Source organism: Clostridium tagluense (assembly GCF_003865095.1).
In the GTDB taxonomy this organism is placed as follows: Bacteria; Bacillota; Clostridia; order Clostridiales; family Clostridiaceae; genus Clostridium_AD; species Clostridium_AD tagluense.
Map to the genome: position 1 here is coordinate 1 of NZ_BHYK01000033.1, position 45,826 is coordinate 45,826.

The window sequence follows — 45,826 nt, forward strand, 5'->3', positions numbered from 1 at the left end:
AGGCTTTATAACCTTAACTGAAAAATTTATGATTAGGTAATTCTTATTGAACCGCCGTGTACCGAACGGTACGCACGGTGGTGTGAGAGGTCGCTAAATAAATTAATTATTTAGCTCCTACTCGATTACAAAATTGAAAATGATGGTTTAAATAATAATTTTATCTAGTGTAATTATTATTTCCCGCGAGTGGCTAGAGCATACCAATGATCTCCATACTTGTAGCCTTTGGTTATATTACCACTTATTTTGTTATTATGATTTTTATTAGAAGTGGAGTATATACCACTTTTAGCTATAATTCCGTTACTTGAGCTAATTTTATTATTGGTGATTGTAATATATTGAGGATCAGCTACCCCATTCCAGTCAAGTAATATGGCATTACCTTTTTCGGGAGTATTAACATCATTTTTACCATTAGTATCAGCTATAATATTATCTGAAACGGTGCAATTTGAAGTACCTGCTATTATTGCTATGCCATTAGTTTGCGAAGACAATACATTATTACCTGTAACAGTTGATCCAGTTGTAGCAAAAAGGCATATTGCGCCCAAATTTCCACGACCTTTTATTGATTCTTCTACTGTATTGTTTTTAACAATGTTATTATCAGATTGCCATATTTCTATTTGATTAAATCTGTTATTTTTACAGGTATTATTTATAATAGAATTTGCGCTGGTAACTTTTTTGCTACCTCCATAAACTGTAACACCTTCCTGACCATTACCTTGGCAATTATTATTGGCTACTACAGAATTGGTTGTGCCTTTTCCAGTGGTTGAATTGTAAGCAAGTATTACACCTTGTCCTCCACTGTTATTCAAAATATTATTTGTTACGTAGATGTTTGTTCCATTTAGACAATAAACATGCCCACTTATTTGTTCAATGCTATAGCCACCAAAAACCTTAGGGTTATCAAAATTATTGTTATCTATTATAATATTAGAGCTATCATTATCTATTAAAACTCCATATTTGTGTATATCATAAAAATATGAATTCGTAAGGGAACAGTTACTTGCTCCATAAAAATTAATCCCTGCATAATCAATGTTATTTGTGAATCTGCAACCTATTATATTAACTCCATTTTTTTGAAAAACACTTAAAGCTGTAGAGCAATTTTGAAACTCTATACCCTCAAAACTGTTAAAATTGCCTGCGGAAAATAAAGTATTTTTGCCAGTGCCTTTAATTATAACATCATTAGAAGAAAGTAGTTTTATATTGTCTTTTAATTTAACAGTACTAGAAAATTTATATATACCTTTTGGTAATTGTATTACAGCGCCTTGTGAAAAAGAGTCTATCATTTTTTGAAATTGGATTGAGGTATCTGATACTCCTGTTATATCTAAATTATAATTTATAGCATTTATAATAGTAGGAATATTAGTTGTCATAGATACGTTAGAGGATTGTGATGTTAGATCAGCAGCATTTGTAGTAGTTAGAAAGTAACTAACATTTGATAAAGAAATTAATATTATTATTGCGGTTATACTTTTTTTGAAATTGTTTTTTAACATTTAAATCACTCCTTTTATTTCGGTGGCTAGGCTACCATACCTAAGTAAGGCCCTATGGCTTTGCGTCCTTACCTTTCGATAAGTTTGCTATTATCGGTAAAAGATTCATCTAGAAGATTTATCTAGAAGATTAAATAAAATATTACCATTAATATATATTATCGAAAACAATCTACTATCCTTTAGATTTTCTTAAATTAGTTATAAAAATGGGTGAAAACATGTTCATTTTGAAATTTTAAATTTGCCATAAATTTATGGGAGATATATAATTAATTGTGGTTATTTTAAAGTCTGAATAGCACTTTCCAAATTGATTATACTAATCATTATAGGAAGGTGAAAATATGAAGAAAATGAAACCATGGATGAAGATTGTTTTAAGTGTATTTGTTATTATTGTACTAGTTGGTGGAGCTGTATTTAGCTATACATTTTATCAACTTAGCAAAATGAATACTTCAAAAATATCAAAAACCGATGCAGATTTAGGTATCAAGCCTGAAGTATCTGTAAAAAAAGAAAATGAAAAGGGTATAATAAATATTGCACTTTTCGGTCTGGATAGAGAAGATAAAAACCAGCCAAGTCGGTCGGATTCTATAATAATACTCTCTATTGATAAAGTGCAGAAGAAAATAAAAATGTCTTCTATTATGAGAGATACATACGTAGAGATAAGTGGTCATGGTAAAACAAAGCTTGCACATGCATATGCTTACGGTGGACCCCAGCTTGCTATAAAAACTCTTAATGAAAATTTTAATTTAGACATTAGAGATTATGTTTCTGTGGATTTTATTGCCTTTGAAAAAATAATAGACGATATTGGCACAATAAATATAGATATTAAACAAGACGAAATTAGTGCAATAAACGATAAAATACTTGAAGCTTCTAAAATCGAAAAGAAAGCAGTTACTAAAATTACAAAATCGGGACTGCAGACTTTAAATGGACTTCAGGCTGTTGCGTATTCAAGGGTACGATATACTACTGGCGGGGATTTCCGGAGAACTGAAAGGCAAAGAAAGGTATTATCAGATGTGCTTACAAAAATTAAATCATTAGGGGTGACAGAATCTCTATCAGTTGCTACTAAGATTCTACCTTATACTGAAACAAACATGAATAATATGGAAATAATAAAAAATACTAAAGAAATGGTTACGTTTAATATAAATAGCTTGGAGCAGGAGAGATTTCCAGTAGATGGCTACTGCAGGGGAAAAACTATTGATGGAGTGTGGTATTTAGCTGCGGATATGTCGGCTACTATAGACCAAATCCACAAATTTATTTACAAAGATATAAAGCCGGTGCCTAAAGCCACATTGTAAATATGGCATAGGTGATAATTTAAATTATTTCTAGTTGTAAATAAAATATAAAGGAGAATGAATTATGAAGATATTAATTACAGGAGCTAATGGCCAGCTTGGACGAGAGCTTGCTAATCAATACAAAGATATAAGAGGTATTGACTTAATACTTGCAGGTAAATTAGATTTAGATATAACAAACCTACATAGTGTATATAGTTTTGTAAACCAAAAAAAACCAGATGTAATTATTAACTGTGCTGCATTTACTGCTGTTGACACCTGCGAATCACAAATAGATATGGCATATAAGATAAATGCTATAGGACCTAAAAACTTGGCTATAGCTGCAAATGAAATTGGGGCAGAAATTGTTCAAGTATCAACAGATTATGTTTTTGATGGTAATACTGATAAATCACTAACAGAGTTTGACCTCGTAAATCCACAAACTGTTTATGGGAAAACAAAGCTTGAGGGAGAAATATTAGTTAAAAGCCACAATCCTAAGCATTATATAGTTAGAACTGCATGGCTTTACGGAGAAGGGAATAATTTTGTAAGGACTATGATAAATTTAAGTAAAACTAATACAACAATAAAAGTAGTTAATGACCAAAAGGGAACACCTACAAGTACAGTGGATTTAGCTAGAGTTATAATAAAACTTATAGAAGATAAAAATTATGGATTGTTTCATTGCACCTGCAAAGGCGAATGTACCTGGTATGAATTCACTAAAGAAATATTTAGACTTAAGGGTATTTCTACAGAAGTTTTGCCTTGCACAACAGATGAATTTAAAAGACCAGCAAAAAGACCTAAATATTCAGTGCTTAGAAATTATATGATGGAACTCACTTGTGGGGATATAACTAGGACTTGGGAAGAAGCGATTGGTGAATATTTAAAATAATAAAGTCAGAAAGTAATCTGGTATAAAGTCATTTTTGATGGCTACTGCCAGGTGAAAATCATAGTAAAATAGTAAGCTAAATAGTATAATTGCATTGTGGGATTCTTATAACTTACAAACGAGCTTAAATAATTTTGAAACCATTTGAAAGGGGTTGAATATATTGGCTATTTTAGTTTGTGGCGGAGCTGGCTACATTGGAAGTCATATGGTAGCGGAGCTTTTAGAAAAAGGCGAAGAAGTTGTAATTCTAGATAATCTTGAAAAAGGACATAGGCAAGCATTACTTGGTGGCAAGTTTTATGAGGGAGATTTAAGAGATAGTAACCTATTAGATCTTGTTTTTAATGAAAATAAAATAGATGCAGTTATAGATTTTGCAGCAGACTCACTAGTGGGAGAGAGTGTAGTGGAGCCACTAAAGTATTTTGAAAACAATATAGGAAGTACTGTTAATTTACTAAAGGCTATGAGAGATCATAAAGTACGCCATATAGTATTTTCCTCAACAGCTGCAACTTATGGAGAACCGGAGAGTATACCTATCCTTGAAGAGGATAAGACAATACCAACTAATCCCTATGGAGAGTCAAAGCTTGCAGTAGAAAAGATATTAAAGTGGTGTGATAATGCCTATGGGATTACCTATACAGCTCTTAGATATTTTAATGCAGCAGGAGCTCATGTAAATGGAAAAATAGGAGAAGATCACTCACCAGAGTCTCATTTAATACCATTAATTCTTGAGGTAGCACTAGGAAAAAGAGAAAAAATCATGATTTTTGGGGATGACTATCCTACAGAAGATGGTACCTGCGTAAGAGATTATATACATGTAACAGATTTAGCAAATGCACATTTACTTGCCCTTAAAAGACTTAGAAATGGTGGTAAGAGTATAATTTGTAACTTAGGCAATGGGGAAGGTTTTTCTGTTAAAGAGGTTATAGAAGTTGCAAGAAAAGTTACAGGCCAGGTTATAAAAGCTGAAATTGCGCCAAGGCGTGCGGGAGATCCTGCTGTACTTATAGCTTCTAGTGATAGGGCAACAAGTGAGCTCGGTTGGAAACCTAAATATAATTCCATTGAAAACATCATAGAAACAGCTTGGGAATGGCATAAAAATAATCCTAATGGGTATGAAAAATAACTTATAAAATAAGGATGTGTTTATATGAAAGTTAAAAAAGCGATTATACCAGCAGCGGGACTTGGAACAAGGTTTCTTCCTGCAACAAAGGCACTACCTAAGGAAATGTTACCTATAGTTGATAAGCCTACAATGCAATATATTATAGAAGAAGCTGTGGCTTCAGGCATAGAAGAAATATTAATTATTACAGGAAGAAATAAAAAGTCTATTGAAGATCATTTTGATAAATCTGTAGAACTTGAGCTAGAGCTAGAAAATAAACATAAGGATGGCTTACTTGAACAAGTTAGAGATATATCAAACATGGTAAATATACATTTTATAAGACAAAAAGAGCCAAAGGGACTTGGCCATGCTATAAATTGTGCAAGAACATTTGTGGGTAATGAACCTTTTGCTGTTATGTTAGGTGATGATATAGTTGACGCGAAGATCCCTTGTTTAAAACAACTTATGGACTGTTTTGAAGAAAAGGGAGCAACAATTTTAGGGGTTCAAGAAGTGAAAAAAGAAAATGTAGATAAATATGGAATAGTTGATGGGGTTCAAATTAGCGATAGAGTATACAAAGTTAATAACCTTGTTGAAAAACCGCAAGTAGACGTGGCACCCTCAAATGTAGCTATACTTGGTAGATACATTATAACTCCAGAGATATTTGATATATTAGATAATACAAAGCCAGGTAAAGGTGGAGAAATTCAACTAACGGATGCTCTAAAGACTCTAATAGGACAGCAAGATATGTACGCTTATGTATTCGAAGGAAGAAGATATGACGTAGGTGATAAATTAGGATTTCTTGAGGCCACAGTTGAGTTTGCACTAAAAAGAGAAGAATTAAAAGTTCCTTTTATGGAATATCTTCAGACTTTAAAATGTAATGATGAGTTTAGTGACTTATATAAAAAAGTAGAAAAAAGAAGATTGTAGTTGTTAAAGAATGAAAATTTAGAATTGCAGCTTTAAAGATAATTAACGTAAATAAGATAGAATTTGCTCATGAGCAAATTCTATCTTATTTTTTTTGAATTTTAAGGAAAAAGAATTATATAGAAACTTTGTGCGAATGGCAATAAAGTTAAAAATCTTTAGTGTCATTAGGATTGTTATATGGCATTGGGGGGGTGGCCTTTCCAGCTGCTTTCATTAGGCTAGCATAAGAGACATACATAATAGTTAATATAAATCCAATAATTATAAATTTTATCATTAAGACTACATCCTCCCACATTAATAACAGTTAATAGATTTTTATTCATATAAAGGTATATATAGATTATATGTCTTAATGAAAAAAAACACAATGCATTATGGTGACAGGCCACTGGGATGTTAGATGATTGTTAATTTATGTTATTAGTATGATATTTTTTAAATATAAAAGAATTACTACATTTTTATAGGGTTTGAAAATTCCATATAGAGATAATCAGTGGTTTTGTAACAAAAAAGATTTTGGTTATAATTGGTGAGAATGTGAAATAGAATAGAGGATAGTCATTCTTATATTTTAAAAAGAAGAGGTGATATATATGCAACAATCAGAAGAAAATTCCATGGTTCAAGAGTTGGAGAATGCCAGAGAGTATGAGAAAAATATAGGATATTTTATTATCAAAAGAATAATTGATATTATGGGCGTTTTATGCGGAATTTTATTACTAAGTCCTGTGATGATTGTTGTTGCTATTTGGATTAAGTTAGATTCAGTAGGACCTGTTTTTTTTATACAGGAACGAGTTGGACAAGATGGTACTAGGTTTATGATGTATAAATTTAGATCTATGTGTTTAGATGCAGAATATCTTTTGAAAAAGCTTAAAGATAAAAACGAAATGTTAGGACCTATGTTTAAGATAAAAGATGATCCAAGAGTAACTAAAGTAGGGAGATTTATAAGAAAGACAAGTATAGACGAGTTACCTCAACTTTTTAATATATTAAAGGGAGAAATGTCACTTGTGGGACCAAGGCCAAGTCTGCCTAAAGAGGTAGAACAGTTTACCTCATTTCAAAAACAAAGATTAGTTGCAAAACCAGGCTTAACTTGTTATTGGCAGGTAAGAGGAAGAAGTGATGTGAGTTTTCAAGAGTGGATGGAAATGGATGTTCAGTATATAGAAGAACGAAATACATGGATAGATATAATACTTATATTCAAAACGGTGAGAGTGCTGTTTGGGGATGATGGCGCAAGGTAGTATTAGTTCAAAATTGAAAGTAAGGAGGTGTACTTAATGCTTTGTGCATTAATAATGGCAGGAGGTAAGGGTACTAGATTTTGGCCCTTGTCTACGGCAGAAAAGCCAAAACAGTTTCTGAAGCTTATTAGTGAAGATACAATGATTCAAATGACCGTGAAAAGATTAGAAAAACTTATTCCTATAGAGAGAATATTTATAGTAACAGGTAAAAGATATATAGATCTAGTTAGAGCGCAGTTACCTAACTTACCAAATAGAAACATTATTATAGAGCCTGTAGCAAAGAACACGGCACCTTGCATAGCGCTTTCAGCTTTTCATATTAACAAAATATACGGAGATGCTACTATAGCAGTATTACCCTCAGATCACCTTATTACTGATGAAGAAAATTTCTTACAAGTTTTAAATTCAGCACATGAATTTGTAGATAAAAACAAAGAAGCCATAGTAACTATAGGTGTAAAACCAGATAGACCAGAAATAGGATATGGCTATATAAATTATAGCCATATACATTGTTTAATAAATGGATATGAAGTTAGAAGTGTTAAAAAGTTTGTAGAAAAACCAGATTTACATAAGGCAAAGGAGTATTTAAAAGATGGAAATTACCTTTGGAATGGTGGAATGTTTATTTGGAAGGTGGCCAATATTTTAAGACTTACCAGTCAATATTTGAAAAATACTTTTGAAGTGTTAAGTGAAATAGTAGCGACCTGCGAAGCGGATTATCAAAGAGTATTAGAAGAAAAATACAATAATATTGATAGTATATCTGTAGATTTTGGAATTATGGAGAAAGCAAAAGACATATACGTTATTCCAGGAGAGTTTGGATGGGATGATGTGGGAAATTGGGAAGCTGCCCAGAGATACATGATGAAAGACTGTAATGATAATGTTTGTATGGGTAATGTTAAGAAATTTGATTGTAGCAATAACATTATTATTAGTAATGGTAAACCAATAGTTATCTCAGGGCTTCAAGGTATATTTGTGGTTGAAAGTGATGATATGATATTTGTTGGGAAAAAGGATGGAATGGATAGTATAAGAGATATCAAGATGAAAATTTGAAAAGCGAAGTTATAAACAATTAGGACGAGCTTATAAGTCATAATGAAAGAACAATACATGGAAGGAGATAATATGAAAATCTGTTTAGTTGGTTCAAGTGGAGGTCATTTGACGCATTTATGGTTACTTAAAGAGTATTGGATAAAGCATGATAGGTTTTGGGTAACATTTGATAAAGAGGACTCAACTTCATTACTTAAAGACGAGAAAAAATATTTTTGCTTTTTTCCAACCAATAGAAATATACTAAATCTTATACGTAACACTTATTTAGCTATAAAGGTATTAAAGAAGGAAAAACCAGATTTAATAATTTCCACTGGAGCTGCAGTAGCTGTACCTTTTTTCTATATAGGAAAATTATTTGGCGCAAAGCTTATATATATAGAAGTATACGATAGAATTGATTTGCCAACAATTACAGGTAAATTAGTCTATCCTATAACTGACAAGTTTATACTGCAATGGGAAGAACAAAAGAAGTTTTACTCTAGTGGGATAAACATAGGAGGGATTATATGATATTTGTTACAGTAGGAACCCATGAAGATTCTTTTGATAGATTAATTAAAGAAATAGACAGACTTAAAGGTGAAAAAATTATTTTGGAAGATGTAAAAATCCAGATAGGATATACTAAATATTTACCTAAATATTGTAGCTATGAGAGGGTTATTGGGTTTGAGAGGATGAATAAGCTAGCGAAGGAAGCTAGGATAATAATAACTCATGGAGGCCCGGGTAGCATGCTACTAGCTTTGCAGTATAATAAAATACCTATAGTAGTGCCAAGGCAAAAGAAATTTAATGAACATGTAGATGATCATCAAGTGTATTTTAGCAAAAGAATGAAGGCTGAAAATAGAGTGTTAACAGTTTTCGACATAGAATGTTTAGAAGATATTATAGTGAATTACAGTGAAATAGTAGCAAATAACGAGGTAGATGAAGTTAGTTGCACCAGTAACTTTGTAAGACGATTTAAAATAATTGCAGATGAGTTATTGATTTGAAAAAGGTAATATTAAATAGTAGTATTTTATATTTAACAAGAGAAATGGCATATGGTGGTGTAGAAAAGGTTGTAATGCAATTGTCATATTATTTTAAAAATGAATTTAAGAAGGTCGTAGTTTGCTCTTTAGGTGGAAATTATGAAAAAGATTTAAAAGAATTAGATGTGAAACATTATAAAATTGGAGACTTTGAGAATAAATCACTGGCTAATGTGATTAAAATTACATTTCAGCTATATAAAATAATAAAAGTTGAAAAAATTACTTTAGTTCATAGTCAACATAGAATGGGCACCTTTTATGCTAAAATATTATCAATTTTAACTGGAGTTAAAGTTGTTCATACTGCACATGTATTACAAGAAAATAAGAAAGGGTTAACAAAATATGTACTTAGAAATACAAATATTATTGCTGTTAGCAATGGAGTTAAAAATAATTTGTTAAACTATTTTAATGTAAAGGCTAAGGCAATAATAGTTATATATAACGGAGTTACTAATGAAAGCTTTGAGTACAGAGAAATTCGAGAGCTAAAGGAATGCAAGGCTGAAGGATATTTTTTAGTAGGGACTATTTGTAGATTAGCTGAGGAAAAGGGAATTAAATATTATATTGAAGCAGCACTACACTTGTTAAAAACAGATGCAAAAGTTAAATACGTTATCGTCGGTGAAGGAGATTTGAAGGAAGAGATTATTAATAGTATTGAAAAGCACAATTTAAGAAATATGTTTATTATTCTTGGGTTTAGAAAAGATGTATTAAATATAATTAATCAATTAGATTTAGTTATATTACCCTCATTGAGGGAGGGACTACCATTGCTTCCCATGGAGGTATTTTCTCAAAATAAAACAATTGTAGCTACTAATATAGACGGCACTAATGAAGTTATAACAAATAATGTTGATGGATTATTAGTTGAACCTAGAAATTCAAAGCAATTAGCTGATGCAATTTATCATTTGTATTCCAACTCTTTAGAACTTAATAATTTAGGCGAAAATGCATATAACACTTATTGTGAAAAATTTAAATTAGAAAATGTTATGGGAAAGTATAAAAATTATTATGAAGAGATTCTTAATAATTAGTTGTAGCCTTTTCTGTAGATATGGGTAGCAAAGGAGGAAATATGAAAGTATTATTTATTAGTGATGGTATGTCTTTGACTAATACAGGTATTGCCAGCGTGAGTACAAGAAACTATAACTTAGTTAAAAGCGCTGTAGGAGATCAAAATGTTGACTTGGTTGTCATAGGTAATAAACAGTCAGAACAATTTAAAGGTGCCATAAAAACTTATAATTCACCTTCTAATAAGCTATGTTCATTGATTAATTGTTTGAATTTATATTATCCTGTATTGAATGGATATATAGTTTCAGATATTAAAAAAACAATTAGACAGCATTCTTATGACGTTATATATATAGATAATTCAATGTATGGGAAACTGGCAAAAAAAATCAAAAAAGAATTTATCAATATAAAAGTAGTAATTTTTTATCATGATATAAAATATCAATTAGCAAAGCAGGATTTAAAGAATTCAGGATTCATATATTATCCTAAGTATATAGCAACTATATATAATGAAAGATTGAGTTCAATATATTCCGATAAAATTATAACCATAAATGAAAGAGATGCCGCGCAGTTAAATAAAATCTACAACAAACAGAGTGACTTAAATTTACCTGTTACTATGAAGGATAGGTTTAATGTGGAGATAGCTAATAAAAATAATAATAAAGAGGTACCTATAGCTTTATTTGTAGGGGTGGGGGATTACTTTCCTAATGTTAATGCAATGAACTGGTTTATTAGTAAAGTGTTATCGCAATTGGATTTAAAACTTATAGTAATAGGTAAAAATATGGAGAAACATAAAGAAAAGTTTGAAGGTATGTCTAGTAAAGTTAAAGTTGAAGGTACGGTTGTGGATATTGACAGTTATTATTATAAATGTGATTTTGTTATTGCTCCATTATTTGATGGTGCGGGGATGAAGGTAAAAGTTGCTGAGGCGTTTATGTTTGGAAAGACGGTTTTTGGCACCAAAGAGGCTTTTGAAGGCTACGATATAGATAAATATAGTGGTTCAGGTTTTTTATGTAACAATCCCATAGATTACATTAAAGCAATAAAAAATTATATTGGGAATAATAAAGATCATAATTATAATGATGTAGCTAGAAAGTTATACCTTGAAAACTTTATAGACAAGTTATATATTAATAAGCTAGTGGAGCTACTAAAGTAGTATAGAGTTAATAGAAAAAATAATATGGAAGTTTGCTATCGTAAATTTATGGAGAGGTAAGGCGGAATGAATAATTTTGAACCATTAATTTATATAATACTTTTAAATTATAATGGCTATAAAGACACAATAGAATGTGTAAGAAGTATAGAAAAAATAAATTATAAAAATTATAAAATAGTTATAGTTGATAATAATTCAAAGGATGGGTCGGAAGAAATATTAAAAGGGGAATTTAAAAAGTATAAAATAATTCAAACAAATAGTAATAAAGGGTTTGCAGGGGGCAATAATATTGGAATTAAGTACGCTATTCAAGAAGGTGCACAATATGTATTGCTATTAAATAATGATACTTTGGTGGAAGTTGAATTTTTAACTAATTTAATAGATGAAACCCTTAACGTAGAGGAGAAACCAGGTATATCGATTGGTAAAATTTATTACAACCATGGAATTAGGAGGATATGGTATGCTGGTGGCGGCATTAATTATTTTAAAGGGGAATCTTTTCAAATTGGATGTGGAGAAGCTGATAATGGTCAATATGATAGGGAAAAAAATGTAGATTTTGCCACAGGGTGTATGATGCTAATTGATAAAGAAGTAATAGAAAAAGTAGGATACTTATCAGAAGAATATTTTTTATATTATGAGGATACTGATTATTGTATGAAGGTAAGCAAAGCAGGCTACAAAATATTGTATTGTCCTAAGTCATTAATTTATCACAAGGTAAGTGGTTCAACGGGAGTCTTATCAGAAACTTATCAATTTTATATGTGCAGAAATAGGTATTTATTCATAAAAAGAAATTTTGGAGATAGATACAAGGCTATGGCTACCCTTTATACAAATATATATATGCTGCATTGTATACTTATTGGAAGATATAATTATAAGAATGTAGTTAAAGCTATAAAAAGTTATAATTTTTTAAAGAAAAGAAACCAGAAGAGGAGCATATGTAATTGAATATATTATATATATCTCATGAAATGGAATTAGGTGGCGCGACAATTGCATTATTAGAATTAATTGATGAAATGATATTAAAAGGTAATAATGTCTTTGTAACAGTTATAGCTAAAGAAGGAGCTTTTTATGAAGAGATAAGTAAAAGAGAGGTTAAGTTAATTATAGTTACCTATTATTTTTGGTTAAACAAGAAAATCAAAATAAGAAGTAAAGTGAAATTTTTATATGAAAATATTATTAACATTATTAATGCAAGAAAAATTTCTAGAATAATTAAGCAAAATAAAATAGATTTAATTCATACAAATACAAGTGTGGTTAACTTTGGATTGTTGCTAAGTAAGAATACTGGAATACCTCATATATTTCATGTAAGAGAGTTTGCTGAAAGAGGGTTGAATTTTAAATACTTTTTATCAAAAAAGAAATGTTTAAGTTTCATATACAAGTACTCAGAAAAAATAATAGTTATATCTAAAGCTTTGTATGATGAAAATCTTGAGAACTTTAGTAAAGATAAACTTACCCTAATATATGATGGAGTTTCTATTAGAAATTTAAAAAAGAAATCAGAAAACATAAAAACATTAAAGCCTTTTAATATTATGATTGTTGGTGAGGTAGCTCCTCATAAAAGAACAAAAGATGCTGTTCTAGCTGTGAATAATTTGATAAAAAAAGGTTATGATGAAATTATGCTTTTTATTGTTGGAAATGGTAATGAAGATTATATTCAAGAGATAAGAGGAGTTATTAAAGAAAATAATATTGAAGGAAATGTAATATTAATGGGTTTTAGAGTTGACATAGATGTCCTGAGAGCAGGTATTTGCCTTGAAGTAGTATGTTCAGGTAGCGAGGGTTTTGGAAGAGTTACCATAGAGGCTATGTTTAACGAAAACCCAGTGATAGGCGCTAATAACACAGCTACTGGGGAGCTTATAATAAATAATTTTAATGGATTATTATATGAAACAGGTGATTATATTGGGTTATCAGAAAAAATTAAATATTTTATTGATAATCCAAATGAAATTGAAAGAATGGGTGTTAATGGTCATTCCTATGCTATTGAAAGATTTACATCAAAAAGGAATGCAGAAGAAATATATAAACTATATAATGAAATTTTAAAATCATAGGAAAATATATTTCAGGTTAAGGGAGTGGGGAATACAATGTATCAAGATATATTAGTTAGAAAAAAATTAAAACTCAATTTATTTGAGCTTTTATTTATAATCTATAGTTTTTTTCAAATGTTCCTATTTACTTGGCTATGGAATAAAAATTTTTATCAATATATTTTTATGGTTTATATTATATATTTTATAATTGTTGTTGTAGATTCTAAGAAAAAGCATAATTCTAAGGTGAGGATCATAGGAGTTATATTTGTTTTAGTAAATATTACGGTTATTTACTTGAATATAAGTGAAAATGGCATATCTGCTCACTTGTTAAAGAATGTATTTAATGTATTTTCAAATATATTTATTATTATTTTTTTTGGGTTTATTATTAAGAATAAGAGAGAAGCATTAGAAAGGTTAATAATAAAAAATTTGTCAGTAGTGCTTAATTTATATTTTTTCATTAATGTTCCAATTATTATAAAACAAATAGGTAACACAGGCTTCATGATGAGATTTACAGATGGTAACCCGTTGTATTTTGATCAAATAACTGGATTAATAGGCGTAAATGGAACACACAGAATGACATTCTACTGGGTAGCATTAACGCTAATAAATATATATATTTATCAAAAATACAAAAAAAAATTTATACTCTGGATGACAATATCTGAAATAATCTTTATGGTAATAATATCTTCGTATTGTGATAATACAGCTTTTTATTATTTTTTTCCTATAATTATATTACAATTTTTCATAAAGGAGTTCTTGAAAATTAATATTAGAGGCTTTGTAAAATTTATCAGCATAATAGTAGTGGTTACCATATGTGGTGTATATATATACAACAATAATGAGCAAGTTAATGAATTTTATAATTCAAGGATTAAAGAAAAATATGAGCAGTATTCTGGAAAAAGTGGGGAGCAAGAAGATGAGGAAAGAGTAATTTTGTTTAAATACGCTTTGGACTATGGGAATGGATATAAGTTAGGTTCTGGTATAGGAAGTGCAACCTATGGAGACATTATGTTACCACCACATTTTGGTATGAATGAAATATCAATTATAACTTATCAAGGAGGACTTATTTATTTATTATCTATTATACTCTTGTACTCTTATTATTCTATTAGACTCCTTTATTTCTCTAATAAAATAAAACTAATTAGATTTTTTGCTTATTTAATAATGGTTATTAATTATACAGTCATGTCAATATATACTCAGGTATTTAGTACATTTGAGATGATATTTATGTTAGCAATAATTCTAAGCATTTTTAATTTTAAATATACTGAAAAGATTGAAGATAAGCATGAGAATTTAGATAAATATGATAGTTTATTAAATATTGAATAATTTAAATGTTGAAAGGATTGAAAAAATGAGGACACAAAACACTATAAGAAATACTGCTTATGGTTTAGTTGGGCAGTTGATTGGAACTATACTTAGTTTTGTAAATCGTACCGTATTTATTTATATATTAGGTGCTAATTATTTGGGGATAAACGGATTGTTTGGTAATATACTTTCTATGTTATCTTTAGCGGAACTAGGCGTAGGTAGTGCAATAATATATAGTATGTACAAGCCTTTGGCAGAAAAAGATGAAATTAAGATTAAGGCTATAATGGGCTTGTATGCAACTGCTTATCGTATTATCGGGTGTACAGTTGCAATAATAGGGCTTCTATTGCTTCCCTTTTTAAATTATTTAATTAAGGATAAACCTAATATACCAAATTTAAATATAATATACTTATTGTTTTTAGCTAATTCTGTTATCACATATTTTTTCGCTTATAAAAGTTCACTTATAATGGCAGACCAAAAAAATTATATTAATATCATAAATCAAGTTTGCTTCAATTTTGTTCAAAATATTATTCAAATCATCCTGCTCCTAGTTACAAGAAAATACTTGTTGTATTTAGGACTTCAGGTTATATTTAGTTTTTTAATGAATTTTTCAATTTCTAAAAAAGCTGATAAAATATATCCTTATTTAAAAACAGGCGAAAAAAAATATTTAGATAAGGAGATTAAAAAAAGTATATTTAAAAACACAGGTGCAATGATGTCTCATAAGATTGGTGGTGTAGTAGTTAGTAGTACAGATAACATTTTAATATCTACTTTTATCGGAGTATATTGGGTAGGGTTATATTCTAATTATGTTATGATTATTGCTATGATTAATGGGGTATTAGGACAGGTATTTACAGCTTTAACCGCCAGTATTGGTAATCTAAATGCTATAGAAAGTAATGAAAAATCTCATGAGGTATTCAATATATTATTTTTTATGAATTTTTGGTTATATGGGTTTTGTAGTATAGCATTGTTGGCGTTATTTAATCCTTTTATTAAAATGTGGATAGGCTATAAGTATATAATGGATGACTATATCGTAATTATGATTGTACTGAATTTTTTTGTGATGGGGATGAGACAAACGGTTTTAATGTATAACATTACTTTAGGATTGTTTTGGAATTATAGGTTTAAACCCTGGTTTGAGGCACTAATAAATATGGCGGCCTCTATTATATTGCTTAAAAAATTTGGTGTTGCGGGGGTATTTTTAGGGACATTTATAAGTACAATGACAACATCCTTTTGGGTAGAACCATATGTACTATATAAACGTGGGTTTGGAAGGCCAATTAGACCATATTTTATAAAGTATACAATCTATACATTAATTACAATTGGTGCAGCAATAATAACAATATTAGCCTGTTCTTTGTTTACTAAATATACGATTTTAAGTATAGTTGGCAGAGGATTATTTTGTCTGATCATTCCTAATGTAATATTTGCAAGTATATTTTTAAGAACTAATGAATTTAAACATTTACAGGGAGTAGTTAATGGGATGATGCACAAGTGAAGTGACTTTATAATGCTTCAAACCATTAACTACTGTGAGTTTATATTAGGCATAGTTTTTATTGAACTTTCTTTAGTCTTATAAATATATTTTGTTGGATAGAAAAAGAAATTTAATATATTTATCTTATATGCTATATATCCAGCAATGATAGGAATAGAAACACCTAGAATTAAGCCTAAAGCTGTATGCAATGCAAAATTATCTATTTTGAAAATTTTTGATAAAACTATACGAATACCTGCCATTGGTATTACATGTAGCAAATAAATATGAAAAGAATATTTTCCGATTATATTCAATATATTTCTAATAAAATTATTTATTGTAGATAAAAGACTTGTAACAAAAATTGCAAATAAAGATCCTGTTAGTGATAATGCTATTTCTAAAATACTGCTTATAAATTTATTATGGATATAAATGAATTTAGTATAAGCTAATATATTTAAAAAAATATATATAAGAGAAAATAATGCTAAAGCCAAATTGTTTGTTACAAGGGTTTTATTTTTTAAATATAACATTTTTCCTATATAAAAATAGAATGCATAATCACAAAAACTATCTATTAAAAAAATATTTGTTACTAGATAGGGTGATGCGAATTTTAATATAATGAGTATTGATAAGATAATATATTTATTTTTCAGCAATATTTCTAACAAAGGAATTATTAAGAATATAATTAATAATGTATACAAAAACCAAAATTGAAATAATGGGACAATTGGTATTCTTAGCAAATTTATTATGCTCACAGTACCATTAGTTTTTGAACTTAAAATAATATTAATCGTGGATTGTACTAGTGTAAATACAAAATATGGTATTCCTAGGTTTAAGATGTTATTGAAGGATATTTTTTTATATTTGCTGAAAGAATCGATTTGCTTGGTTTTGGCATATAGATACCCACTTAAAATAAAAAATAAGGGCATAGCAAAGCTATCCACAGTAAAGTCTATATATTTAAAACTTGAGTAGTTATACATATTAGCTGAAATAAAACCTCTAAACATATGGACAGTAACAACTAAAAGTATTGCAAAGGCTTTTGTACGAATAATCCATTCCTCTCTGGAATATTCCAATGGGACTACCTCCTTTAATTATAATTCACTAAATTTAAGCTGAAATATTTACAATCATAATATATTATGTAAATAAGAAAGGTTATATAACGGAATTAGTTAAATATTCACATATGATAGGTAAGTTTTATAAAACAAAAAACAAGCGAGGCTTTTTTAAATTAATCCCACATTTTTGAGCTTAAACGAACTGAATCAAATCCATCAATCCTCGCAACTATACTTTTATCATTATCTGAATCTATTCCGTATACTGCAGTTACTCCCGAACCATTTACCAAGGAAGCATTTTTATATATCTCATAAAATTTATAACCGTCTGTAGCATAAACTTGACCTTTTAATAAAGTGTCATCAGTTATATTACCTGTAAAAGCATTACCAACTATTGAAAATCCAAAATATGCCTTTGAATTTTCAAAATCTATAGCTGAAGTGCAGCCGATGGGAACTTCTGTATTTGTAGTTTTACCCCATCCCACCTGGAATAAAAAGGCGGTTTCAAAGTTTAAATTTTGTTTTGATTTGGTTCCTGTAGTTGGTCTATCATATCTTAGTACGGAAACTAGCCTTGAGTCTGATAGGAATAATACACAGTTTTTTAAAGGAATAATTTGTGTTGTTTGCGTAGGACCATATCCAATAGGCGATGATTTAGTCCAAGTTACTCCCATATCTTTGCTGAAAAATATCATTTGAGCACCAATGCCATCACCTATACACGTCCATAACATTGGCTTTCCAGCTGAATTTAATTCGTAGGGGTCTATAGCACAATCGTGAGTATGAAATTTTGTATTGCCATCTTCAATAAAACCTTCTTGTTTGTAAATATCAAAACATTCTTTTATTGTTACACCATAGTCTTCGCTAATATATGCCTTTGAAGCAGCTCCTATTGTGTTGCTATATTGAGTAAACATTACATAGTTCTTGTAAGTTTTCGCTCCAAATAAATCATGTGTTGGGGAGTTTAGCATATCAAATACTTTTTTAAAGGAAGCAAAGTTATTTGTTGATAAGAATATTTTACCATTTTTATCCCATACTAAAACATTACCATTATCGAGTATCAACATTTTATAAAGAGAAGTTGCGCCTATAACTGTGCCTACATTTGTGGAAAACTGGTCAACACCCCAATTATCAGAACGGTATATTATATTACCAACCGCGCAGTATGACTTGCTATCTTTAACTGCTAGCAATGTGCCTACTGAAGTAATGGTGTTTAGAACTTTTGGAGTAGGGGCTTTATTATTATAATCCCCTATAATTTGTGAGGGGTTTTCTTGTGAAGGGTTCTGAACATATACAGATGCAGTTAAATTACTTTTTCCATTCCAACCATTTATATTCATAAATTTAACATTTTGGAACCGCTTAGTTTTAATAGAGTAAGTTCCAGAAGTTGATATAAAATTTAATGAATTACCCGTATTTAAATTGATCAATTGCAATGGAGTAGTGGTATAAACCCCAGGGGAAATTTCACCGTACACGTATATAAGCGTATCATAAGATTTTGTCACTTTCAAAAATATTTCTTCATAATGTGAAGAATCAAAAATTACGGTTTTGTCCGAAGTGGGTGAATTGAAGATTGATACTACTGAGGGATTACTAGGACCAGCGCAACTAATTATAATATTTTGGGGATACAACTCTCCGTTAATCCCAGTACTATTTACAGTTATAGTGTGATTGCCTTTTGACAATGATGATATATCAAGAGCGTAACTAAAACCGCTTGTTGCACCACCAATATAGCCAGGGAAAGCAGTATTTACATCTGGTCTTTCTATTCCTAAAATTGCATCTCCATTGTATATATTATCAACATAGACTTGTACATTTTTAATTCCAGAAGGAGCAAGAGCCCAACCATTAATGGAAAGTGGAATTTCTGAAGTCGTTATAGTTAAACCATCTTCTGGAGTGTCTATGAATGCTCTTGAGGGTAAATTTACAGTTAGTATAATATCTTGTGACAATATAGCACCGTTAACCCCAGTACTATTTACAGTTATAGTGTGATTGCCTTTTGACAATGATGATATATCAAGAGCGTAACTAAAACCACTTGTTGCACCACCAATATAGCCAGGGAAAGCAGTATTTACATCTGGCCTTGGTATTCCTAAAATGGCATCGCCCTTGTATATATTATCAATGCATACTTGTACATTTTTAATTCCAGAAGGATCAAGTGCCCAGCCATCAATGGAAAGTGGAGTTTCAGAAGCGGTTATAGTTACCCTATCTGTTGGAGTGTCTATAAATAATTTTGGTGAAGAGGTTCTAGCTTCAACTATTACTGAAGTAGTAGTACTAGATAAACCAATAATTAAAAGAGTAACTATAAATACAAATTGCAAAAACTTTTTCATTGTTAACCTCCTTTTTAACATTGTTATTATTGATTATTTTACCATTTATAAAATAAATTTACAATTAAAAAATGAATATTTTGTATTGTATGGAGATAAAAATCACATGAAGTATTAACTTTAATATAATGATTATAAATCTAAAGAAAAATATTATTTGTTAAAGATAAAGATTAGTCTGGTATATGCATAATCTTAGGAGATGATAAAATGGATAATAAATTAAATTTACTAGAGGCTACGGATGATACACCGTCTAGAACTACAGTGTATTCAAGCTCTAAAATTAATTTGCTTCTCGCAGATAAGGAGAAAAAATCAAGTTATGATGCAAGAGACTATGGAGCAAAAGGTGATGGTATTACAGATGACACTTTATCAATAGAAAATGCAATTAATAGTGCGTTTATGAATGGCGGAGGTACGGTATATTTTCACTCTAATATCTATATTGCATCATCTATAATTCTTAAAGAAAAAGTTAGGCTTTTGGGTGATGGAGAATCTTCTGTGATTGTAATGAAAAACGACACTAATGATAACTTTATAAAAGTATTTGATGAATATACGGGTTGGTGTGGATTAGAATCGCTGAAGATTGATGGTAATAAAACGAATAACAAAAAAGGACATGCAGTTTATTTTGCTAGGTCAGTTTATGGTGATGACAGCCATTTATTTCTCAAAAACATTCATATTACAGAGGCTCCAGAAGATGGATTTAGAGTATATGGAGGGCAACACAGAGAGGGAAGATATATAAATGTTACTATAGATTACTGTGGAGGGTTTGGGTTTTATCATGATGGTTCAGACAATAATATGGTTTGTATAACAAGTTGGAGAAATGGATTAGCAGGATTTTATGAAAATGGAAGTGCAAACCGATGGCTCAGTTGTAAAACATTTCAATGTAATACAATAAACCGTTCATCTCATGATTCAGCAGGATGGCTTATATATAATGGCCAAAGGAATACTTTTACTGATTGTCAGGCACAGGAAAGTTATGGTCATGGTTGGTATTTGGAGGTTTGTAGGGATATGACATTGCAAGGATGCGTAGCAGATTCTAATGGGATAACTTCGTTAAATCAACAAACCACATCAGATCTTACTAAGAATGGTTTTGATATAAATGTTTGTTCAAATGTAGTATTAAACAGTTGTATGTGTACAGACTTTAGGCAAGATGATAGTGGTAAATATAAAACACAAAATATTGGTGTGCATTTGAGTTATTGTACTGACTGCATAATTAATATAACTTGTTCTAAACAACAGATTGATGTTAAAGAGGATCATGATGAGGGAGTATATGAAAACTTGAAAATTATTAATGGAATCCCAATAGAATATCTAAAAATAGGTGGTACCATAGCACAACGATTAGAAGGAACGGAGGATGCTATGATAGAAATTCATAGGGATAATTCGAAAAATTGGGCGTATGGACAAAATGGCTTAGATAAAAGCTTCCGAATTGATAGATATGACCCTGATACTGAATCATGGCAAGATTCACCAATAAATCTTCCTATAAGCGGTGGTGCTGTTTTGGGCGGATTATTATTAAAAGATAACTCAATAGTTAATGCTACAAATATAAATACTCCTGTAAGTATTGGAGGTGTAATGATTGTTACTAAAGCTGCAATTCCAACAACAGGTACTTGGACAAAAGGAGCTTTAGTCTATAATAGCAACCCTAAAGTTAATGGTTATATTGGATGGGTGTGTATTACAACAGGTACTCCAGGGGTTTGGAAAGGATTTGGATTGATTCAAACTTAGAAATTTATAATTAAATTACAATAGAAAAATAGATAGAGGGCGTAGTCTCTCTTTCTATACGTTATTTACTTTAGTAATAATAAAGGGATTTAAAGAATAAAATTATAGAAGGTTGTTTTATTTGATATAAAAAAGATAAACAGAAAGGGGGTGAGTGTATTATAAAAGTGGAATTTAAAGTATTTAAGGGTAAGTCGAAATTAGGTGAAACAGGTATTATAATATTAATTTTTATAATTATGTGGTTGCTGTCATTACCGATTCAAGTACAAGCAACCTCAGTAATATCAGTTAATAACAATAAGGTTATACAGGAAAAATTTCTTGGTGTAAATGCAGTTTATCATGGATTTGCATATATGCCAGAGGAAGAGAGCAAAGGGATGAATGACAATTATAGAAAAATAGAATTTAATAGAGTAGAAAATATGAATTTACATATAGCAAGGACTTGGTACAGACCTGATTTTGCTTGTGGAGATGACCTAATGAACAATTTTGATTGGAATTCAGTTAAGATGAAGGCATTTTATTCTTGGTGCCAAAAAATGAAAGATCGAAATGTAGATATTGCAATTAATCCTTGGTGGTCTAGTGGTACTAATGCTGATGTTTGGTGGGGAGGGCAAAGCTATCAGTGGAAAGTATACTTGCCTAGATTTTCTGAGTGGTTAAGTGAATCCATAAATCAATTAGTAAATGTTAGGGGTTTTACTAATATAAAATATGTTATTCTGCTAACTGAGGGGTCTCAGGGCTATTTGGATACAGAAAAACCTTCCGGATTTTTATCTCTATGGGACTGGCACAGGAATATTATTAAGGAAGTACATATAAAATTGGTGGAGGATAATAGAAGAAATCTTGTGAAAATAGTTGGGCCTAATAATGGTAATGGAGGTGAACACTTTGAGGAGGCGGTCCTGGGTTGTAGTAATGAAATAGATATTTTAAGTGGGCACAACTATGATTTACATGATTATAACGCTTGGTATGATGAAGCTAAGAAAATGGTTGATTATGCTAAAATTATAAATAAACCAATGTGGTTTGATGAATACGGGGAAACAGATAAAAATTTAAGATTCTCACCACTCTATGGAAATTATATTGCACAGGCAGTAGCTGGATTTATGAATGCGGGATGTGCTACATCAATGTTATGGCTATTATTTGACCAAGGTTATCCATATCCACTTGATAAAATCAGTAATAAGGATTCCTTTTATAATGGGATACATGAATGGGGAACTACTTATTGGCTGCCCGAGAGTATGGAACCTAGGCCAAGTTTCTATGCGTTTAGTATGATAAGTAAATTGATGGGAGGGGCTGGTACTAAAGTTTATGAAACAACGTGTAGTAGAGATGTGTATATTTCTGCTAGCAAGCAACTAGATCAAAATTGGAGTTTCCTTATTGTAAATGGTAGTAATTTAGAGAAGGATATAAGTGTGAATTTATCTATTGATATTAATAAAAGATTATACCGTTATTTATATGATCCTACATTAATACGGACAAATGTAGAATCAAAAATTATAAGTCATGATAAGATATTTAATAAAGTTCTGAATAACTTTACTGATACAATACCACCTAAGGCAGTGGTGATATATAGTAGCATTAATGATTCTCACAAGGGGTTATCAGTGCTTAATAATATAAACGATACATTTAAATTTGTTTTGAGTTGTATTATTGTTCTATCAGTCATTTTAATTGCTGTGGTTGTAAGTAAAATTAGACCCAGGAGTTAGCGCTAATATAGGCTGCATATCTTAATTTTTTTTATAAAGGAGTCTCGTTTCTATAATGAAGAAGGCATATATTAAAAGTAGACTTGACAAAGCAGACCTGTAATAATACAATACATATATGGAAAATAATAACAAAGCGGAGGAGCACCATGAGAGAAGAAAATGACATAGAATTTAATGATTATTTAAATATAATTAGGAAGAAGATTGTTGTTATATTATTTATAATAATTTGTCCAACGCTTATAGCTGGGTTATTAAGTTTTTATGTGATAAAGCCTGTATACGAGGCTAAAGCTACTGTCATTGTTGGAAAGGATAGTACGGATAAAATTACGCAAAGTGAAGTAATGATGTATCAAGATTTAATAAAAACCTACAGTGAAATTGGGAAATCAAGGGTAGTAGCTGAAAATGCCATTAAAAATCTAAAATCAGGGATAGTTGTTAAAGAATTTATGTTGGATTTGAGTATTACGCCTAAAATAGGTACACAAATAATAGAAATATCTTATAAAAGCAAAAATCCGGAAATAGCGGCGGAAGGAGCTAATGCTTTATCACAGGCATTTATTGAAGAATCCCAAAATCTTTTACCCTCAGGAATTGCAAAAATAATGGACAAGGCTCTAATTCCTGAATTACCTATTACACCTAAAAAAAAGTTTAATATTTCTATAGGATTTATAATAGGGCTAATATTGTCATTAGGGTTAGTTTTATTAATTAATTACTTAAATAACACAATTAAAAGTGAAGATGATGTACAACGATATTTAAATCTACCTATGGTGGGAATAATTCCTAAACAAAATAAAATGGTGAATCTTATTGTAGAAAGAGAGCCGAAATCTCCAGTTACAGAAGCATTTAAATCCATGCGAACGAATTTGTTGTTTTCCATGGAAAACAGAGGTATAAAGACCTTAATGGTTTGTAGCCCAGGGCCTAAAGATGGTAAAACTTCAGTTTCCACAAACATTGCGTCTACCATAGCACAGACCGGGAAAAGCATTTTACTTATTGATTGTGATCTTAGGAAACCTTGTATACACAGACACTTTAATATTACTAACAATGCAAAAGGTTTGGTGGATATAGTTTTACAAGAAAGAAAAATTGAGGAAATTTCAATAGGAATTGACGATAAATTTGATGTGTTAACTGCTGGAAAAGCTAATTATAATCCATCAGAGTTATTATCATCTCAGAAAATGAAGGACTTTATTAAGGACATGGAAAAAAAGTATGATTACGTAATATTAGATACTCCTCCAATAATTGCATTTGCTGATGCTCTTACCTTGGCCACTGAGAAAATCGGAGTAATATTAGTAATAGGTTCAGAGGAATCAACAATAGAAAACTGCAAAAAATCAAAACAACTATTATTAAATATCAACGCTACAATAATTGGAATTGTATTAAATAAAGTAGATAAAAGGTCATTTATAGGCTATGGATATGATTACTATTCTTATGATAAAGAAAAGAGCAGTAGATTAAGAAATAAGAGTGGGAGAAAAAAACGAAATAATAATGAGAAGCCTAATCCTATAAATATTTAGTAATAAAATCAAAACCTGTCGTTAAATATAACATAGGGAAAGAAAACAGGGCATAAACTAAAAAGGGGGGATGAAGATGGGATATGATATAAAGAGGGAATTAATTAATTTTAGCACTGATTATACTACTCATAATGAAAGATAAAAATAAAAGGAAACTATGGATTAAAATTGTTTTATGTGCATTTATTATTATCATACTAGTTGTGGGGGTAACCTTTAGTTACACCTATTATCAATTTAGTAAAGTAAATACTACAATAATATCAAAAAGTGATGGGGATTTAGGTATTATCATTGAGGCACCCTTAAAAATACATAAAAATTCAAGGGTTAAACTTGAAGTGCCGATGCAAAAGGAAGAGGTTAACGAAATAATAAATATTGCACTTTTTGGTATAGATAGAAGAGGTGTGAATGAACCAAGTCGTTCAGATTCTATAATGATACTTTCTATAGATAAAAAGCATAAAAAAATAAAAATGTCATCTATTATGAGAGATACCTATGTAGAAATAAAAAACCATGGTGGTACAAAGATTAATCATGCATATGCTTATGGGGGTGCACAGCTTGCCATAAGAACTATTAATGAAAATTTTAATTTAGATATTAGAGATTATGTTATGGTTGATTTTTTTAAACTTGAAAAAATAATAGATACTATTGGTGGAGTAACTATACAAGTTAATCAAGATGAAATTGAATTGCTAAACAGTTATATGATTGAAGTTGCTAATATTGAGAAAAGAGAAGTATGTGAAGTTACAAAATCGGGACTGCAGACTCTAAACGGACTTCAGGCTGTTGCATATTCACGGATACGTTATACTGTTGGTGGTGATTTTCGGAGAACAGAAAGACAAAGGATTGTATTATCAGCTATGATAACAAAAATTCAATCATTAGGAATAACAGAATTTCCATCTGTAGTTTCTAAGATTCTACCCTATACTGAAACAAGCATGAAGAGTATGGACATAATAAAGCTTGGTACAAAGGTGCTCACATCTAATATAACGACCTTGGAGCAGGCGAGATTCCCATTAGATGGATACTGCAAAGGAAAAATAATGGATGAGGTGTGGTATTTGATTGCTGATATGGATGCTACTGCAGACCAACTTCATAATTTTATTTACGAAGACATAAAACCAGTGCCTAAAGCCTCTCAGTTTTAAAAAGAAAGAAGAGAATATCCTAAATAGAGTAGACAAACTCCCTCAGTGGTAGTTTGTCTATTATTAACATTTATTTCACATGATTTACTTTATTGTAGATAATATTTTATCTACAATCTTTTTATATTCAACTTTGCTCCTAGCTCCAGTAATTATTTCACCAACTATATTGCCCTTTTTATCTACAAATATGGATACTGGATAACCTGTCATTTTAGAGATAAAATCTTCTTCTATTTTTTTATCTGGTATAAGGTTGGCATAGCTTATACCTTTTTTTTCTATTGTTGCAGTCGCATCATCTAAGCTTTCCTCACTTGTAGCATCGCCTATAATACCAATTATTCCGAAATTTTTGCTTTCCATTTCATCATTTAATTCCTGAAGTTCTGGCAATTCCTTTATGCATGGATTACACAAAGTTCCCCAAAAGTTTATCATTGTAAGGTTATTCCCATTAAAAATATCGCTGCTTTTGTATTTCCTACCATTTATACCTTTCAATGTGAAGCTAATAGTTTTCAATGCCATTATTGGATCTTCCTTTTTAACAACCACTACAGATTTAGTGCTTTCAGGTAAATTAACCTTTTTATTTATTTGAGAATAAATTATTAAGCTAAAAATAACAGTTGAAATTAAAGCTAATGATAATACTTTTTTAGTCATTTTTTCTACCTTTCCTTATAAATTTATATATTTATTTGAATGTACCTTTTAACTTCCTTTTTATAAACCCTCTTGAAATAGCATTTTTAGGGCAAGTTTTTATACATTCACCACATCGAATGCATTCTCTGCTATTTGGATTTTCATATACCTTTATATCTAACTTACATGCATTTGTACATTTATTGCAGGACACACATTTGTTTTTATCAACCTTAAATGAATAAAAACTAATAGGATTAAACAACGAATAAAATGCTCCTAATGGGCAAATATATCTGCAGAATACTCTATAAATACTCATAGATAAAAATATAATTATTATAAGTAATGATACCTTCCACGCAAATAAAAATCCTATTGCTCCTCTTAATTCTTTATTTGATAATACTAAAGGAATTCCACCCTCCAATGTACCTGCTGGACATATTAATTTACAAAAATATGGGTCACTATTTCCTAAATCATTAAGTAGAGCTGCTCCTAGCGGAAGTATTATAACAAATACTGCAAGTATTACATATTTAAGATACTTTAAAACATTGTTTATTTTGCTACTAACCTTTATCTTAGGAAAAGGTATTTTATGTAGCAATTCTTGAATTAAGCCAAATGGACATACCCACCCACAAATTAGCCTACCGAATAGTATTCCAAGTAGTGATGCGAAGCCCAAGACATAATAGGAAACATTGTACCGGATACTACCAATTACAGCCTGCATAGAGCCTATTGGGCAAGAACCAATAGCCCCAGGGCAAGAATAGCAGTTTAATCCTGGTACACATATTTTTTTAAAATTACCTTTATAAATAGTTCCATTTTTAAAACCTTTTAAATTACCATTTATGACTATGCTTGATACTACTTGAACTATACGTCTTCTAAAATCTTTAACCAATTCCTATACACTCCAAGCAAATATTTATTGCTTTCTTTAATATGGTGCTATATTCCCCCCTGTTTACTCCTAAAAAAATCAAGCATATACTGGCTATAAGAATTCCATATTGTTTTACTTTAAGATTCACACTATAACCCCCTTATAGAATCGAAAAACTAATATATAGTTATTTCACTTCTTTTAGAAGCTTTTCAATAATTTTTGTATATTCAGCTTTAGTTTTATCTCCAACTATTATATCACCAACAATATTTCCGTTACTATCAACAAAGAATGAAGTTGGATAACCTGATATATATCCAAGGGGGCCATCATATTTCATTACATCGTCTGGAATAACATTTGTGAATAGTACACCTTTTTCTGTAACAATTTTTTTAGCTTTTTCAGCTAAACTTTTATCTACAGCATCTTTTGTATATACATCAGAAGCAACACCAAGTACTCCAAATTTATTATTAGCTAATTCTTTACTTAAGGATTGAAGTGTAGGCATTTCATCAATACAATATCCACAATAAGTAGCCCATAGATTAACCATAGTTAACTTGTTTTTATTAAACACTTCACTAGAAACTTCAGTGCCATCTAAATCTTTTAATTTAAATTTAAAATTATTCGTTTCTTTAAATAAATCTGCTAGAGTTAAAGGTTTAAATGTGCTGATTGTGCTTTTTATAGCCATGGCATCATCATAAAGTTCTTTATAAATCACTTTCTCTCCATCTGGCAAGTCCTTGTCATTGAAATTGTTGTATCCAAAGTAGAAAACAAAATTTTCTTTTTCACCTAGTTTCTGTTGATTTTCACATTTTACATCTTTCTTAATTTGAACTTCTGATGGCAATTTATCTTTCTTATAAACTACTATAGAATAAAAATCTTTTCCCTTTGACAATATTTCACTAGTTTTAGCCTTGTTTTCTTTTTTATCTTTTATTTTTGAAGCTTCTTCATATTGTTTTATTAAATCTTTTGATATATAAGAAACTTTTTTTCCACCATATACTGGCTTAGTATTATCTTCATCGTCAGCATTAGGAATTCCATCTACTAATATGTTATCATCATACTTTGTCCATAGTACTGCATTAATTTTATATTCTACGCCTAGAGAATTCTTCTTTATATATCCTTGCTTTCTTCTTTCTTGCTGAGGTGTTAATATGGGTTGTACAACCTTATTTTGAAGTATTACTGGTTTCTTAGTTACTGGTTGTTTATTTTTCACTGTTACAAAAACTGCTGAGGATATTACTATCAAAGAAAGCACTAAGGCTATTGATATATTTTTTTTGTTCATAAACATGCCACCCCCAATAAATTTATTATATATAATCATATTTATGTTACGATATTTGCTATTATGATTAGGCATACATAAAAATAGCCAAACTACCCAGTGGTAGTTTGGCTATTTCAACTTATTCTATTAATTTTTTTAACCTTAAAAAGTCTTCTGCAACTTTTTTAGGGTCTTCTCCATTATCTGCTTTTAAATTAAGCTTTTGCATGTCTTCGTCTGTAACTTTCCCCTCCAGTTGTAGTAATACTCCTTTTAATTCTGGAAATTTTTTTAATGATTCTGAGCGAACTATAGGAACTGGATTGTAAGGTGGGAAGAAATTCTTATCATCTTTTAAAAGTGCAAGATCGAATTTTTGTAATAATCCATCCGTAGAGTTTGCATCTAAAACCTGTGTTTCATTTTTATCAAGGGCTGTATATCTAAGGCCGCCATCGATACCTTTTACATTTTTAAAATTAAGATTATATTTTTTTTGAAGCCCAGGATAACCATCTGATCTATTCGTAAATTCCATAGTAAAGCCAGCATTTAGTGTAGGACTTATTTTTGCTAAATCAGAAACAGTCTTTAAATTATTTTTTTTAGCAAGAGCTTTGTTTACTGCCATTATATAAGCATTATTAAAACCTATGGGTTTCATTAACTCTATACCATAATTTTTAGCAAAATCTTCTTTTACTACATTATAAGTTTTAGCTGGGTCACTAATAGAAGGTTTTTTTAGTATAGTTATGAGACCCGTACCAGTATATTCTACATAACAATCTAAATTTTTTGATTTCATAGCATTAAATATTACAGCAGTTCCTCCTAAATTGAATTTTCTTTCAACTTTATATTTTGTCTTATGTTCTATTAAAGAGGCCACCATATTTCCAAGTATTATTTGTTCATTATAATTTTTAGAACCTACTACTATTGTGTTTTTGCTTTTATTTAAACTTGAAACTAAGGATCCTACGATTAGTATAACAACTAATAGCATTGCCCCAATTCTAAATTTTTTGTTTTTAAATAGGGAATTAGTTTTGGAGGCTTTACTAGTAGTTCTTATACCTTCTGGAACTACTACGTTTTCTACCTTGCCTAAAATGAAATCTAGAAGAATAGCAAGTAGACAAGCAGGAATGGCTCCAGCTAGTATCATATTATTATTAACAGTTGAAACACCAGAATATACTAAGTATCCTAGACCACCAGCACCTATAAATGCTGCGATGGTCATAAGTCCTACTGCTGTAACTGAAGATACCCTAATACCTGACATTATAATAGGCATAGCTAGAGGGAAACGAACTTTGAGTAATACTTGAGTTTGGGTAAGTCCCATACCATCAGAAGCTTCAATAAGTGCAGGGCTTATATTAGTTAGTCCTGTATATGTATTTTTTACAATAGGTAGAAGAGAATACATAACTACCATTATAACTGCTGGTGTACTGCCAATGCCGACTAGGGGTATTAAAAATCCGAGTAGTGCTAAACTTGGTATAGATTGAACAATATTTGTAAAACCAATGACAGGACCTGAAAGTTTTCTAAACCTAACTATAAGTATTGCAAGGGGTATAGCAATTATTATAGACATTAAAATTGAAAATACAGTTAGCTGAACATGTTGCATAAGCAAATCTGATATTTCAGTTTTTCTTTCTATTACGAAATTTATAAAAGAAGTTATACTATTCATTGTCATCTACCTCCTCATCATCTATAAATTGATTACTTAATATAGATAAAAGACTGCTTTTGGTAATGAGGCCTGACAGCTTTAAGTTTTCATCTGTTACAGGAACAAAGCTTATGTCCTCTTTCTTTATAAGTTCTAATACATCAATTATAGAATCTTCATTATTTACGGTTATAATATCTTTTATCATTATATCTTTAAGCTTTTTAGTTTTATCTGGATTTTTTCTAATTTGTTTTAAAGTAACAAGTCCACATAAAAGATTAGCTTTATCTACCACAAGTAAACTATCTACATGACTAGATTTCATTATTTCGATTGCTTGTAGAATTGTTCGCTCTCCTACTGATTTTATAGGCATTTCTATCATAATATCTTTTGCCTTAATTAGTTCAGGCTGATTCCAGATTCTGTTTTTACCTACAAAGTCTCGTACAAAATCATTAATAGGGCTTTTTAATAGTTCCTCGGGAGTAGCAAATTGGACTACTGATCCAGCCTCTAGGATACAAATTTTATCCCCAAGTTTTAAGGCTTCATCCATATCATGAGTTACAAATATTATGGTTTTCTTGAAGTTTTGTTGTATATTAAATATCTCATCTTGGAGTTGAGTTTTTGTTATAGGGTCTAATGCACTAAAGGGTTCATCCATTAATATTACATCAGGATCCATTATAAGAGCCCTTGCCACACCAACTCTTTGTTGCTGGCCTCCACTAAGCTGCTTAGGGTATTTATTCATATAATCCTCAGGAGCGAGGCCTACTAAATTTAATAACTCAATAACTTTTTCATTTATCTTATCCTTGGGCATTTTTTCTATAGATGCTATTAAACTAATATTCTCACCTATAGTCAAATGAGGTAAAAGACCTGCTTGCTGTATAACATAGCCCATGTTACGTCTAAGCTTTATAGTGTTTTTAGTGTTGATATTATCTCCATTAATTAAAATTTCACCAGACGTGGGAGTTAGTAATTTATTTATCATTTTTAGTGTTGTAGTTTTTCCACAACCACTAGGTCCGATAAAAACAACTAATTCTCCTTTTTCTATAGTGATATTTATATCCTTTAATATTATTTTGCCGTTTATACTTTTGTTTACGTTTTTAAATTCTATCAAAATATAGCCTCCTTAAACTTTCAAAGTAACAACTTAAGCATATCATCAGGTTGTTGCTTTGTAAAGAATGCATGTTTGCATGAAAAAAGAGTAAATTTTAAGTGATGAACTGTGAAGCGCTCTAAGAGACTTAAAAAGAGCGTGATATACTAATTTAGCAGTATATAACACCCTCTATAATTTAATCCATTAAGTTTATAGACTTTAAAAAGTCTTCTGCAACTTTTCTGGATTGTTCTCCATTATCTACTCTATAGTTCAGATCTCTCATAGTTTTATCACTAATTTTATTCTCTAAGAGTGATAATACTTCCTTTAACTCAGGATATTTCTTCAATGTTTCTGCTCTTATTATAGGAACTGCATAGTAAGGTGGGAAAAAATTCTTATCATCTTTTAAAAGCTGAAGATCAAATTTTTTAAGTAACCCATCTGTAGCAAATGCATCTAAAACCTGTGTTTCACCTTTCTCAAGCGCAGTATATCTAAGTCCACCATCTATACCTTTTGAATTTTTAAAATTTAGGTTATATAATTTTTTAACTCCAAGATAACCATCTGGCCTATTTGCAAACTCCATAGTAAATCCTGAATTTAAAGTAGGACTTATTTTTGCTAAATCAGAAATAGTATTTAAATTATTTTTTTTAGCAAGATCCTTTTTTACTGCTATTACATAAGTGTTATTAAATCCTAAGGGGCTTAATACTTCCATATCATAATTTTTAGAAAAATCCGTTTTCATGACATTATAAACTTTAGTTGGATCCTTCATAGTAGGTTTCTTAAGTATACTTACAAGACCTGTTCCAGTATATTCTACATATACATCTACATTTTTTGATTGCATAGCGCTAAATACTACAGCAGTTCCTCCTAAATTTAATTTTCTTTCAACTTTAATTTCCGTTTTACTTTCTATTAAAGAGGCAACCATATCTCCAAGTATTAATTGTTCGTTAAAGTTTTTAGAGGCTACCACAATTGTGTTTTTACTTTTTCCAAAACTAGAAACTACGGAAGATACAATGATTATAAGAACTAATATTAAGACTCCAAATTTAAATTTTTTATTGCCTAAGATTGTATTACTTTTTCTTGCTTTAGTAGGAGTGGTTCTTATACCTCTAGGTATTACTATGTTTTCTACCCTACCTAAAATGAAGTCTAGAAAAATAGCAAGCAAACAAGCAGGAATAGCTCCAGCTAGTATCATATTATTACTAACAGTTGCAACACCAGAATATACTAAAAAGCCTAAACCCCCAGCGCCTATAAAAGCGGCTATGGTCATAAGTCCTACTGCTGTAACTGAAGATATTCTAACACCTGACATTATAATGGGCATGGCTAAGGGGAAACGAACTTTTAGAAGTACTTGAGTTTGAGTAAGTCCCATACCAGCAGCAGCTTCAATAAGTGAAGGATTTACGTTAGTAAGTCCCGTATATGTGCTTTTTACAATAGGTAGAAGAGAATACATAACTACCATAACAATTGCGGGTTTACTGCCGATACCAAGTATAGGAATTAAAAATCCAAGTAATGCTAAACTTGGTATAGATTGAACTATATTTGTAAATCCAATAATGGGGCCTGAAAGTTTTCTATATCTAACTATAAGTATTCCAAGGGGTATAGCTATTACCACTGCAAGCAAAATTGAAAATATAGTTAGTTGAATATGTTGTATGAATAAATGGGAAATTTCGGATTTTCTATCTATTACGAAATTTATAAAAGAATTTATACTATTCATTATCATCTACCTCCTCATCTATAAACTGATTACTTAATATAGACAAAAGGCTGCTTTTTGTAATAAGGCCTGACAGTTTTAAGTTTTCATCTATTACAGGTACAAAGCTTATATTTTCTTTCTTTATAATTTCTAATACATCTATTATAGAATCTTCGTTATTTACCGTTATAAGATTTTTTTCCATTATATCTTTAATCTTTTTACTTTTATCTGGATTTGATCTAATTTGTTTTAAGGTAACAAGACCACATAAAAGGTTAGATTTATCTACTACAAGTAGACTATCCACATGACTAGATTTCATTATTTCAATAGCTTGGAGTATTGTTCGCTCACCAACTGATTTTATAGGCATTTCTATCATAATATCTTGTGCCTTAATGAGTTCTGGCTGATTCCATATTCTATTTTTACCTACAAAGTCTCTAACAAAATCATTAATAGGATTTTTTAATATTTCCTCTGGAGTATCAAATTGAACTACACTTCCAGCATCTAGGATACAAATTTTATCCGCTAGTTTTAAAGCCTCATCCATATCATGAGTTACGAATATTATAGTTTTCTTGAAATTTTCTTGTATGTTGAATATTTCATCTTGAAGTTGAGTTTTTGTTATAGGGTCTAATGCACTAAAAGGTTCATCCATTAATATTACATCAGGATCCATTACAAGAGCCCTTGCGACACCTACTCTTTGTTGTTGGCCTCCACTAAGTTGCTTAGGATACTTATTTATATAATCATCAGGATTAAGTCCTACTAGATTTAATAATTCAACGATTTTATTCTTTATTTTATCCTTTGGCATTTTTTCGATAGAAGCTATGAGTCCAATATTTTCGCCTATAGTTAAATGAGGAAGAAGTCCTGCTTGTTGTATAACATATCCCATATTACGCCTAAGCTTTATAGTATTTTTTTCTCCGATTTTATCTCCATTAATTAAAATATCACCAGAGGTTGGAGTTAGTAATTTATTAATCATTTTTAGTGTTGTAGTTTTTCCACAACCACTAGGTCCGATAAAAACAACTAATTGTCCTTTTTCTATAGTAATGTTTATATCTTTTAATATAGCTTTACCATTTATAGATTTACTTACATTTTTAAATTGGATCAAAGTGTAGCCTCCTTAATTATTATAAAGTAACAACTTAAGCATAACATTGAGTTGTTACTTTGTAAAGAATGTATTAACACCTATAATCTAGTATTTAACAGTTGAAAACGATTTATACAAATACTTTTTAAATTTTGTAAAAGCTTTTCATAGGCGCAAAAAAAACCCCTCATCACATTGTTATAAAACCTTGTGATATAAGGGTTTAGGCACATTTAAATAAATTTTTATTTTTCATTAAGGAAGTCTTTAATCCGATAATAATTATTTTCGCTACAAATAACTATAAAAATATCATTATCTTTAAATATTGTAGTTGGACCAGGAGAAAGTATCAATTTATCATCACGCCGTATACCAATTATAGTTGCTCCTGTATTTTGCCAAAATTCAGCCTGCGATATAGTTTTATTTATTATACTCATTTCAGAATGTATTTGGAACTCAAAAGGTATAAATGGGTTACTATTTTTAAATCTGCTAGAATAATCTACTAGTTCATCAATGGAATGTTCTATGTTTTTATCTAACTCTTTTTTCTTTTCAAGTAAATCCACAATATTCTTTTTTATAGAACTTATAGAATCTATATCTTTAAATTTATCAATAAATTGCAAACAATTATCTACTGAGTTTATAACAATTCCGCTACCTTTTGTTACTTTTACTATATCCATTTGACTAAGAAGACTTACAGATCTTCTTACAGTTTCTGGTGACACATTATATTGACTTGCCAGCGAAGAACGACCGTGTAGCTTATCACCTATTGAAAGATCCCCGGATACTATCCTATTGGCAATATCTATAGCGATTTTTTGATAAATAGGTTTTAAAGTAGAGTTATTTGGCATTTTTGATTTTATCAAAAGTAAAATTTAAACTTTTGATAAATTCACCCCCTCAAACATATAATAGTTTTTCCAAATCAAGTATAGATTATAATAGTCATATTGTAAACAAAGAATAGTGCCACCCAGGTAACAAGTCGTTAAAATATAAAAATAAAGTAATTTATAAATGTAAATAATGATAAACTTATTATATTATAAAATGTAAAACAAATAAGATATTTGTTTTTTTTCTTACAGGTGCATTCATTTACGTAGAGCTTATATGAAATAACACTAGCTAAAGATGCAATGAGGGTTCCAAGGCCTCCTATATTAACCCCTAGCAGTAGCTCTCTCCAGTTTGAGGTGAAGTTATTAGAGCTACATCATTGGTTATTAACATAGAACTAAAAAAAGTAAGAAATATTAAAATAAATGAAATTTTTCTAGAATTGTTGAATTTAGAAAGTAATCCTATAGCTATTTTGTCCAATACTCTCATATCTTTAAATGCACCTACAACAATCATAAGATTAAATAAGGTAAATAATACTTTAAAATCAATATATTCTATTTTAGGGAAGGAAAAAAATGAAGTGATAATTGCCAATATTAGCGCTAAGGAAAAAACTACTTCATTTTTTAATATATTTAATATTTGTGTTGTGTTATGCTTAAAGGATATTGTGTTTAACATTTTTTTATCACTCACTTTATTTTTAGTATTTCAAACTAGAATAGTATAGCATTTTTGGATTTGAAATCCATTGGATATTAGCGGACGGATGATATAGAAATAACTTAGGAACAATTAAAAATAAAGGTAAGTATAGGAGAAGTTTATGAAAAATTTATTTGAAAGAAAAACAATAGCTAAGGTTTTACTATGTGTCATTTGGCTCTGTGTGATTTTTTATAATGGCACAAGGCAAGGAGAAATATCACAAAAAACTAGTAAAGAGGTTATAAAGGTAGCAAGTGAAGTTATGAAGATTCCAGCAGCTAGCATTGACGCAGCTGGTGTTAAATTTAGTGATATAAACTATTATGTAAGGAAAAATGCTCATTTTTTCCAGTATTTTATTCTGAGCATATTTTTATGTAGTGTAGTAAGGAAAATTAAATTATATAAGACAAGTGAAATATTTTTATTATTATTTCTTCTTTTACTTTTTCCCGTACTAGATGAGTTTATCCAAAAATATGTACCAGGTCGAACCTCAAATGTTCTTGATATAATAATCGATTTTAGCGGTGGAATTTTAGCAATGTTAATATATAATATTGGTTATAAAATCCGTAAAAACAAGGGGACAGTGAAGTATTAGCAATGTATATTATTGACTCAATATAGTCATAATAAGTAGGTACTAAAATTCGCTATGAGGAGATTTAAAAATGAAAAAAACATCTTTAAGAATAAAAATATTAAGTGGAATGTTATGCACAGGCTTAGTATTTTCTAGAGGGAGTCTTAGTTTTGCTACAGTAAAAGATAGTGGAAGTGTAAATGTCAGGCTTGCTTCAAGTATGGATGTTAAAGTTCCTATGGATAAGGAAAAGCTAAAGCTAAAGCAAGAAAGACAGGCAGAGATGATGGCTACACTAGAAACTGTAATTAAAGAGAGTGTAACAGGGAGTATTATTACACAAACTGAAGGAGATAAGGTCTTAGAATATGTAAACGCTAAATCACAGAAAAAATCGGTGGAAAACAAAACAGACAAAAAATGCAAAAGTGGAAAATGTGAAGGTGAAAGAGGCGGATTATTTAAAGATCTGGTAGCTGATGGTATTCTAACTAAGGAAAAATCTGATGCACTTAGAGAGAGAATGCACCTTAAAAACACAGAACTTAGAAATCAAGAAGATCAAGAGTAATAAAGTTAAACTACCAAAGTGTATTTAAATGCACTTTGGTAGTTTTTATTTTCTGTTAGCCTATAGAAGTTCTATACTAGGAAAGGTAAGAATAAAGTGGCAAGTCCTAGGAAAAAGAAGAAGCCTAGTACATCTGTTACGGTAGTAACAAATACGGCAGAGGCAAGGGCTGGGTCTATATCTAGCTTTTTAAGAACAACTGGTACTGCGAAACCTGATATGGTGGCTGCCATCATATTTAGCACCATAGATAAACCAATAACCACTCCAAAAACCACGTTTTTCTCCCAAAACCAGCCTAAGAGAGCTACCGCAATACCAACTGAAACACCAGTACATAGTCCTACGCCAAATTCTTTTAATAATATTTTTTTCGAATTTTTAGCATCTATTTCTCCAAGGGCAATGCTACGAATAATAATAGTTAGAGTTTGAGTACCTGCATTACCACCCATACCGGCAACTATGGGCATAAATGTGGCTAGGGCCACAACCTTTTGAATGGTGCCTTCAAAAAGACTAACGGTAGCTGCTGCCATTATGGCGGTTACTAGATTTACAAATAACCAGGGTAATCTACTACTGACAGATGCTTTAAGAGAACCAGTAACCTTTTCATCTTCTTGTAAACCTGCAAGTCGATATAAATCCTCAGTATGCTCATCACTAAGAATTCCCATTATATCATCTGCAGTTACTATTCCTAAAATCTGCATAGACTCATTGACTACGGGCATAGTTAAAAATCCGTATTTTTCAAATATGTGTCCAACTTCTTCTTGATCCATATCAACGGGTATGCTCATGGCATTACTGTTCATAATATCAGAGATTCTTACATCAAAACTGCTTACTACTATATCTCTTAAGGATATAACTCCTTTTAAAAGATGGTTTTCATCTGATACGTATATATAATAAGAAGTTTCTGCTTCTGGAGCTTCCTTTTGCAAATAAACTAAGGTATCACCTATAGTCATATTCTCTTTTACACTGATAAATTCAGTGGCCATAATACCTCCTGCACTTTCCGCAGGGTAGGTTAATAACTCTTTTACTCCATCAACATCTTCTTTATCCATTTTTATCATAATGTTTTTAGCTTCATCCTCTGAAACTGATTCTAATAAGTCTACCAATTCATCTGAGGACATTTCGTGTATAATTTTCTTTTGAATTATTTCGGAATGAATAGATAAAAGGTTGTATTTATCCTCATCCTCTGCTTCATCAATAATATCAGCAATGATATTTGGGGATAGATTTTGGAATAAATCTATAATATTTCCCTCATATTGGCTAATAGCTAGTAAAATATCTGTAGGATGGATAAATTGAATAAGTTTGTTTATTTCATCTATATTTCCATTTATTAAAAACTCTGTTAGTGCATCTCCATTTAATCCATGTGCCATACAAGCCTCCTAAATCTTATAAGAGGAAGAATGTATGGTTAAATTAAATCAATAGTATAAATGAATTCTTCCTCTATAATAATATTAAATTTTATATAATAAATATGATGACTGGGTCCTGAATCCATTTATACTACCTCCAATAAAAATGGCTTTTTAGTATATACTAAAAAGCTTACGTGTTTAATCTAATTTATTATATGATACCAGCTCTTTAAAGTCAATTGCATAGAAATGATTTTGCAAAAGGAGAGAATTACTACTAATAGATATGGTACTAGTAAAATAAAATTAGCTTTTATATTAATTTAAAAAAGGTTGTACAAGCTTTACAATAGCATGTACAACCTTTTTAATTTTTTGTAAATATTAGTTAGATAAAACTAATTGAACGCCATATTTGTCTTTAAAATCTTCGTCTTTATTGCAAGAATTTACAAAGAAGGAGCCTTTTAAAAAAGTAGTTATTGAAATTAATATAATAAAATTTTTAAATATTAAATTAATCTTCATAACATTTCTCCTTTCCGATAATACTATATTACTATAATACTATTTTGCTCTAAAATAAAATTAAAACACTATTGAATCATAGGGAATAAGTTAAAATATATACATGGTTTAATTGTTAATTGGTAATATAGATAAAAATAAAATTACAAAAAAAACCAAAAAAATTCACAAAACTACAAAAGTGTTGTATTGTAGTAGATAATTGAAATTTTAAGGGGGTTTTTGTTATGAAAAGATTTAAAGTTAGATATATACGCTTTTTAATCTTGCTTTTATTTGTTTTTCTTTTATCTGGGTGCGCTAGTAGTGCAGGCAATAACACTATGAGCGTTTCAAATGACAAACTACAAATAAGTACCAATAAGCAGCAAGGAATAAAGTCAGATGAAAATGGTAATTTGATAGTTCATTTTATTAATGTAGGACAAGCAGATAGCATTTTAATACAACAAGGTTCAAAGTATATGCTTATTGATGCAGGAAATAACGGCGATGGTAAGCTAGTTAAAAACTACTTACTAAAGCAAGGTGTAAAGAGCTTAGACTATGTTATTGGAACTCACCCACATGAGGATCATATTGGAGGATTAGATTATATAATTAATGATTTTAAAATAGGTAAAATATATTTACCTAAAGTAACATCTACTACTAAAGCTTTTGGAGATGTAATTGTAGCAATAAAAAATAAAGGAATGAAGGTAGCAGAACCAAAGCCAGGAGAAACCTTTAATTTAGGCACTGCAAAATGTACTATTTTAGCACCAAACAATAGTAAATATAAGGATTTAAACAATTACTCTGTGGTGGTAAAATTAGAATTTGGAAGTAATTCTTTCCTTTTAACAGGGGATGCGGAGGATATATCAGAAGGGGAGATTCTTGCAAAAGGTTTTAATATCAAAGCAGATTTACTTAAAGTAGGGCATCATGGAAGCCGTTCTTCTACTACAGATAAATTTTTAACCAAGGTAAACCCAAAGTATGCAGTTATATCTAGTGAAACAGGAAACGACTATGGTCATCCACATAGGGAAACCATGGATAAGTTAAAAAATAAAAACATATCAGTATACAGGACAGACGAGTTAGGTACAATTATTGCCACATCTAATGGAAAGACCATAAGCTTTAACACAAAACCAGGTAGTTATAAAGCCGGCCAACGCTAACGGACATAGCATTGAACAATTAAGAGTGTCTTTGGATTATAGGGCTATTTTAAAAAAAGCTATCAAGATACATCTCAGGTATCTTGATAGTTTTTTTAAAAGTAGGAATAAAAGCCATAATTCTATTTAGGAATTTCAATGTCAGGTGGAATTTCAAGCCCTGCCATTTTCATTAAGTATAATGCATTTCTAGTGGTAGAAACCCCAGGGCGCAATTTATAGTCAAAGTACAATTTATCATCTTTATAATATTCTTTAAGGTGATAATTTTTAACTTTCACGTTGGTATTTTCTATTTCACCTAATTCTAAATCGTGTGTAGATACAAAGCCAAGTGCATTCTCATTACTTAATTTGCTTACCAAAACCTTAGCCCCTGTATGCCGATCTATAGAGTTAGTTCCTTTGAAAATTTCATCTAATAAGAAGAATATGGGCGCCTTATTTTCTGTAGCACTTACAAGTTTTTTTATTCGGAGTAGCTCTGCATAGAAAGAAGAAATATTTTTTTCTAAATTATCACTTGTCCTCATGCAGGTATAAATATCCATTATAGAACAGTAAAAATCATCTGCACATACGGGAGCACCGGCATAGGCTAAAACTAAATTAATACCTGTAGTACGAAGTAGGGTGCTTTTTCCAGACATATTGGAACCAGTTATTAAAAGAATGTTTTGTGATTTTTTTATAAGAACGTCATTATACACTCTGCTGGTTCCCAGTAGTGGATGGCCCAGGTTTTTAGCTTTAAAAATAGGTGGGTCCTCCTGGAACTTTGGCATTGTCCAATTTCTATGCTCATAGGCTATAGACCCTAAACTATTTAAGGCTTCCATTTCTCCTATAACCTCTAGCCAAGATTTTAAAGAAGCACCACTAGCTTTTTTAAAGCGCTGCAAATTAATTAAACATTGATAATCCCAAAGAGTAAGGATATTTATAGGAATATAATACATATTTTTTCTGTCAGATATTATGGTTACTAGATTTACTAATTTTTTTATCTGAAAAGAAGCCGTAAGTCCTTTACTATTTATAAGTTTTTCTTTTAATTTTATTAAATACTCTGAGTTAAACTTCTTCTTTTCTATATGTATAAGGAGTTTATTATATATAAGAATTGTATTTTTATATTGATGTACAGTATCTAAATTTTTGCTTACTTCTTTATAACCAATTGAGAGAAGTATTATTTGAATCGCAACGCCTAAAAGTCCTATTTTATAGGACACCTTTGAAAAAATGAGTGAGGACAACAAAATTGATAGGGTTATTACTGGCAATATCCTTATTATAGCTATCACCCAAGATTTTAGAAAAAACTCATTTTTTGACACTACCCATTGAAATAATTCTTCAGGGTTATGATTTTTATTTTCGCTAAGTATTGCTTCTGCTTGAAATCTTTGTGTCCAACCAATATTGTTTGCCAATTCTTTGATTGCATCCTGTCTTTTATATATTTCCTCAATACCATAAATAGGTGCAGAGAAAGTATCCTTCAATTTTTTTCTGCCAAGATAAGTTGTGCAAGCATTAATCCATTGAAAAAGGGAGCTGTCACCAAATATATCTAAGTCTTTTGTATAATTGTGATTTTCATCAGAAAAATCCTCACCCTTATCAGAAAAGTCCTTCCAATTATTATTAAGACGTTTTATACAATTTTCGTTAATTTCACTTAAAGTAGAACAACGAATTTTGTTGTGTTTTATCTTGTTATGTTTAATTGCTAAAAATACAAATATCAGAAGGGTGGTAATTAATACAGAAAGGCATAAATAATAATTAGGTCGTAAATAAAAGAAAATCGTAAATCCCAGGCCACTTGCAAAGACTAAAAATCTTAATAAGCTTATAAAACTTACCGTTTCAGTTTGTTTTTTTAATAGATTATCGTAATGTTTTTTTCGATTAGCATAAAGTTTTTTTTCAGTTTCCATAATATCCTCCTAGGCATTCTTAATATATATATAATATCATACTAAAGGCTTGCTCCGCAATTTTCAATATTAGGATAATATGACCAAATGGATGAATAATAAGGAAAAATTATAAGGCCTACTTAAAAAAACAAACTATCAAAATACTTATAAATATTTTGATAGTTTATTTTTTTATTTTTCTAGTTGCTTAATCAAGTGATATAAAAGTCTAGCACCTTCACCAGTTGCACCCTTAGATTCATAACCACTGTCCTTTTCTGACCAAGAAGTTCCAGCTATATCAAGGTGTAGCCAAGGATTTTCTCCTACGAATTCGCCAATGAATAAACCTGCTGTTATAGTTCCAGCTTTTGGACCGCCTATGTTTTTAAGGTCTGCTACATCAGACTTTATTAATTCTTTATATTCATCAAAGGCAGGTAATCTCCAAACCTTTTCATCACAAATTTTTGAAGCTTGTTCTAATCTACTATAGAAGAAATCATTATTTGAAACTACCCCAGTAGTTGTAGTGCCTAAAGCTGAAATAACTGCTCCAGTTAATGTTGCTATATCTACTACTTTAGTAGCATGCTCTTTTTCAATTATATAATTTACTGCATCTACAAGAGTTAATCTTCCTTCAGCATCAGTGTTAAGTACTTCTATGGTCTTTCCACCCATGGAGCCGATTATGTCTCCAGGTCTGTAACTGTTTCCACTGATCATATTTTCACAAGAAGCAACTACTGCTACTACATTTACCTTTGCTTTTAATTTTGTTATGGCAGTCATGGCACCAATTACAGCGGCAGCTCCACCCATATCAGATTTCATTGTAACCATTCCGGCAGTAGTTTTTATAGATAATCCGCCAGTGTCATAAGTAAGGCCTTTTCCAACGAGGCCTACAATTTCATCTTTCTTGATCGGGTTACCATTATATCTCATTACAATTAATCTTGGTGGGTTTGCAGAAGCTTTTGCTACTTCAAGGAAGGCTTGCATATTCAATGCTTTTATAGAAGCCTCATCAAATATTTCAACTTCAAAGCCACTTTCATCACCAGCTTTTTTTGCTTGCTGTGCTAGCTCTATAGGACTTAATATATTAGCAGGTTCATTAACTAATTCTCTTGCGAGTAGGTTAGCTTGTCCAAGTATAATACCTTCATTAATTCCCTTATCAATACTTTCTAATTCATCTTCCAGATTATATATTATAGTAAATTGTTCTAAGATTTTCGCTTTTTTATCTGATTTATATTTATCAAATTTATATTCTGCCATGACAGCAGATTCAGAAATAGTTCGAGTGATCTCATCTAAGTTCATTAGGCTAACTAAATTTCCTATATTTATGTCAATAGATTTAGATTTAAGACTTGCTGCTTCTTTTACTGCTTTTGCTATATTTTTTCTTAATTTGTCTAAATTAAAATCTTCTTTTTTGCCAATACCAATTAGAATTATATTTTTAGGACTTTCATTTCTAAATAAATTGATATTTTGAAGCTCACCATTTTTACATTTGAAGCCTTCACTATCTAATGTAAATTTAATTTTAGACAGTAATTCATTGTCCAATGATAAATTTAAATCTTCTAACTTTGAATCCTCAAAATATGTAATAAATTTTGTTTCAGCTTCATTGTTTTTGGATTTTATATTTTTACTATGGAATATCATACATATTCACCTTCTCTTTCATTTTTGATATAAGGCACATTTATTTTCATATGCCTAATCCTTATAAAACGATAATGATTATCAAGTAATATCTAATTTGATTGTATGCTTAATGACTAATTTTGTCAATATTAATTTATTTTTTCTTATATTATGCTATAACAAAAATTATATATTGCTACAATGCTTTCATGTCGCCAAGTAATATATATCTTTGTTAGCATAGTATAAGAAAAAATTCATAATTTACGGAAGAACTATTATTTCCAAAGTCACAGTTATCTTAAAAGTTAATTTCTTGGCATGTTGTGACTGTTTAAGGTAAATAAGTAATTGTATTTTGCACTATGCTTTATTTCATCCGTTATAATGTTGAAAAGCATATCTCTATAAATTGTAGATGGAAGGCCTCTTCTGATTTCTCTATATCGTTCTATAGCGCTCAGTTCTCCAAATAAAGCTTTTTTTATACCAGCAAGGTAAGAAATAGGTTTTACAAATTCAGCATCTTCACCAGGCGGTACAGAGGTACCAGTTATGCTCCTATATATTTGTCTAAACATTTTATTATGTCCACGCTCATCATCTCTTATAGAAGCAATAATTTTCTTATCATCCTCTGTTGGGGCAATGCTTATTAAGTAATCATAGAATAATTCATCTTCCTTTTCACCTTGAACAGCTAATTTAATCCCTTCTAATGACTTTTCTAATAAATTCATATCATACATGGTATATGGGTTTGCAAACATTTTAACCCTCCTTTTAGCGCTTTTCAGGGAAAATAATTATAAAATCAATATTATATATAATATGAAGAACCCTTGTTATCTGTTACAGAGAGCAGTTACAAAAAGTATAATTATGAAGTATAATTGATATTATAATTTCATGGATTATTTATCTTAGTGAATTAAAGTATTGGAGATGGTTTTAAATTGAAAATAACTATAACAGGAGCCTTATATTCAGGCAAAAGCAGCGTTGCTAAGGCTATAAGTAAGGCGTTAGATTATACTTATTTTAGTGTAGGTGAACTACAAAGAAAGCTAGCGGTTGAAAAAGGAATATCTATAACAGAATACAATAAATATATGCTTGATAATAATTTAGATTGTGAAGTTGACAATAGGACTATAGAAATAGGAATAGAAAATGAAAATTTTATTTTTGATGCTAGACTTGCATGGAATTTTATACCTGATTCTTTTAAAATTTATCTAAAGGTAGATATTGATACTGCAGTGGAACGGGCTATGAAGAATGAAAGAGGTAAATCAGAGAAATATGCTTCAAAACAAGAAGCAAAGGAGAATATAATTGAAAGAAGGAGACTCGAGCTTAGCAGATTTAAGGATATTTATAATATAGATATAGAGTACTCACGGAAACTAATAAATAAAACTTGAATTTGTATTGAGTTGTATAGAACTATAAAATTTATGATATTAGAGCGGTTTGTAATAAAAACAGGCATAGCAAACAAGCCTGCACGGTGCAAG

41 protein-coding genes and 1 riboswitch are annotated in these 45,826 nt (G+C 30.2%); of the genes, 22 read left to right on the plus strand and 19 right to left on the minus strand.

Annotated features, from left to right (window positions below):
- Nucleotides 1-176 precede the first annotated feature (176 nt).
- Nucleotides 177-1,541: a right-handed parallel beta-helix repeat-containing protein gene (locus tag Ctaglu_RS20135; RefSeq protein WP_125005089.1), complete on the minus strand. Its 1,365-nt coding sequence runs from the start codon at nt 1,539-1,541 to the stop codon at nt 177-179.
- 18 nt (nt 1,542-1,559) lie between these two features.
- Nucleotides 1,560-1,640, minus strand: a riboswitch (cyclic di-GMP riboswitch).
- Nucleotides 1,641-1,888: 248 nt separating this feature from the next.
- On the opposite strand from Ctaglu_RS20135, the gene Ctaglu_RS20140 reads away from it, so the two are divergent.
- The 4 genes from Ctaglu_RS20140 (at nt 1,889) to galU (ending at nt 5,865) form a co-directional block, all read left to right on the plus strand.
- Entirely contained in the window at nt 1,889-2,881 is a 993-nt protein-coding gene (locus Ctaglu_RS20140) for an LCP family protein (RefSeq protein WP_125005091.1), read from the plus strand.
- Nucleotides 2,882-2,945: 64 nt separating this feature from the next.
- The gene (gene rfbD, locus Ctaglu_RS20145) at nt 2,946-3,779 is read left to right on the plus strand and encodes a dTDP-4-dehydrorhamnose reductase (protein WP_125005093.1); all 834 of its coding nucleotides are present in this window, start codon (nt 2,946-2,948) and stop codon (nt 3,777-3,779) included.
- A 163-nt stretch (nt 3,780-3,942) separates the two neighbouring features.
- Nucleotides 3,943-4,929 carry a UDP-glucose 4-epimerase GalE gene (gene galE, locus Ctaglu_RS20150; protein WP_125005095.1) on the plus strand — a complete coding sequence of 329 codons (987 nt, stop codon included), beginning with the start codon at nt 3,943-3,945 and terminating at the stop codon, nt 4,927-4,929.
- A gap of 24 nt (nt 4,930-4,953) precedes the next feature.
- Nucleotides 4,954-5,865, plus strand: a complete 912-nt coding sequence (gene galU / locus Ctaglu_RS20155) for a UTP--glucose-1-phosphate uridylyltransferase GalU (protein ID WP_125005097.1) — start codon at nt 4,954-4,956, stop codon at nt 5,863-5,865.
- A gap of 148 nt (nt 5,866-6,013) precedes the next feature.
- Here galU and Ctaglu_RS26300 read toward each other — a convergent pair whose 3' ends face one another.
- Nucleotides 6,014-6,145 carry a hypothetical protein gene (locus tag Ctaglu_RS26300; RefSeq protein WP_258880970.1) on the minus strand — a complete coding sequence of 44 codons (132 nt, stop codon included), beginning with the start codon at nt 6,143-6,145 and terminating at the stop codon, nt 6,014-6,016.
- A 322-nt stretch (nt 6,146-6,467) separates the two neighbouring features.
- Here Ctaglu_RS26300 and Ctaglu_RS20160 point away from each other — a divergent pair, with 322 nt between their 5' ends.
- From Ctaglu_RS20160 to Ctaglu_RS20205, 10 genes are all read left to right on the plus strand, one after another.
- Nucleotides 6,468-7,136: a sugar transferase gene (locus Ctaglu_RS20160; RefSeq protein WP_125005099.1), complete on the plus strand. Its 669-nt coding sequence runs from the start codon at nt 6,468-6,470 to the stop codon at nt 7,134-7,136.
- A 36-nt stretch (nt 7,137-7,172) separates the two neighbouring features.
- The gene (locus Ctaglu_RS20165) at nt 7,173-8,219 is read left to right on the plus strand and encodes a mannose-1-phosphate guanylyltransferase (RefSeq protein ID WP_125005101.1); all 1,047 of its coding nucleotides are present in this window, start codon (nt 7,173-7,175) and stop codon (nt 8,217-8,219) included.
- 72 nt (nt 8,220-8,291) lie between these two features.
- Nucleotides 8,292-8,741, plus strand: coding sequence for a PssD/Cps14F family polysaccharide biosynthesis glycosyltransferase (pssD, locus tag Ctaglu_RS20170; protein ID WP_125005103.1), 450 nt, complete (start codon nt 8,292-8,294; stop codon nt 8,739-8,741).
- Complete coding sequence (locus Ctaglu_RS20175; protein WP_125005105.1) at nt 8,738-9,232, plus strand: glycosyltransferase; 495 nt, start codon at nt 8,738-8,740, stop codon at nt 9,230-9,232. The genes pssD and Ctaglu_RS20175 overlap by 4 nt, the downstream gene beginning before the upstream one ends.
- Nucleotides 9,229-10,332 (plus strand): glycosyltransferase, encoded by a 1,104-nt coding sequence (locus tag Ctaglu_RS20180; RefSeq protein ID WP_125005106.1) that lies wholly within the window; start codon nt 9,229-9,231, stop codon nt 10,330-10,332. The genes Ctaglu_RS20175 and Ctaglu_RS20180 overlap by 4 nt, the downstream gene beginning before the upstream one ends.
- A gap of 41 nt (nt 10,333-10,373) precedes the next feature.
- Entirely contained in the window at nt 10,374-11,504 is a 1,131-nt protein-coding gene (locus Ctaglu_RS20185) for a glycosyltransferase (protein WP_185732858.1), read from the plus strand.
- 66 nt (nt 11,505-11,570) lie between these two features.
- The gene (locus Ctaglu_RS20190) at nt 11,571-12,479 is read left to right on the plus strand and encodes a glycosyltransferase family 2 protein (protein ID WP_125005110.1); all 909 of its coding nucleotides are present in this window, start codon (nt 11,571-11,573) and stop codon (nt 12,477-12,479) included.
- The gene (locus Ctaglu_RS20195; RefSeq protein WP_125005112.1) at nt 12,476-13,624 is read left to right on the plus strand and encodes a glycosyltransferase family 4 protein; all 1,149 of its coding nucleotides are present in this window, start codon (nt 12,476-12,478) and stop codon (nt 13,622-13,624) included. Before Ctaglu_RS20190 ends, Ctaglu_RS20195 begins: the two co-directional genes overlap by 4 nt.
- A gap of 36 nt (nt 13,625-13,660) precedes the next feature.
- Complete coding sequence (locus Ctaglu_RS20200) at nt 13,661-14,983, plus strand: hypothetical protein (RefSeq protein ID WP_207669508.1); 1,323 nt, start codon at nt 13,661-13,663, stop codon at nt 14,981-14,983.
- A 25-nt stretch (nt 14,984-15,008) separates the two neighbouring features.
- Nucleotides 15,009-16,520 (plus strand): lipopolysaccharide biosynthesis protein, encoded by a 1,512-nt coding sequence (locus Ctaglu_RS20205; RefSeq protein WP_148097601.1) that lies wholly within the window; start codon nt 15,009-15,011, stop codon nt 16,518-16,520.
- 29 nt (nt 16,521-16,549) lie between these two features.
- Here Ctaglu_RS20205 and Ctaglu_RS20210 read toward each other — a convergent pair whose 3' ends face one another.
- Together Ctaglu_RS20210 and Ctaglu_RS20215 are read right to left on the minus strand one after the other, a co-directional pair.
- Nucleotides 16,550-17,614 (minus strand): acyltransferase family protein, encoded by a 1,065-nt coding sequence (locus Ctaglu_RS20210; RefSeq protein WP_125005118.1) that lies wholly within the window; start codon nt 17,612-17,614, stop codon nt 16,550-16,552.
- Between the two features lie 161 nt (nt 17,615-17,775).
- Complete coding sequence (locus Ctaglu_RS20215; RefSeq protein WP_125005121.1) at nt 17,776-20,004, minus strand: Ig-like domain-containing protein; 2,229 nt, start codon at nt 20,002-20,004, stop codon at nt 17,776-17,778.
- A gap of 210 nt (nt 20,005-20,214) precedes the next feature.
- Here Ctaglu_RS20215 and Ctaglu_RS20220 point away from each other — a divergent pair, with 210 nt between their 5' ends.
- The 4 genes from Ctaglu_RS20220 (at nt 20,215) to Ctaglu_RS20235 (ending at nt 26,307) form a co-directional block, all read left to right on the plus strand.
- Nucleotides 20,215-21,798, plus strand: a complete 1,584-nt coding sequence (locus Ctaglu_RS20220; protein WP_125005123.1) for a glycosyl hydrolase family 28-related protein — start codon at nt 20,215-20,217, stop codon at nt 21,796-21,798.
- A gap of 167 nt (nt 21,799-21,965) precedes the next feature.
- Complete coding sequence (locus Ctaglu_RS20225; protein ID WP_125005125.1) at nt 21,966-23,558, plus strand: glycoside hydrolase 5 family protein; 1,593 nt, start codon at nt 21,966-21,968, stop codon at nt 23,556-23,558.
- A gap of 149 nt (nt 23,559-23,707) precedes the next feature.
- Nucleotides 23,708-25,126, plus strand: a complete 1,419-nt coding sequence (locus Ctaglu_RS20230) for a tyrosine-protein kinase domain-containing protein (protein WP_125005127.1) — start codon at nt 23,708-23,710, stop codon at nt 25,124-25,126.
- Nucleotides 25,127-25,260: 134 nt separating this feature from the next.
- Entirely contained in the window at nt 25,261-26,307 is a 1,047-nt protein-coding gene (locus Ctaglu_RS20235) for an LCP family protein (protein ID WP_125005129.1), read from the plus strand.
- 84 nt (nt 26,308-26,391) lie between these two features.
- On the opposite strand, the gene Ctaglu_RS20240 is transcribed toward Ctaglu_RS20235, so the two are convergent.
- The 10 genes from Ctaglu_RS20240 to Ctaglu_RS20280 all read right to left on the minus strand — a co-directional run bounded on the left by Ctaglu_RS20240 (nt 26,392) and on the right by Ctaglu_RS20280 (nt 36,423).
- The gene (locus tag Ctaglu_RS20240) at nt 26,392-26,976 is read right to left on the minus strand and encodes a TlpA family protein disulfide reductase (RefSeq protein ID WP_125005131.1); all 585 of its coding nucleotides are present in this window, start codon (nt 26,974-26,976) and stop codon (nt 26,392-26,394) included.
- A gap of 31 nt (nt 26,977-27,007) precedes the next feature.
- Nucleotides 27,008-27,877, minus strand: a complete 870-nt coding sequence (locus tag Ctaglu_RS20245; protein WP_125005133.1) for a 4Fe-4S binding protein — start codon at nt 27,875-27,877, stop codon at nt 27,008-27,010.
- Nucleotides 27,870-28,007, minus strand: coding sequence for a CD1871A family CXXC motif-containing protein (locus Ctaglu_RS25435; RefSeq protein ID WP_185732860.1), 138 nt, complete (start codon nt 28,005-28,007; stop codon nt 27,870-27,872). Before Ctaglu_RS25435 ends, Ctaglu_RS20245 begins: the two co-directional genes overlap by 8 nt.
- Nucleotides 28,008-28,046: 39 nt before the next feature.
- Nucleotides 28,047-29,183: a TlpA family protein disulfide reductase gene (locus Ctaglu_RS20250; protein WP_185732862.1), complete on the minus strand. Its 1,137-nt coding sequence runs from the start codon at nt 29,181-29,183 to the stop codon at nt 28,047-28,049.
- Between the two features lie 121 nt (nt 29,184-29,304).
- Nucleotides 29,305-30,879: an ABC transporter permease/substrate-binding protein gene (locus Ctaglu_RS20255; protein WP_125005137.1), complete on the minus strand. Its 1,575-nt coding sequence runs from the start codon at nt 30,877-30,879 to the stop codon at nt 29,305-29,307.
- The gene (locus Ctaglu_RS20260) at nt 30,872-32,008 is read right to left on the minus strand and encodes an ABC transporter ATP-binding protein (protein ID WP_125005139.1); all 1,137 of its coding nucleotides are present in this window, start codon (nt 32,006-32,008) and stop codon (nt 30,872-30,874) included. The genes Ctaglu_RS20255 and Ctaglu_RS20260 overlap by 8 nt, the downstream gene beginning before the upstream one ends.
- Nucleotides 32,009-32,189: 181 nt before the next feature.
- Complete coding sequence (locus tag Ctaglu_RS20265; RefSeq protein WP_125005141.1) at nt 32,190-33,767, minus strand: ABC transporter permease/substrate-binding protein; 1,578 nt, start codon at nt 33,765-33,767, stop codon at nt 32,190-32,192.
- Entirely contained in the window at nt 33,760-34,893 is a 1,134-nt protein-coding gene (locus tag Ctaglu_RS20270) for an ABC transporter ATP-binding protein (RefSeq protein WP_125005143.1), read from the minus strand. Before Ctaglu_RS20270 ends, Ctaglu_RS20265 begins: the two co-directional genes overlap by 8 nt.
- Before the next feature lie 227 nt (nt 34,894-35,120).
- Nucleotides 35,121-35,747 (minus strand): GntR family transcriptional regulator, encoded by a 627-nt coding sequence (locus Ctaglu_RS20275; RefSeq protein WP_125005162.1) that lies wholly within the window; start codon nt 35,745-35,747, stop codon nt 35,121-35,123.
- A 319-nt stretch (nt 35,748-36,066) separates the two neighbouring features.
- Nucleotides 36,067-36,423 carry an SLC13 family permease gene (locus Ctaglu_RS20280; protein ID WP_207669509.1) on the minus strand — a complete coding sequence of 119 codons (357 nt, stop codon included), beginning with the start codon at nt 36,421-36,423 and terminating at the stop codon, nt 36,067-36,069.
- Nucleotides 36,424-36,568: 145 nt separating this feature from the next.
- Here Ctaglu_RS20280 and Ctaglu_RS20285 point away from each other — a divergent pair, with 145 nt between their 5' ends.
- Both Ctaglu_RS20285 and Ctaglu_RS20290 read left to right on the plus strand, forming a co-directional pair.
- Nucleotides 36,569-37,054 carry a VanZ family protein gene (locus tag Ctaglu_RS20285; RefSeq protein WP_125005145.1) on the plus strand — a complete coding sequence of 162 codons (486 nt, stop codon included), beginning with the start codon at nt 36,569-36,571 and terminating at the stop codon, nt 37,052-37,054.
- A 70-nt stretch (nt 37,055-37,124) separates the two neighbouring features.
- Nucleotides 37,125-37,607: a hypothetical protein gene (locus Ctaglu_RS20290; protein WP_125005148.1), complete on the plus strand. Its 483-nt coding sequence runs from the start codon at nt 37,125-37,127 to the stop codon at nt 37,605-37,607.
- A gap of 71 nt (nt 37,608-37,678) precedes the next feature.
- Here the strand turns inward: Ctaglu_RS20290 and mgtE are convergent, their stop codons facing one another.
- Entirely contained in the window at nt 37,679-39,022 is a 1,344-nt protein-coding gene (mgtE, locus tag Ctaglu_RS20295; protein WP_125005150.1) for a magnesium transporter, read from the minus strand.
- 369 nt (nt 39,023-39,391) lie between these two features.
- Nucleotides 39,392-39,535: a hypothetical protein gene (locus Ctaglu_RS25440; protein ID WP_164943990.1), complete on the minus strand. Its 144-nt coding sequence runs from the start codon at nt 39,533-39,535 to the stop codon at nt 39,392-39,394.
- Nucleotides 39,536-39,762: 227 nt separating this feature from the next.
- On the opposite strand from Ctaglu_RS25440, the gene Ctaglu_RS20300 reads away from it, so the two are divergent.
- On the plus strand, nt 39,763-40,707 hold the full coding sequence (locus tag Ctaglu_RS20300; protein WP_125005152.1) for a ComEC/Rec2 family competence protein: 945 nt from the start codon (nt 39,763-39,765) through the stop codon (nt 40,705-40,707).
- Between the two features lie 122 nt (nt 40,708-40,829).
- Here the strand turns inward: Ctaglu_RS20300 and Ctaglu_RS20305 are convergent, their stop codons facing one another.
- The 3 genes from Ctaglu_RS20305 to Ctaglu_RS20315 form a co-directional block, all read right to left on the minus strand.
- Nucleotides 40,830-42,653: a MutS-related protein gene (locus tag Ctaglu_RS20305; protein ID WP_125005154.1), complete on the minus strand. Its 1,824-nt coding sequence runs from the start codon at nt 42,651-42,653 to the stop codon at nt 40,830-40,832.
- Nucleotides 42,654-42,827: 174 nt separating this feature from the next.
- Nucleotides 42,828-44,324: a leucyl aminopeptidase gene (locus Ctaglu_RS20310; protein WP_125005156.1), complete on the minus strand. Its 1,497-nt coding sequence runs from the start codon at nt 44,322-44,324 to the stop codon at nt 42,828-42,830.
- 290 nt (nt 44,325-44,614) lie between these two features.
- The gene (locus tag Ctaglu_RS20315; protein WP_125005158.1) at nt 44,615-45,076 is read right to left on the minus strand and encodes a ferritin-like domain-containing protein; all 462 of its coding nucleotides are present in this window, start codon (nt 45,074-45,076) and stop codon (nt 44,615-44,617) included.
- Between the two features lie 186 nt (nt 45,077-45,262).
- Here Ctaglu_RS20315 and Ctaglu_RS20320 point away from each other — a divergent pair, with 186 nt between their 5' ends.
- Nucleotides 45,263-45,733 (plus strand): cytidylate kinase family protein, encoded by a 471-nt coding sequence (locus tag Ctaglu_RS20320; RefSeq protein ID WP_185732864.1) that lies wholly within the window; start codon nt 45,263-45,265, stop codon nt 45,731-45,733.
- Nucleotides 45,734-45,826 lie beyond the last annotated feature (93 nt).

Coding starts and splice junctions, on each gene's coding strand:
- Ctaglu_RS20135 (WP_125005089.1), bottom strand. CDS start 1,541: ATGTTAAAAAACAATTTCAAAAAAAGTATAACCGCAATAATAATATTA.
- Ctaglu_RS20140 (WP_125005091.1), top strand. CDS start 1,889: ATGAAGAAAATGAAACCATGGATGAAGATTGTTTTAAGTGTATTTGTT.
- rfbD (WP_125005093.1), top strand. CDS start 2,946: ATGAAGATATTAATTACAGGAGCTAATGGCCAGCTTGGACGAGAGCTT.
- galU (WP_125005097.1), top strand. CDS start 4,954: ATGAAAGTTAAAAAAGCGATTATACCAGCAGCGGGACTTGGAACAAGG.
- Ctaglu_RS26300 (WP_258880970.1), bottom strand. CDS start 6,145: ATGATAAAATTTATAATTATTGGATTTATATTAACTATTATGTATGTC.
- Ctaglu_RS20160 (WP_125005099.1), top strand. CDS start 6,468: ATGCAACAATCAGAAGAAAATTCCATGGTTCAAGAGTTGGAGAATGCC.
- Ctaglu_RS20165 (WP_125005101.1), top strand. CDS start 7,173: ATGCTTTGTGCATTAATAATGGCAGGAGGTAAGGGTACTAGATTTTGG.
- pssD (WP_125005103.1), top strand. CDS start 8,292: ATGAAAATCTGTTTAGTTGGTTCAAGTGGAGGTCATTTGACGCATTTA.
- Ctaglu_RS20175 (WP_125005105.1), top strand. CDS start 8,738: ATGATATTTGTTACAGTAGGAACCCATGAAGATTCTTTTGATAGATTA.
- Ctaglu_RS20185 (WP_185732858.1), top strand. CDS start 10,374: ATGAAAGTATTATTTATTAGTGATGGTATGTCTTTGACTAATACAGGT.
- Ctaglu_RS20190 (WP_125005110.1), top strand. CDS start 11,571: ATGAATAATTTTGAACCATTAATTTATATAATACTTTTAAATTATAAT.
- Ctaglu_RS20200 (WP_207669508.1), top strand. CDS start 13,661: ATGTATCAAGATATATTAGTTAGAAAAAAATTAAAACTCAATTTATTT.
- Ctaglu_RS20205 (WP_148097601.1), top strand. CDS start 15,009: ATGAGGACACAAAACACTATAAGAAATACTGCTTATGGTTTAGTTGGG.
- Ctaglu_RS20215 (WP_125005121.1), bottom strand. CDS start 20,004: ATGAAAAAGTTTTTGCAATTTGTATTTATAGTTACTCTTTTAATTATT.
- Ctaglu_RS20220 (WP_125005123.1), top strand. CDS start 20,215: ATGGATAATAAATTAAATTTACTAGAGGCTACGGATGATACACCGTCT.
- Ctaglu_RS20230 (WP_125005127.1), top strand. CDS start 23,708: ATGAGAGAAGAAAATGACATAGAATTTAATGATTATTTAAATATAATT.
- Ctaglu_RS20235 (WP_125005129.1), top strand. CDS start 25,261: ATGAAAGATAAAAATAAAAGGAAACTATGGATTAAAATTGTTTTATGT.
- Ctaglu_RS20240 (WP_125005131.1), bottom strand. CDS start 26,976: ATGACTAAAAAAGTATTATCATTAGCTTTAATTTCAACTGTTATTTTT.
- Ctaglu_RS20250 (WP_185732862.1), bottom strand. CDS start 29,183: ATGAACAAAAAAAATATATCAATAGCCTTAGTGCTTTCTTTGATAGTA.
- Ctaglu_RS20255 (WP_125005137.1), bottom strand. CDS start 30,879: ATGAATAGTATAACTTCTTTTATAAATTTCGTAATAGAAAGAAAAACT.
- Ctaglu_RS20265 (WP_125005141.1), bottom strand. CDS start 33,767: ATGAATAGTATAAATTCTTTTATAAATTTCGTAATAGATAGAAAATCC.
- Ctaglu_RS20275 (WP_125005162.1), bottom strand. CDS start 35,747: ATGCCAAATAACTCTACTTTAAAACCTATTTATCAAAAAATCGCTATA.
- Ctaglu_RS20280 (WP_207669509.1), bottom strand. CDS start 36,423: ATGTTAAACACAATATCCTTTAAGCATAACACAACACAAATATTAAAT.
- Ctaglu_RS20285 (WP_125005145.1), top strand. CDS start 36,569: ATGAAAAATTTATTTGAAAGAAAAACAATAGCTAAGGTTTTACTATGT.
- Ctaglu_RS20290 (WP_125005148.1), top strand. CDS start 37,125: ATGAAAAAAACATCTTTAAGAATAAAAATATTAAGTGGAATGTTATGC.
- mgtE (WP_125005150.1), bottom strand. CDS start 39,022: ATGGCACATGGATTAAATGGAGATGCACTAACAGAGTTTTTAATAAAT.
- Ctaglu_RS25440 (WP_164943990.1), bottom strand. CDS start 39,535: ATGAAGATTAATTTAATATTTAAAAATTTTATTATATTAATTTCAATA.
- Ctaglu_RS20300 (WP_125005152.1), top strand. CDS start 39,763: ATGAAAAGATTTAAAGTTAGATATATACGCTTTTTAATCTTGCTTTTA.
- Ctaglu_RS20305 (WP_125005154.1), bottom strand. CDS start 42,653: ATGGAAACTGAAAAAAAACTTTATGCTAATCGAAAAAAACATTACGAT.
- Ctaglu_RS20310 (WP_125005156.1), bottom strand. CDS start 44,324: ATGATATTCCATAGTAAAAATATAAAATCCAAAAACAATGAAGCTGAA.
- Ctaglu_RS20315 (WP_125005158.1), bottom strand. CDS start 45,076: ATGTTTGCAAACCCATATACCATGTATGATATGAATTTATTAGAAAAG.